The 56,123-nt window shown below is 63.5% G+C and carries 55 protein-coding genes and 1 tRNA gene (2 of these 56 only partly in view); 33 read left to right on the forward strand and 23 right to left on the reverse strand.

The annotated features are described in order from the left end of the window. Both U0988_RS07260 and ligK read right to left on the reverse strand, forming a co-directional pair. A protein-coding gene (locus tag U0988_RS07260; RefSeq protein WP_322291956.1) for a 4-oxalomesaconate tautomerase crosses the window boundary here: on the reverse strand, positions 1-570 show its 5' portion. It extends 486 nt beyond the left edge of the window; the window shows 570 of its 1,056 coding nt (coding positions 1-570); it begins with the start codon at positions 568-570; its stop codon lies off the left edge, out of view. Then, entirely contained in the window at positions 570-1,244 is a 675-nt protein-coding gene (ligK, locus tag U0988_RS07265) for a 4-carboxy-4-hydroxy-2-oxoadipate aldolase/oxaloacetate decarboxylase (protein ID WP_322291957.1), read from the reverse strand. The genes U0988_RS07260 and ligK overlap by 1 nt, the downstream gene beginning before the upstream one ends. Positions 1,245-1,346: 102 nt before the next feature. Here ligK and U0988_RS07270 point away from each other — a divergent pair, with 102 nt between their 5' ends. From U0988_RS07270 to pobA, 8 genes are all read left to right on the forward strand, one after another. Beyond that, entirely contained in the window at positions 1,347-2,489 is a 1,143-nt protein-coding gene (locus U0988_RS07270; RefSeq protein ID WP_322291958.1) for a LysR substrate-binding domain-containing protein, read from the forward strand. Between the two features lie 72 nt (positions 2,490-2,561). After that, entirely contained in the window at positions 2,562-3,344 is a 783-nt protein-coding gene (locus U0988_RS07275; protein ID WP_322291959.1) for an NAD(P)-dependent oxidoreductase, read from the forward strand. Continuing rightward, the gene (locus U0988_RS07280; RefSeq protein ID WP_322291960.1) at positions 3,341-4,366 is read left to right on the forward strand and encodes an amidohydrolase family protein; all 1,026 of its coding nucleotides are present in this window, start codon (positions 3,341-3,343) and stop codon (positions 4,364-4,366) included. The genes U0988_RS07275 and U0988_RS07280 overlap by 4 nt, the downstream gene beginning before the upstream one ends. Next, positions 4,363-5,415, forward strand: coding sequence for an aromatic ring-hydroxylating dioxygenase subunit alpha (locus U0988_RS07285; RefSeq protein ID WP_322291961.1), 1,053 nt, complete (start codon positions 4,363-4,365; stop codon positions 5,413-5,415). The genes U0988_RS07280 and U0988_RS07285 overlap by 4 nt, the downstream gene beginning before the upstream one ends. Next, a complete protein-coding gene (gene ligA, locus U0988_RS07290) occupies positions 5,412-5,822 on the forward strand; it encodes a protocatechuate 4,5-dioxygenase subunit alpha (protein ID WP_322291962.1) in 411 nt (136 codons plus the stop codon). The genes U0988_RS07285 and ligA overlap by 4 nt, the downstream gene beginning before the upstream one ends. A gap of 1 nt (position 5,823) precedes the next feature. Next, positions 5,824-6,666, forward strand: a complete 843-nt coding sequence (locus U0988_RS07295; protein ID WP_322291963.1) for a class III extradiol dioxygenase subunit beta — start codon at positions 5,824-5,826, stop codon at positions 6,664-6,666. Next, positions 6,663-7,598 carry a Gfo/Idh/MocA family oxidoreductase gene (locus U0988_RS07300; RefSeq protein ID WP_322291964.1) on the forward strand — a complete coding sequence of 312 codons (936 nt, stop codon included), beginning with the start codon at positions 6,663-6,665 and terminating at the stop codon, positions 7,596-7,598. Before U0988_RS07295 ends, U0988_RS07300 begins: the two co-directional genes overlap by 4 nt. Before the next feature lie 2 nt (positions 7,599-7,600). Beyond that, a complete protein-coding gene (gene pobA / locus U0988_RS07305; protein WP_322291965.1) occupies positions 7,601-8,767 on the forward strand; it encodes a 4-hydroxybenzoate 3-monooxygenase in 1,167 nt (388 codons plus the stop codon). 174 nt (positions 8,768-8,941) lie between these two features. Here the strand turns inward: pobA and U0988_RS07310 are convergent, their stop codons facing one another. Both U0988_RS07310 and U0988_RS07315 read right to left on the reverse strand, forming a co-directional pair. Next, positions 8,942-10,552 carry an NAD(P)/FAD-dependent oxidoreductase gene (locus U0988_RS07310; protein ID WP_322291966.1) on the reverse strand — a complete coding sequence of 537 codons (1,611 nt, stop codon included), beginning with the start codon at positions 10,550-10,552 and terminating at the stop codon, positions 8,942-8,944. After that, positions 10,549-11,715 carry an aromatic ring-hydroxylating dioxygenase subunit alpha gene (locus U0988_RS07315; protein ID WP_322291967.1) on the reverse strand — a complete coding sequence of 389 codons (1,167 nt, stop codon included), beginning with the start codon at positions 11,713-11,715 and terminating at the stop codon, positions 10,549-10,551. Before U0988_RS07315 ends, U0988_RS07310 begins: the two co-directional genes overlap by 4 nt. A gap of 33 nt (positions 11,716-11,748) precedes the next feature. Between U0988_RS07315 and U0988_RS07320 the strand changes: the two genes are divergently transcribed. Then, positions 11,749-12,351 (forward strand): TetR family transcriptional regulator C-terminal domain-containing protein, encoded by a 603-nt coding sequence (locus U0988_RS07320; RefSeq protein ID WP_322291968.1) that lies wholly within the window; start codon positions 11,749-11,751, stop codon positions 12,349-12,351. Positions 12,352-12,360: 9 nt separating this feature from the next. Here the strand turns inward: U0988_RS07320 and U0988_RS07325 are convergent, their stop codons facing one another. The 3 genes from U0988_RS07325 to U0988_RS07335 all read right to left on the reverse strand — a co-directional run bounded on the left by U0988_RS07325 (position 12,361) and on the right by U0988_RS07335 (position 18,008). Continuing rightward, the gene (locus tag U0988_RS07325) at positions 12,361-13,653 is read right to left on the reverse strand and encodes an APC family permease (RefSeq protein ID WP_322291969.1); all 1,293 of its coding nucleotides are present in this window, start codon (positions 13,651-13,653) and stop codon (positions 12,361-12,363) included. Positions 13,654-13,666: 13 nt separating this feature from the next. After that, entirely contained in the window at positions 13,667-16,057 is a 2,391-nt protein-coding gene (locus U0988_RS07330; protein ID WP_322291970.1) for a TonB-dependent receptor, read from the reverse strand. Between the two features lie 148 nt (positions 16,058-16,205). Further along, the gene (locus U0988_RS07335; RefSeq protein WP_322291971.1) at positions 16,206-18,008 is read right to left on the reverse strand and encodes a tetratricopeptide repeat-containing sulfotransferase family protein; all 1,803 of its coding nucleotides are present in this window, start codon (positions 18,006-18,008) and stop codon (positions 16,206-16,208) included. A gap of 15 nt (positions 18,009-18,023) precedes the next feature. Here U0988_RS07335 and U0988_RS07340 point away from each other — a divergent pair, with 15 nt between their 5' ends. Continuing rightward, on the forward strand, positions 18,024-18,254 hold the full coding sequence (locus U0988_RS07340) for a hypothetical protein (RefSeq protein ID WP_322291972.1): 231 nt from the start codon (positions 18,024-18,026) through the stop codon (positions 18,252-18,254). A gap of 26 nt (positions 18,255-18,280) precedes the next feature. Here the strand turns inward: U0988_RS07340 and U0988_RS07345 are convergent. Continuing rightward, positions 18,281-18,354, reverse strand: a tRNA-Gln gene (locus U0988_RS07345). Between the two features lie 202 nt (positions 18,355-18,556). Between U0988_RS07345 and U0988_RS07350 the strand changes: the two genes are divergently transcribed. Both U0988_RS07350 and U0988_RS07355 read left to right on the forward strand, forming a co-directional pair. Then, complete coding sequence (locus U0988_RS07350; RefSeq protein ID WP_322291973.1) at positions 18,557-19,744, forward strand: Ppx/GppA phosphatase family protein; 1,188 nt, start codon at positions 18,557-18,559, stop codon at positions 19,742-19,744. Then, positions 19,741-20,406: an RlmE family RNA methyltransferase gene (locus tag U0988_RS07355; RefSeq protein WP_322291974.1), complete on the forward strand. Its 666-nt coding sequence runs from the start codon at positions 19,741-19,743 to the stop codon at positions 20,404-20,406. Before U0988_RS07350 ends, U0988_RS07355 begins: the two co-directional genes overlap by 4 nt. A gap of 69 nt (positions 20,407-20,475) precedes the next feature. On the opposite strand, the gene U0988_RS07360 is transcribed toward U0988_RS07355, so the two are convergent. Next, a complete protein-coding gene (locus tag U0988_RS07360; RefSeq protein ID WP_322291975.1) occupies positions 20,476-21,123 on the reverse strand; it encodes a cytochrome c family protein in 648 nt (215 codons plus the stop codon). A 202-nt stretch (positions 21,124-21,325) separates the two neighbouring features. On the opposite strand from U0988_RS07360, the gene U0988_RS07365 reads away from it, so the two are divergent. From U0988_RS07365 to U0988_RS07395, 7 genes are all read left to right on the forward strand, one after another. Then, the gene (locus tag U0988_RS07365; RefSeq protein ID WP_322291976.1) at positions 21,326-22,234 is read left to right on the forward strand and encodes a prephenate dehydratase; all 909 of its coding nucleotides are present in this window, start codon (positions 21,326-21,328) and stop codon (positions 22,232-22,234) included. Between the two features lie 83 nt (positions 22,235-22,317). Continuing rightward, positions 22,318-23,016: a hypothetical protein gene (locus U0988_RS07370; RefSeq protein WP_322291977.1), complete on the forward strand. Its 699-nt coding sequence runs from the start codon at positions 22,318-22,320 to the stop codon at positions 23,014-23,016. Beyond that, positions 23,013-24,299, forward strand: coding sequence for a DUF4350 domain-containing protein (locus U0988_RS07375; RefSeq protein WP_322291978.1), 1,287 nt, complete (start codon positions 23,013-23,015; stop codon positions 24,297-24,299). Before U0988_RS07370 ends, U0988_RS07375 begins: the two co-directional genes overlap by 4 nt. A gap of 2 nt (positions 24,300-24,301) precedes the next feature. Beyond that, positions 24,302-25,258, forward strand: a complete 957-nt coding sequence (locus U0988_RS07380) for an AAA family ATPase (protein ID WP_416172375.1) — start codon at positions 24,302-24,304, stop codon at positions 25,256-25,258. Positions 25,259-25,268: 10 nt separating this feature from the next. Further along, positions 25,269-26,597 (forward strand): DUF58 domain-containing protein, encoded by a 1,329-nt coding sequence (locus U0988_RS07385; protein ID WP_322291980.1) that lies wholly within the window; start codon positions 25,269-25,271, stop codon positions 26,595-26,597. Beyond that, complete coding sequence (locus U0988_RS07390) at positions 26,594-27,658, forward strand: stage II sporulation protein M (RefSeq protein ID WP_322291981.1); 1,065 nt, start codon at positions 26,594-26,596, stop codon at positions 27,656-27,658. The genes U0988_RS07385 and U0988_RS07390 overlap by 4 nt, the downstream gene beginning before the upstream one ends. Continuing rightward, a complete protein-coding gene (locus tag U0988_RS07395) occupies positions 27,655-28,575 on the forward strand; it encodes an RDD family protein (protein ID WP_322291982.1) in 921 nt (306 codons plus the stop codon). The genes U0988_RS07390 and U0988_RS07395 overlap by 4 nt, the downstream gene beginning before the upstream one ends. Before the next feature lie 53 nt (positions 28,576-28,628). On the opposite strand, the gene U0988_RS07400 is transcribed toward U0988_RS07395, so the two are convergent. Then, the gene (locus U0988_RS07400; RefSeq protein WP_322292019.1) at positions 28,629-29,591 is read right to left on the reverse strand and encodes an isoaspartyl peptidase/L-asparaginase; all 963 of its coding nucleotides are present in this window, start codon (positions 29,589-29,591) and stop codon (positions 28,629-28,631) included. A gap of 143 nt (positions 29,592-29,734) precedes the next feature. Between U0988_RS07400 and U0988_RS07405 the strand changes: the two genes are divergently transcribed. Beyond that, entirely contained in the window at positions 29,735-30,250 is a 516-nt protein-coding gene (locus U0988_RS07405; RefSeq protein WP_322291983.1) for a GNAT family N-acetyltransferase, read from the forward strand. Positions 30,251-30,384: 134 nt separating this feature from the next. Further along, on the forward strand, positions 30,385-30,669 hold the full coding sequence (locus U0988_RS07410; protein ID WP_322291984.1) for a DUF2282 domain-containing protein: 285 nt from the start codon (positions 30,385-30,387) through the stop codon (positions 30,667-30,669). Positions 30,670-30,748: 79 nt separating this feature from the next. On the opposite strand, the gene U0988_RS07415 is transcribed toward U0988_RS07410, so the two are convergent. Continuing rightward, positions 30,749-31,759: a zinc transporter ZntB gene (locus U0988_RS07415; RefSeq protein ID WP_322291985.1), complete on the reverse strand. Its 1,011-nt coding sequence runs from the start codon at positions 31,757-31,759 to the stop codon at positions 30,749-30,751. 174 nt (positions 31,760-31,933) lie between these two features. On the opposite strand from U0988_RS07415, the gene ispG reads away from it, so the two are divergent. The 3 genes from ispG (at position 31,934) to U0988_RS07430 (ending at position 35,416) form a co-directional block, all read left to right on the forward strand. Continuing rightward, positions 31,934-33,070, forward strand: coding sequence for a flavodoxin-dependent (E)-4-hydroxy-3-methylbut-2-enyl-diphosphate synthase (gene ispG / locus U0988_RS07420; protein WP_322291986.1), 1,137 nt, complete (start codon positions 31,934-31,936; stop codon positions 33,068-33,070). Between the two features lie 51 nt (positions 33,071-33,121). Then, on the forward strand, positions 33,122-34,570 hold the full coding sequence (locus U0988_RS07425; RefSeq protein WP_322291987.1) for an NAD(P)-binding protein: 1,449 nt from the start codon (positions 33,122-33,124) through the stop codon (positions 34,568-34,570). A 123-nt stretch (positions 34,571-34,693) separates the two neighbouring features. Next, positions 34,694-35,416 (forward strand): murein L,D-transpeptidase catalytic domain-containing protein, encoded by a 723-nt coding sequence (locus tag U0988_RS07430; protein WP_322291988.1) that lies wholly within the window; start codon positions 34,694-34,696, stop codon positions 35,414-35,416. Positions 35,417-35,462: 46 nt separating this feature from the next. Here U0988_RS07430 and U0988_RS07435 read toward each other — a convergent pair whose 3' ends face one another. Further along, positions 35,463-36,875: a L,D-transpeptidase family protein gene (locus U0988_RS07435; protein WP_322291989.1), complete on the reverse strand. Its 1,413-nt coding sequence runs from the start codon at positions 36,873-36,875 to the stop codon at positions 35,463-35,465. Positions 36,876-37,031: 156 nt separating this feature from the next. On the opposite strand from U0988_RS07435, the gene U0988_RS07440 reads away from it, so the two are divergent. The 3 genes from U0988_RS07440 (at position 37,032) to U0988_RS07450 (ending at position 41,736) form a co-directional block, all read left to right on the forward strand. After that, entirely contained in the window at positions 37,032-37,928 is an 897-nt protein-coding gene (locus U0988_RS07440; RefSeq protein WP_322291990.1) for a DMT family transporter, read from the forward strand. Between the two features lie 183 nt (positions 37,929-38,111). Next, positions 38,112-40,784, forward strand: a complete 2,673-nt coding sequence (acnA, locus tag U0988_RS07445) for an aconitate hydratase AcnA (protein ID WP_322291991.1) — start codon at positions 38,112-38,114, stop codon at positions 40,782-40,784. Between the two features lie 208 nt (positions 40,785-40,992). Further along, a complete protein-coding gene (locus tag U0988_RS07450) occupies positions 40,993-41,736 on the forward strand; it encodes a hypothetical protein (protein WP_322291992.1) in 744 nt (247 codons plus the stop codon). Positions 41,737-42,336: 600 nt separating this feature from the next. On the opposite strand, the gene ruvB is transcribed toward U0988_RS07450, so the two are convergent. From ruvB to ruvA, 5 genes are read right to left on the reverse strand one after another with little or no spacing between them, the layout of a single operon-like run. Next, entirely contained in the window at positions 42,337-43,392 is a 1,056-nt protein-coding gene (gene ruvB / locus U0988_RS07455) for a Holliday junction branch migration DNA helicase RuvB (protein ID WP_322291993.1), read from the reverse strand. Further along, complete coding sequence (locus U0988_RS07460; RefSeq protein ID WP_322291994.1) at positions 43,389-44,051, reverse strand: hypothetical protein; 663 nt, start codon at positions 44,049-44,051, stop codon at positions 43,389-43,391. The genes ruvB and U0988_RS07460 overlap by 4 nt, the downstream gene beginning before the upstream one ends. After that, positions 44,051-44,356: a type II toxin-antitoxin system RelE/ParE family toxin gene (locus U0988_RS07465; protein ID WP_322291995.1), complete on the reverse strand. Its 306-nt coding sequence runs from the start codon at positions 44,354-44,356 to the stop codon at positions 44,051-44,053. Before U0988_RS07465 ends, U0988_RS07460 begins: the two co-directional genes overlap by 1 nt. Beyond that, a complete protein-coding gene (locus U0988_RS07470) occupies positions 44,349-44,600 on the reverse strand; it encodes a type II toxin-antitoxin system ParD family antitoxin (protein WP_322291996.1) in 252 nt (83 codons plus the stop codon). Before U0988_RS07470 ends, U0988_RS07465 begins: the two co-directional genes overlap by 8 nt. 48 nt (positions 44,601-44,648) lie before the next feature. Further along, positions 44,649-45,251, reverse strand: coding sequence for a Holliday junction branch migration protein RuvA (gene ruvA / locus U0988_RS07475; RefSeq protein ID WP_322291997.1), 603 nt, complete (start codon positions 45,249-45,251; stop codon positions 44,649-44,651). An 89-nt stretch (positions 45,252-45,340) separates the two neighbouring features. Here ruvA and aroC point away from each other — a divergent pair, with 89 nt between their 5' ends. Next, positions 45,341-46,420: a chorismate synthase gene (gene aroC / locus U0988_RS07480; RefSeq protein ID WP_322291998.1), complete on the forward strand. Its 1,080-nt coding sequence runs from the start codon at positions 45,341-45,343 to the stop codon at positions 46,418-46,420. A gap of 77 nt (positions 46,421-46,497) precedes the next feature. Here the strand turns inward: aroC and U0988_RS07485 are convergent, their stop codons facing one another. Genes U0988_RS07485 through U0988_RS07495 form a run of 3 tightly spaced genes read right to left on the reverse strand, consistent with a single transcriptional unit; the run spans position 46,498 to position 48,968 of the window. After that, positions 46,498-47,073 carry a Smr/MutS family protein gene (locus U0988_RS07485; RefSeq protein ID WP_322291999.1) on the reverse strand — a complete coding sequence of 192 codons (576 nt, stop codon included), beginning with the start codon at positions 47,071-47,073 and terminating at the stop codon, positions 46,498-46,500. Further along, positions 47,070-48,269 carry a murein transglycosylase A gene (locus tag U0988_RS07490; protein ID WP_322292000.1) on the reverse strand — a complete coding sequence of 400 codons (1,200 nt, stop codon included), beginning with the start codon at positions 48,267-48,269 and terminating at the stop codon, positions 47,070-47,072. Before U0988_RS07490 ends, U0988_RS07485 begins: the two co-directional genes overlap by 4 nt. Positions 48,270-48,320: 51 nt before the next feature. Further along, on the reverse strand, positions 48,321-48,968 hold the full coding sequence (locus U0988_RS07495; RefSeq protein WP_322292001.1) for a Tim44/TimA family putative adaptor protein: 648 nt from the start codon (positions 48,966-48,968) through the stop codon (positions 48,321-48,323). A gap of 303 nt (positions 48,969-49,271) precedes the next feature. Between U0988_RS07495 and secB the strand changes: the two genes are divergently transcribed. The 4 genes from secB (at position 49,272) to U0988_RS07515 (ending at position 53,308) form a co-directional block, all read left to right on the forward strand. Beyond that, positions 49,272-49,796: a protein-export chaperone SecB gene (gene secB / locus U0988_RS07500; RefSeq protein WP_322292002.1), complete on the forward strand. Its 525-nt coding sequence runs from the start codon at positions 49,272-49,274 to the stop codon at positions 49,794-49,796. 25 nt (positions 49,797-49,821) lie between these two features. Next, entirely contained in the window at positions 49,822-51,393 is a 1,572-nt protein-coding gene (gene murJ / locus U0988_RS07505; RefSeq protein WP_322292003.1) for a murein biosynthesis integral membrane protein MurJ, read from the forward strand. Positions 51,394-51,414: 21 nt separating this feature from the next. Then, positions 51,415-52,458, forward strand: a complete 1,044-nt coding sequence (trpS, locus tag U0988_RS07510) for a tryptophan--tRNA ligase (protein WP_322292004.1) — start codon at positions 51,415-51,417, stop codon at positions 52,456-52,458. Between the two features lie 148 nt (positions 52,459-52,606). Beyond that, the gene (locus U0988_RS07515) at positions 52,607-53,308 is read left to right on the forward strand and encodes a DUF4136 domain-containing protein (RefSeq protein ID WP_322292005.1); all 702 of its coding nucleotides are present in this window, start codon (positions 52,607-52,609) and stop codon (positions 53,306-53,308) included. A gap of 64 nt (positions 53,309-53,372) precedes the next feature. On the opposite strand, the gene U0988_RS07520 is transcribed toward U0988_RS07515, so the two are convergent. From U0988_RS07520 to U0988_RS07530, 3 genes are read right to left on the reverse strand one after another with little or no spacing between them, the layout of a single operon-like run. Then, a complete protein-coding gene (locus U0988_RS07520) occupies positions 53,373-53,708 on the reverse strand; it encodes a hypothetical protein (RefSeq protein WP_322292006.1) in 336 nt (111 codons plus the stop codon). Beyond that, positions 53,708-54,154: a dUTP diphosphatase gene (gene dut, locus U0988_RS07525; protein WP_322292020.1), complete on the reverse strand. Its 447-nt coding sequence runs from the start codon at positions 54,152-54,154 to the stop codon at positions 53,708-53,710. Before dut ends, U0988_RS07520 begins: the two co-directional genes overlap by 1 nt. After that, positions 54,147-55,835, reverse strand: a complete 1,689-nt coding sequence (locus U0988_RS07530) for a bifunctional phosphopantothenoylcysteine decarboxylase/phosphopantothenate synthase (protein ID WP_322292007.1) — start codon at positions 55,833-55,835, stop codon at positions 54,147-54,149. Before U0988_RS07530 ends, dut begins: the two co-directional genes overlap by 8 nt. 227 nt (positions 55,836-56,062) lie before the next feature. Here U0988_RS07530 and U0988_RS07535 point away from each other — a divergent pair, with 227 nt between their 5' ends. Continuing rightward, positions 56,063-56,123, forward strand: partial view of a hypothetical protein gene (locus U0988_RS07535; protein ID WP_322292008.1) — the beginning only. The gene runs 335 nt beyond the window's last position; 61 of the gene's 396 nt are visible here — the first part of the coding sequence; the start codon lies at positions 56,063-56,065; its stop codon lies off the right edge, out of view.

The raw sequence follows: 56,123 nt of genomic DNA on the forward strand, positions 1-56,123 counted from the left end.
AACGGGCACGCCGTTCACCATGTCCACGGCATTTCCGCTGGGTAGCAGCGCGCCGCAACTCGAACCGGCAGTATCACGGAATTCGAGCGGGATCGGGGCGTGGCTGCCGGGCACGCCATCGATCCGGGTATTGCCTTCGTATGTCACCGCTCCACCCGGCGTCATCACCGTGGCGATGGCGATTTGGCCGGTGTTTTCCATGAAGATCGTCACGCGTGTTTCATCGCCCGTGGCCTCCACCAATCCGCGCTCGATCGCGAAGGGACCGACACCGGCCAGGATATTGCCGCAATTCTGCGCATCGGAAACGATCGCCTGATCGACGAAAACCTGCAGGAACAGATAATCGACATCCACGCCTTCGCGCGCCGATTTCTGCACTACCGCGGCCTTGCTGGTCAGCGGATCGGCCCCGCCCATCCCGTCAATCTGGCGCGGATCGGGGCTGCCCATTACGCGCAGCAGGAATGCATCGCGCGCCGCCGCGTCAGCGGGCAGATCGCGGGCAAGGAAAAACCCGCCCTTCGACGTGCCGCCGCGCATCCACATACAGGGAGCAGAAGCCTGCATCAGACGTATTTCAACCCTTCGGCGGCGAGCCGTTCGCGCATCCCGTACATATCCAGTCCGAGAATTCCGGCAGCGAGCTTGTCGCGCTTTGCCGCTTCGTTGGCTTCGCGGGCCTGCGCAGCTGCAAGCACGTCTTCCGCCTTTTCACGCGGGACCACGCACACACCGTCGTCATCAGCCACGATCACATCGCCCGGCTGAATGGCCGCGCCAGCACAGACCACCGGTACATTCACGCTGCCCAATGTGTTCTTCACCGTGCCTTGTGCGAACACTGCCTTCGACCATACCGGGAACTGCATCGCCGTGAGATCGCGCACGTCGCGCACACCGGCATCGATCACCAAACCGCGGCAACCGTGCGCGATAGCGCTGGTGGCGAGCAGGTCGCCGAAATAGCCATCCTCGCACGGGGAAGTCGGCGCGAGCACGAGAATGTCTCCCTGCCTCAGTTGTTCGATCGCGGCGTGCACCATCCAGTTGTCGCCCGGTGGGGCGCTGATGGTCACCGCGCTGCCGGCAATGCGGGCCCCCGGATAGATCGGACGCATGGTACTCGCGAGCAGGCCGGTGCGCCCCTGCGCCTCGTGCACGGTGGCGACCCCGCATCGGGCCAGCCCGTCGATGATCGACAAGTCAGCTCGCGCGATGTTCTGAACGACGATGCCGGACATCGAAATTGCTCCTTCAAACTTGGTCGCAGACATGGCCCGATGCGGGCCGTCACGCAATTCGGAACTGTCACCTGCCCATAAGTTTGTGCTAAGTCACGCGACATGGATGTGTTTGCACTCAACCTTCGTCACTTGCGCGCAATCGTCGAGATCAGTCGCTGTGGGAGCATTTCGGGTGCAGCGACAGCCGTAAATCTGACCCAGCCAGCCATAACACAGGCTTTGGCCAAGCTGGAAAGCGGGATCGGCCAGCCGCTGTTTGTGCGGCGCGCAGACGGCATGTCGCCAACCCCGGCGGCCGAACTGCTGGTATCGCGCGCAGAAGCGGCACTGAACCATATTGCCAGCAGCAGAGTGACGATGGCGCAGCTGCGCGCCCTGGTCGCCCTGGCCGATGCGGGCAGCTATGCCGGTGCCAGCGCCGCCACGGCCCTGTCGCAACCATCGCTGCACCGCGCCGTGGGTGACCTCTCGCTGGCCTTGCGGCGGGAACTGGTCACGCGCCGGGGCAAAGGCATTGCGCTGACAGACGCCGGACGGAATCTGGCCCGGCGCTTCCGGTTGGCGCTTGCCGAACTGACGGCGGCGATCAGCGAGCTCCATGCCCTGCAAGGGCGTGAGACAGGGCGCTTAGCCATCGGCGCGATGCCGCTATCCCGGGCGCGGCTGTTGCCCGCAGCGGTCAGCGCATTTCACCGCCTCTATCCCGATGTGCATATCAGCATCGTCGAAGGGGCATTCCACGAGCTGGTCGAACCGCTGCGCGATGGCGCGCTTGACCTCATTATCGGGGCCGTGCGGGATCCCGCGCCTGGTCCCGACCTCGACCAAACGGTGCTGTTCGAAGACCGGCCAGTGGTGCTCGCCCGCCATGGTCACCCGATGCAGGGCAGCGACGTGCGCAGGCTCGCTCAATATCCCTGGATTGTGCCCTCACCCGGCACCCCGCTGCGCGGGCAATGGGAACGCATATTCTGCGAAGCGGGCATTGCTGCGCCGCGCGTGCCCATCGAATGCGGATCGGTAATAACCATCCGGCAGATACTTATGGACAGCGACTTCCTGACGCTGCTCTCGCCCGATCAGGTCGCGGTCGAGCTTGAGGCAGGATGGCTGCGCCGGATATGCGATGCACCGCCAGGGCTGGTGCGCAGGATCGGCCTGACGACGCGTGCGAATTGGCGTCCGACTGCGCGCCAGGCAAGCTTCATGGAACTTCTCGATATCCATGCGGGTGGATCATGAATTAGGATCAGCTTATAGCATGATCGGGCTTCCGATTGGCCGCCCCGCCGCCGGAGGATTAGCCCTTTGGCCATGATGCGAACATGGTCGATGATCGGATTCGGGGAAGCCGGCGCAACTTTTGCCGGTGCCATGTACTGCGCCGGTCGCGCCTTTGACCGGAAGACGGACGATCCTGCGGCTCGCGAGGCCATGCTCGAAACCATTACAAAGGCCGGGGTTGAACCCTGCTCCGATGCCAAAGATGCGCTGGCAGGCGCGCAGGTGGTGCTCAGCCTGGTCACCGCATCAAGCGCGCTGCAGGCGGCAATCGATGATGCGCCCTTCCTGGCGCCCGGCGCGCTGTGGATCGACATGAATTCGGTTGCCCCTGAAACCAAGTGCCGCGCTGCCAACGTGATCGAGGCTGCTGGCGGGCGGTACGTTGACGCCGCCATCATGGCGCCGGTTCAGCCCGCCGCGCTGTCGGTTCCGGTGCTGCTATCCGGCACAGATGCAGCCGATGCCGAAACGGCGCTGGCTGATTTCGGGTTTTCCAGTCTCCGAATTGTCGGCGGCGAAGTGGGCCGGGCATCGACCATCAAGATGCTGCGTTCTGTCATGGTCAAGGGTATCGAGGCGCTGACCGCTGAAATGGTGCTGGCCGCCCGGCATGCCGGGGTCGCCGACGAAGTGCTGGCTTCGCTGGGGGAAGATTGGGCCTGCAAGGCCGAATATAATCTCGAACGGATGACCATGCACGGCCAGCGCCGGGCCGACGAAATGGAGGAAGTCGCAAAGACACTCGAATCACTGGGCGTCGAACCGCTGATGACCCACGGCACAATCATTCGCCAGAGGGAGTTGGCCCGGTGACGCTGATCATCGACTGCCACGGCCATTACACGACCGCGCCTGAAGCGCATAATCTATGGCGTGAGGCGCAGAAAGCGGCCTTCCGGGACGGGCGCGAAGCCCCGCCCTATCCGGCAATTTCCGATGACGAAATTCGCCGCACGATCGAGGAAAATCAGCTCCGCCTGGTCCGCGAACGCGGCGCCGATCTGACGATTTTCTCGCCGCGCGCCTCGGCCATGGCGCATCATGTCGGCGATCAGGCGGTGAGCACCGCATGGGCGCAGCATTGCAACAACCTCATCCACCGCGTCACGCAGTTGTTTCCCGAAACCTTCACCGGCGTCTGTATGCTGCCGCAATCGCCCGAGGCCGACCTGTCCGCGTCGGTTGCCGAACTTGAGCGCTGCGTGACGCAGCTTGGCTTTATCGGCTGCAATCTCAACCCCGATCCGGGCGGCGGGCACTTCACGCTGCCGCCACTGACCGATCGTTACTGGTACCCGATCTATGAAAAGATGGTCGAGCTGGACGTGCCGGCAATGATCCACGTTTCCGGCAGCTGCAACCCCGGCCTGCATGCCACCGGCGCATTCTATATCGCAGCCGATACCATTGCCTTCATGCAGCTGATCGAGGGCGATCTGTTCGCCGATTTTCCGTCGCTGCGCTTCATCATCCCGCACGGCGGAGGCGCGGTTCCCTACCACTGGGGGCGTTATCGCGGGCTGGCCGATATGCTGAAGAAGCCCGATCTGGCGGGGCATGTCATGAACAATGTATTCTTCGACACCTGCGTCTATCACCAGCCCGGCGTGGATTTGCTGGCCGATGTGATCGAGACGAAGAACATCCTGTTCGGCAGCGAAATGGTGGGCGCGGTACGCGGCATCGACCCGCAGACCGGGCATTATTTCGACGACACCAAACGCTATGTCGATGCGCTCGACATTACCGCCGAGCAGCGCCACGCAATCTACGAAGGCAACGCCAGACGCGTGTTTCCCCGGCTTGACGCACAGCTGAAGGGGCGCGGGTTATGAGCACTTGGCTGGCCAATGCCTGGTATGTCGCGGCATGGGACCGTGAAGTGGATAGCCAGCCCCTCGCCCGCACGATCTGCGGCGTGCCGATGATGTTCTATCGCAAACTGGACCGGGGCGTCGTGGCCATGCGCGATGCCTGCCCGCACCGCCTGTTGCCGCTTTCCATGGGGCTGCGCGAGGGGGATTCGATCCGGTGCCGCTATCATGGGCTCAAGCTGGGTCAGGACGGAATTGCCGAGGAAATGCCGGTCAGTTCCGATCCGGTAAATCGGAACGTCTGCGCGGAAACCTTTATCGTGCACGAACGGCACCGCTTCGTCTGGGTGTGGGTCGGTGAAAAAGCGAAAGCGGATCCGGCGCTGATCCCCGATCTTTGGCCCTGTTCTGCGGCGGGCTGGCGGTTTGATGGCGGCTATTTCGAAATCGCGTCGGATTACCGGCTGGCGATCGACAATCTGATGGACCTGACCCACGAAACCTATGTCCACACCGGTTCGATCGGCCAGCCCGAAATCATGCACGCTCCGATCGAGACCCATGTGGAAGGCGACCAGGTTTTCGTCAGGCGCTGGATGCCCGGGGTCGACGCACCGCCATTCTGGGCGGGAGCGTTGCGCCAGCAAGGCCAGGTCGATCGCTGGCAGATCTGCCAGTTCATGCTGCCTTGCGCGGTGATCATCGATGTGGGCGTAGCGCCAGTGGGTGCCGGCGCGACGGTCGAACGGCACGATCAGGGGGTCCGCGGCTTCGTGATCGACGTGATGACCCCGCAAAGTGAGACCAGCCATCACTACTTCTGGGGCATGGCGCGCAATTTCGACATCGATGACGAAGGCTTCACGGCCCGTTTTCGCCAGCAGCAGGGCGGTGTGTTCCTGCAGGACAAGGAAGTTCTGGAGGCCCAGCAGCGCTCCATCGAAGCGAACCCCCAGATGAAACTTGCCGCTTACAAAATCGACGAAGGGGGCACGCGTGCCCGCCAGATAATCGCCCGCGCCATCAAGGCGCAGGATAAGCAGTCGGAAACAGCGGAGGTGGCGAAATGACCGGCCCAAAGGACATCCATACCTATCTCGCCGAGTTCGACGATATTCCGGGCACGCGGGTGTTCACCGCTCAACGGGCGCGGAAGGGCTATTGGCTCAACCAGTTCGCGATGAGCCTGATGAAGCCGGAAAACCGCGTCCGCTGGAAGGCGGATGAACGCGCCTATCTGGATGGATGGCCGATGACCGAAGAGCAGAAACAGGCCGTTCTGGACCGGGACTACAACAGCCTGCTCGATCTTGGCGGGAACATCTATTTCCTTGCCAAGGTCTTTTCCACTGACGGGCTCAGCTTCGTCCAGGCGGTCAGCACCATGACCGGGATGAGCGTGGAGGATTATCAGCAGATGATGATCGCCGGGGGTCGCTCGCCCGACGGCGTGCGCTCCATTCGTGAGGGGAACTGAGATGGCCAGGATCACCGCCGGTATCGCCACCAGCCATATCCCCGCGCTGGGCGCAGCGATCGATCTGGGCAAGACGGGGGAGGATTACTGGCGCCCTGCTTTCGCCGGATATGAATGGACCAAGCAATGGATCGGGCAGAACCCGCCCGATGTCGTAATCCTGGTCTATAACGATCACGCATCGGCCTTCGACATGAACCTGATCCCCACCTTTGCGCTGGGCTGTGCCGAGAATTTTCAGCCCGCCGACGAAGGTTGGGGTCCGCGCCCGGTACCCGTGGTGGAGGGACACCCCGATCTCGCCTGGCATCTGGCGCAGAGCCTGATCCTCGACGAATTCGACATGACCATCATCAACCGGATGGATGTCGATCACGGGCTTACCGTGCCGCTGTCGCTGATGTTCGGGCAGCCGCAAGCCTGGCCCTGCCGGGTGATCCCGCTCGCGGTCAATGTGGTCACCTATCCGCCGCCATCGGGCAATCGCTGCTGGGCGCTGGGCGAGGCAATTGCGCGCGCAGTGGCAGGGTTCCCCGATGATCTCAACGTGCAGGTATGGGGCACGGGGGGGATGAGTCATCAGCTGCAAGGCCCGCGCGCCGGGCTGATCAACCGCGAGTGGGACAACAGGTTTCTCGACCAGTTGATCGGCGAGAGCGATGCCCTGCGGCATATTCCGCATATCGAATATCTGCGCGAAACGGGCAGCGAAGGCATCGAAATGGTGATGTGGTTGATCATGCGCGGCGCACTAGGCCGCACCACCCGCTGCCTGCACCGTCATTACCACGTGCCTGCCTCGAACACCGCGGTCGGCCACATCGTTCTGGAGCCTGTATCATGAGAATTGCCATCGCCGGGACCGGCGCCTTCGGTGAAAAGCACCTCGAAGGCCTCGCCAACATCGATGGCGTCAGCGTCACCGCGCTGACCAGCCGCCGGATCGAACAGGCGCAGGCCGTCGCCGCGAAGTTCGGCGTACCGCATGTCACCGCCACGCTCGACGAAGCGCTCGCACGCGACGACGTTGATGCGGTGATCCTGTGTACCCCTACGCAATTGCATGCGCAGCAAGCCATCGCCTGCATGGACGCGGGCAAACATGTCCAGATCGAGATCCCTCTGGCGGACAGTCTTTCGGATGCAGAGGCAGTGCTGGCCAAGGCCGAGGCAACCGGCCTCACCTGCATGGTCGGGCACACGCGGCGCTTCAACCCGTCGCATCAATGGATCCACCGACGGATCGCGGCGGGCGAGCTGGCGATCCAGCAGATGGACGTGCAGACTTACTTCTTCCGCCGCCAGAACATGAATGCCAAGGGCGAAGCCCGCTCGTGGACCGATCATCTGCTGTGGCACCATGCGGCGCATACTGTCGATCTGTTTGCCTGGCAGGCAGGGCCAATCGTCAAGGCCAACGCCGTCGCCGGGCCGCTCCACCCTGAGCTGGGTATTGCGATGGATATGTCGATCCAGCTCCAGAGCGAAAGCGGCGCGATTTGCACGCTGTCGCTGTCCTTCAACAACGACGGGCCGCTGGGCACTTTCTTCCGCTATATCGGCGACACCGGCACCTATATCGCACGCTACGACGATCTCGTGACCGGGCGGGAAGAACCTGTCGATGTTTCGCAGGTCGCCGTGTCGATGAACGGCATCGAATTGCAGGACCGCGAATTCATCGCGGCAATCCGTGAAGGGCGCGCGCCGCTATCGAGCGTTGCCGATGTCCTGCCCTGTTACAGGGTGCTCCACCAGCTTGAAGGACAGTTATGAACATGCGCAAGGACGTTGTCATTATCGGGGCAGGCCCCGCGGGATTGCTGCTGGGGCATTTGCTGCGCGCGGCCGGTATATCCTGCATCGTCATCGAGCGTGTATCGGGCGAGTATGTGCTCAGCCGCATTCGCGCCGGTGTATTGGAAACTGTCTGCACTGATCTGATGGCGCAGCTCGGCCTGGATGCGCGAATGAAGGCGGAGGGGCTGCCGCACGATGGCTTCAACCTCGCCGATAGCGACCGGTTGATCCGCATCGATATTGCCGGGCTGACCGGCGGACATGTGATGGTTTACGGCCAGACCGAAATCACCCGTGACCTGATGGATGCGGCACCCGAGCGCGGGCTCGAGATCGTCTATGAGGCCGAGGACGTCACGCTGCATGGCATCGATAGCGACGAACCTTCGGTCAGCTATGTCAAGGACGGGAAGGCCCACCAAGTCTCGGCCAAATTCATTTGCGGCTGTGACGGGTTCCATGGCCCTTCGCGGCAGGCCATCCCCGCCAGCGTCGCTCGCCCTCATGAACTCGTTTATCCGTTCGGCTGGCTCGGCATCCTTGCCGATGTTCCCCCGTGCAACGACGAGCTGATCTACGCCAGCCATGAACGCGGCTTTGCGCTTGCCTCAATGCGTTCGCGCACGCGCAGCCGCTATTACATCGACGTGCCACTCGACCAGAAGATCGAGGACTGGCCCGATGACCGGCTATGGGACGAACTGGCGATCAGGCTCGGCCCCAAGGGTGCAGACATCACTCGCGGCCCGGCGCTCGAAAAATCGATCGCGCCGCTGCGCTCCTTCGTGTTCGAGCCGATGCAGCATGGCCGATTGTTCCTGGCCGGCGACGCCGCGCATATCGTTCCGCCAACGGGTGCCAAAGGGCTCAACCTCGCCACTTCCGACGTCGCCTATCTCTCGCGCGCATTGATCGATCATTTCACGCGCGGCGATGAAACAGGCCTGGTCGGCTACAGCGACAAGGCATCCGCGCGGGTGTGGAAGTCCGAGCGTTTCAGCTGGTATCTGACAAAATTGATGCACCGCTTCCCGCAGGATGGTGAGTTCGAGAGGCGCATGCAGCTGTCCGAACTCGATTACATCGCCAGCAGCACCGCCATGCAAACCGCAATTGCCGAAAATTACGTCGGCCTGCCGCTCTGATAGGCTCCACGGGCCTCAATCGCCAGTCTAATCCCCATTGCAGGAGCAAGTCTTCGATGTGAGTAACGCCTCGAAGTTATTCCGGACGGCTCATTTTTGCGCTTTCCACGACAATCCTGCCCATTGCGGACATCGCCGATGCCTATGACGCCGTAATTCGGTTTTGTGTGCCTTTCAGCCCCCGGTCCGGAATCGGCCCCAGCGCCCGCGATCGGCCAGCACTTCGGCGGCGCAATTGTGCCCCGGTGCGCCGGTCACGCCGCCGCCCGGATGCGTGCCCGCCCCGCACATGTAGAGCCCCTTCACCGGCCCGCGATAGGCGCCGTGGCCCAGCACCGGGCGCGCCGACCACAGCTGATCGAGGCTCATGTGACCGTGCATGATGTCACCGCCGACGAGGCCGAACTTGTCGTAAAGACCCTTAGGGCTGAGCACCTGCCGCCCAAGGATCGAGGCGCGGAAACCGGGCGCATGGAGCTCGACCGTGTCGATGATGGTGTCCGCCGCAGCGTCTTCTTCCGCGTCCCAGCACCGACCATCAGGAAGCTCGGGCGCGAACTGCTGACAGAACAGGCTGGCGACATGCTGCCCCGGCGGGGCGAGGCTGTCATCGACCGTCGAGGGAATCAGCATCTCGACAATCGGCGACTTCGACCAGCCGAACTGTTTGGCATCGAGGAAGGCGCGGTCCATGTAATCGAGCGTGGGCGCGAGAATGATGCCCGAACGGTGGTGCTCGCCAGGTTCGGGCAGGCAGGTGAAGCGCGGCAGTTCGGAAAGCGCGACATTCATGCGGAAAGTCCCTCCGCCTGCCTTGAAGCCGCGCATCCGGCGGCGGAAATCCTCCGGCTGCGCGCTTTCGGGCACCATTTTGCCGTAGAGCAGCTTGGGTCCGACATTGGCGATCACTCGGCTAGCAGCAATCTCCTCGCCGCTTTCGAGCCTGACGCCGACCGCCTTGTCGCCATCGATCAAGACCTCTGCCACCGGCGCATCAAGGCTGATTTCGACGCCCGCATCATGGCACACCCCGGCCATGATCTGGGTAATCGTGCCCATGCCGCCCACGCAGTGACCCCATGCGCCCTTCTTGCCGTTCACCTCGCCGAAGACGTGGTGCAGCAGCACATAGGCGCTGCCCGGCGTATCGGGCGAGGCGTAGTTGCCCACCACCGCATCGAAACCGAAAGCAGCCTTGACCGCCTCGCTTTCGAACCAGCTGTCGAGGAAGCTGCGCGCCGATTTGGTGAAAAGGTCGAGCACGTCGCGCTTGGCCTCGAGCCCCAGCCGCGACAGGCCCCAGCCCTGCGAAGCCCCGGCCATGAGCGTGCGCAGCCCTTCACCCACGTTGGGAGGCGATTTGAGCGCGAGGCTGCGCAGCACTTCGGCCACGCCTTCCAATGCGTCGTAATATTGGGGGAGCACTGCGGCATCGTGCGCTGAGAACTTGCGGAATTCCTCCTGCGTGCGTTCGAGACCGCCGCCCAGCTTCAAATAACCGCCATCCTCCTGCGGCAGGAAATTCGAGATCGGCCGTTCGATCACGCGGTAACCGTGATCGGCCAGCTTCATGTCGGCGATCACCTTGGGCTGGAGCAGGCTGACGGTATAGCTCGCCACCGAATTGCGAAAGCCCGGATGAAACTCTTCGGTCACTGCCGCGCCGCCCACCACATCCCGGCGTTCGAGAATGCGCACCTTGAGGCCCGCACGCGCGAGATAGAAGGCACAGACGAGGCCGTTGTGGCCGCCGCCGATGATTACGGCATCGTATTGGCTGCTCATGTGCGGCTCCATCCGTGGGCTGGTTGTTGCTCGAGCCGCGCTTCGGGGATCAATTCGCGGATGCGGGCGCAGAAATGGCGCAGGCAGACCTCTTTCTCGCTCAGTGGTCCCATGCTGAAACTGCGCGATTCCATACCCTGCTGCACACGGTTGATCAGCGCTGTGTCCTCGGCATTGACCTGCCGGTTGATCCGCCAGTTGAGATAGCGCGCCGCGCGCATTTCCCGGCGGTCATCCGGGAGGACGTAGGAAATCTCGCGGATCAGGCTGGTCGTGGGGCTGACGGGCAGCCACTGCATGAAATCGACCTGATCGGGAAAGATGTCGAAGGCGACGTTGGGCCACAGCTTGAAATAGAGCCAATGGCGCTGCCGTTCAGGCGGCAGGTGCTCCGCCGGGGGCAGCAGGCGTTGATACATGCGTTCGGACCAGTTGGTACTGTCGCGGTCGATCATGTCGCCCCACATCCGGTCGACATGGCGCTGCGCCTCGATGCCATAGCTCTTGCCGAACAGCCGCGTGAGACCGGGGTGGGCGACCGGAATGTGCAGCCCGTCGGAATAATTGTCGCCCACGTTCTTCCAGTTTACCTCGCGCGGGCGCAGCGTGACGCGGCCGAGCGCCTTGAGTTCGCCGAAGCGATAGGGCGCGACCATAGCCTCGTAAGGCGCCATCATTTCGGCCACCGAAGGCCCGCCATCGTTTTCGAGTCGGACGAACACAAAGCCGCGCCAGACCTCCATCTCGACCGGCGCGAGGCCTGCCTTGGCGCGATCGAGTGTGGGGTAGCTGGCGCTGTCGGGTACGCCCGAGAGCCGCCCGTCAAGCTCGTAGGTCCAGGCGTGATAGGGGCAGACCAGCTTCTTCGCGCAGCCTTGCGATCCGTCGACAATCCGCGATCCGCGATGGCGGCAGACATTGGTGAAAGCGCGAAGCTGGCTATCGTTGCCGCGCACCGCAATCACGCTTTCACCGCAGTAATCGAGCGTGTGCCAATCGCCAGCCGCGGGAACATCGCTCTCGTGGCAGACAACCTGCCAGCTCGGCCGAAAAACCCGATCGAGTTCCAATGCGAAGAACTCCGGATCGCGATAGGTCCATGCCGGCAGGCTCCAGCCTGCAAGCGCGTCCTGCTGCGATGCTTCGCTGACCTGTGTTGCCATGAGCCCTTCCTTGCTATACGATCGTATAACAAGATGCAGACGAACCATCAACCCGCATTTACGCGCGCCGATCCCGATGAACGGCGACAGAGCCTGATCGAGGCGACCGCGCGCGTGCTGGCATCGAAAGGCGCGGCGGGCGTGTCGGTGCGGGCGATATGTGCCGAAGCCGGGGTTTCGCCTGGCTTGCTGCGGCATTACTTTGCCGGTGTGTCCGAAGCGATCGCCGAAACCTATCGGATGACCGGGCGCAATATAGAAGCGGCGCTGGCAGCGGCGGTGGTGAGCGCCGGGCCTGATCCGCGTGCGCGCCTGCTCGCCTATATTACCGCCAGCTTTCGCCCGCCCATTGCCGATCAGCAGCTGCTCGCTTCCTATATCGCCTTGTGGAGCCTTTCGCGCAGCGATCCGCAGGTGGCAAAGGTTCGGACCGAGGTCTATCGCGATTTTCGCGCCGGACTGGAAATACTGATCGCCGAGCACAGGCCAGACCTGGAGGATGCGCGCTTGCCCGCGATTGCGCTGACCGCGCTGATCGACGGGCTGTGGCTCGAACTATCGCTGGGCGATGCGCCGTTTACGCCTGAAGAGGCGGAAGCGCTGGCGGAGCGCTGGCTCGACACCGTAACTGGCTGAACTTGTGATCTATCCGGCAGCTGGCACCCGGCTGCGGCGGGTCCACAGATACAGCGGCACCCCGGCACCGGCGAGCACCAGGCTCCATCCGGTCGCCTCCACCCCCGCACCCCACAGCGTCCACAGCGCATAGGCGGCCCCGATCAGCGCGAAGCCCCGTACTACCTTCATCCGCCATGCCGCCAGCGCGCACAGGAGATACAGCCACAGCGTCGCGCTGGTCGAAAGCAGCAGCAGGAATTCATAGATCCCCTGCATCGAACGGCTGGCGGTGAAGACAAGAAAGAACGTCGCCACCGCGCTCGACAGCAGCAATGCGCGCACCGGCGCGCCGCGCGCATCGGTGGCCGCAAACCATGCTGGCAGGATGCCGCGTTCAGCCATGCTGCGCGGCAATTCGCCCTGCATCAGTACCCAGCCATTGACCGCACCGACGCAGCTGATGATCGCAAAGACGCTCACCACCTGCCCGGTGCCGCTGTTCCAATAAGTTTCGACAAATGTCGCGAGAGGCGCGGGCGAAGCGGAGGCAACCGCTTCGGGGAGCATCAGCGCCACGGCCGAGCAGACCAGCAGATAGATGAGCCCGGTCAGCGCCGTGCCCCATAGCGTCGCCCGCGGGACGTTAACCGTGGGGTTTTCGACCTGCCCGGCCGCCACGCTGGCGCATTCAAAGCCGAGCAGCGCGAACAGGGTCAGCGCCGCCGCGCTGCTCAATTGGCCGGAGTTGACCTCGCTTGGCTCGAAAGGCCGGATCTCGCCGCTTCCATCGCCCAGCACCAGCGCCGCCAGCACGATCACGCCCAGTAGCGGCAACAGCTTGAGCGCCAGGGTGAGCATCTGGAAATTGCCCGCCGTGCGCACGCCCCGCAAGTTGACCAGCGTCATGGTCCAGACCAAGACCATTGCGCAGAGTGCCGGCAGGAAGGCGGTTGCGCCGATTGCTGGCAGCAAGGACGAAAGATAGCTTACTCCTGCCATAGAGATCGAGGCCACAGCACTCCAGATCGACACAAGATAAAGCCAGGCAACCAGAAATGCCGGCAACTCGCCGAAAGCCTCGGTCACGAAACCTGTGGGATCGCGCGCCGCGGGAAGGGCGCGGGTCAGCGCGGCGAACACCCAGGCCAGCACCAGTGTGCCGGCAATAGTGATGATCCAGCCGAGCACCGCATTCCACCCGTAAGGGGCAAGGCTGGCAGGCAGCAGGAACACGCCCGAACCGATCATATTGCCCATGATCAGGGCGATGGCAGCAAAAAGGCCGAGCTTGCGGCCCGGCCTTTCTGTGTGGTTGGACATTTGCGTCACGAACTCAGAAGTCGAATCCGGCCTTGATGCCCACAGTTCTCGGCCTGATCGGGTAATCGTAGAACACCCCGCCGGTGCTGCTCACCCCAAAAGGGTCGCCGCAAGTTGTTTCGAGGCACTGGACCGTACTGTCGAGAATGCCGTTGCTGTCGAACACGTTGGTTGCGAACAGTTCGAACCGCAGATTGTCGTTCTTAACGCCAAAACTCAGATCTGCCGTGGTAAAAGCTCCGAACGTGCCCTTGAGGTCATTCTCGAAGGTCCGCAGGTCGCTGCGCCGGCTGCCAATGTGCGAAACCGCGCCTTGGAAATGCCCCTCCCAATCGCCCACGGGGAATTCATAGCGGGCAATGGCATTGCCCTTGAACTTGGCGGTGATCGGAAGCCGCGATCCAGTGGGCGCGAGCAGGGCATTTGTGCGCCCGTCACCCGGATCGAACGTGCAATCGAAATCGGGGTTGGCAATGCGGCAGAAATCGCGCCGGATTGTCGCATCATTATAACTGCCGGCGAGCGTGAGGGTGAGCCCGCCCGAACGATAGGTCAGGTCGGATTCGATCCCGCGGATGCGGGCAATCCCGGCATTGCGGACTTCGGAAAGCCCGTTTTCGCCCAGGAACGACAGCTGGATGTTGGTCCAGTCTTCCTGATAGATCGCGCCGTTGAAGGTCACGTCACCAAACCGCGTCTTCCAGCCAAATTCGTAATTGTCGAGCGTGTCGGATTCGTACGGCGGCAATGTGCCGCGGCGGTTGATGCCGCCGGGGCGGAAGCCCTGCGACCAGGTGACATAGACCATCACGTCGGGATTGATCTTGTAGGTCGCATTGGCCTTGAAGATCGCATCAGTATCCGCTGTCGTTTTATCGAGGTTGGTGCAGGGCGATCCTTCGACCACGGCCGGACCGAAACAGGCGGCTTCGCCCGTTCGGCTGGAAAAATTGGCGTTGTAACCAAAGAACCCGACCAGCGAGTTCTTGTAGCGGTAGAGCCGCCCGCCGCCAGTCAGTGTCAGCTTGTCGGTAACATCAAAGCTCAGTTCGCCAAAGGCCGCATAGTCGCGGTCGGTCCGCTCTTGCTGCGTGAGCCAGATATTGCTCTCGGTGCCGGTGACGGTGAACAGGTCGGTCAGATCCTCGATGATGTAGTTCTGCTCGATGCCGTGGCGCTGGCGCTGTGCAAACACGCCGCCGATGAAGCGCACCGGAGCATCCTGCGGGCTGGAAATGCGCACTTCGGCGAAATTACGGCGATACCGGTCGGTGCCCTGAATGAACTGGTTCGGGCTGATCAGATCGTAGTTGTTGTCATAGAAATAGGCGCCATAGCCATAGAGCGCGTCGTAGAAATAGGCGTAGTCCGAATAGTCGAATTCAACCTCGTTCTTGCGCCACAGTCTGCCCGCCGTTGCCACCAGGTCCCAGCTGCCGATCTTGCCCTCGATAGTCAGCGCCGCCTGCAGCCATTTGTCATCGCGGCGTTCCGGATTATATTGAACGGTCTGCAGCTTGCCGGTGACCGCGCTCGAGCGTTCCTGCTGGCCACTGCCGTCGGCCTTCTGCTGTTGAGCAATTATCGTCGGGCGAACGGTCCAGCTCTCGTTGAGCTCGATCCCCAGCGCAAGGCGAGCGCCATAAGTTTCGCTGTCGTTGTAATCCTCTTCGACCAATTCGGCATTGTCCTGAACGATGCCGGAAGTCGGGTAGGTTCGGCTGCCCGGGATATTGTCGATATATCCGCCTTCCTTGCGATACCAGCCGACCAGGCGCAGCGCAGCGCTGTCCGACAATTTGGCGTTGTAGAACCCTTCGGCGATGCCGCCGAATTCGCCGTGGGCGATGGTGTTCAGCTCGAAATCGGCTGCGCCATAGCTGCTCGAATAGTCGGGTTGATTGGTGACCATCTTGACCGTGCCGGCCATCGAGCTGGCGCCATAAAGTGTTCCTTGCGGGCCAGCCAATGCTTCGACCCGGGCAAGGTCGTAGGCGTGAATGTCGAGCGCGCCCTGAATGGTCGTGATCGGCATTTCATCGAGGTATATGCCTACAGTCGGCTGAGAGGTGGAGTGGTTGGCATTTTCGCCCGATGAAACACCGCGGAAGTAGACCTGCGTGACACCTTCCTTGGTCTTCTGGATGGTCACCGACGGCAGATACTTCACCACGTCCTGCAACTGACTCACCTGCAACTGGTCGAGCGTTTCGTTGCCCAGCGCGGTGATCGCCACCGGCACGTCCTGCAGATCCTGCGAGCGTTTTTGCGCGGTGACGATGATAACATTGCTGTCGTCCGGGTCTTCTCTCTGCGCCATGGCAGGCGTGACGACGGCGAGCGAGCAGCCCGCCATCAGTGTTGCGGTCAAGGCGCGTACCCCGCCATTTTCAGGAATTCTCACTGAAACATCCCCTTTGAACTGTCCCCAGCGCCCTATCCGCCACAACTGGCGGCATTTGCCAAGTGAGTTGCTGTGCGTTGACCACGCAAATCGCGCGATGTGGATAAATCATTGCATATTTGCCACAATGACCTGAGTCGGTGCAGCCTTAGCGCGCGTAGGTCTCGACCAGATCGCCCAATGCCTCGCGCAGCGGTCCGAGCCATTGATCGTAGGGCTGCCATTGCCCGACACCGTCGCGGTTGATCGGCCGACGCACCTGCTCGGACGAAGCGGTGCGCACCGCCCGCGCATTGGTGTGAAAATCCATGCAGCTATCCTCGAAATCAAGGCCGAGATAGGTGAGCAGCGCACGCACTTCGGCTTCGGGATCGTCGAGCAGTCGCTCGTGAATCACGCGGTGGATGCGCCCCGGCAGGACCGCGTCATAATGGTCCATCGCCCGCACATAATCGCGGTAATAGCGCCCGATATGGTCGAGCGAATAGGAAAACCCCTGGCCCTTGGCGAAATGCTGGCGGAAATTGGAAAAGCAGCAATCGAGCGGGTGACGCCGCGCGTCGATGATCTTGGCATTGGGCAGGATCAGGTGGATGAACCCGGCATAGCTCCAGTTGTTGGGCAGCTTGTCGATGTAGAAGGGCTTGCCGGACTTGCGCTGCACGCGCGTGCGCTGGAGAAATTCCGCCCCCAGTTCGGCGAACCGTTCGCGCGGCATGTCGGCCACGGCATCGGGCCAGTCGCGCATGTCGCCGCCGGCTTTGCGCGCCTCGCGCATCGCGATCGCAGGAATATCGGGCAGCTCCATCGTCCCTTCGACCTGCGAATGGCTGGAGAGGATCTGTTCGAGCAGCGTCGATCCGGCGCGCGGCAGGCCCAGGATGAAGACCGGATCGGGCGAGGGATCGCCCACGCCACGGTGCTCATCAAGGAATTGCGGGGTGAACCGCGCGATCATCTGGTCAACCTGCCGCGTGATCGCATCGGGATCGTATTCGAGCTCTTCGCTGCGCAGCGCGTTGCCCGCGGCAAAGTGGCAGAAGCTCGGTTCGGCTTGCTTCAAGTCGCCGTATGCCTTGCCCAGCGCAAAGTGCAGGTGCAGCCGGTCATGGTGCGAAGGCTCGCCCTCCAGCGCCGCTTCCATCGCCGCCACGTCCTCGCCCGTGAAGTGCACGGTCTTGAGATTGGCGAGGCTCCACCAGACCTCGCCCAGATCGGCCTGCACCGCCAGCGCGCGGCGATAGGCCGTCACGCCTTCTTCCTGCCGCCCAACGGTCTTGAGCATATGGCCATAGCTCATCCACAGCTTGGCATGATCGGGGAAGGTTTCGACCAGCTCGGCATAGAGCGCCAACGCCTCGTCATAATCGCCGATCCGGCCCAGCGTTGCAGCCAGCAGATTGCGGTTGCCCGGATTGGCGGGATCGACCGCCAAGACTTCGTCGAGCACGCGCGCGGCCTCTTCATAACGGCTTTGCTTGTAAAGCACCGTCGCCAGATTGGCGCGCGCGGCCGCGAACGCGGGGGCCAGTTCGATCGCGCGGCGCAGCAGCGCTTCGGCGTCGGGCAGGCGGCCGATCCGGGCGGCCAGTTCGGCCATCAACCGGATCGCCGCCGCATCGGTGGGCTGGGCGCTGAGCCGCTCGCGCAGCAAGGCCTCGGCCTGACTGAGCTCGCCCTCTAGCATGGCGCCGGCGATGGCGATCATTTGCGGATCATAAGCGGTGGCGCGGATCGCAGCCATTTCGGCCTCGCCCGCTTCCTCCTCGCGCGCCAGTTTGCGTAAAGCCCGCCCCATCAGGCGCCAGGCGGGGGCATTGCGCGGTTCGCGCGCCACCGCGCCGCGCAGACGTTCCAGCGCAGCGGCTGGATCGCTCTCGATCAGCCGGGCAATCGGTACTGGCTGCCCATGCACCGCATGGCCGTGTGCGGATGAAGTTTCGACGTCCATGACCGGCTGCCTATCATGGCCGCCGGTGCAGTCAAATTCCCTTGGCAAATATCAGATCAGCCCGCGAGCCAGTTAAGGGTCGATCGGGGCGGCAGGTTCGTCCGTATCGAGCGCCATTTCGGCAAAGGCGCGGTTCTGCGACAGGAAGACCTTGCCATTGAGCTGCGCAAGAAAGTGCGGGCGCCCCAGCCGGTGATAGATCGCCTCAAGGTTTTCGAGGCCAGAAGCGTCGATCTGGTTGATTGAACCGCTTATAAACTTTCGAGAAAAACTGGATGCCCCGTGAGGATTCGAACCTCAATTGACGGAGTCAGAGTCCGTAGTCTTACCATTAGACGACGGGGCACCATGCGGCGATCTTGAAGCCGGCGCTGTACAGGCCGCAGATTCCTGTAAGCGGCCGTGCATCTAGTTTTGCCGGGCCGCGCCGTCAAGGCTGCTGTCGCGAGGTGATCACCTGATCTGCTTGCCCTTGGGCCAATCGCTCGCTAGCATCGCCGACAGGTCCCCGCGGAATTTCTGCGGGAGGAATAGAAAGTATACGTGCAATGGCGGATCACTCTCCGCCGGACAGTCATAATACGGCTGGCAGAAACGAGGGCGACAGGTCCGGTAAGGTAGCAGATTTTCGCTACAAGCGCCCCTCGCAGCCGCAACACAAAGCCAGGTCCGGCAGCGCTGGCAATTCAGCCGACGAACTGTGCGCGCCCGTCGCCCGGCGTCAGGCCTATGCCGCGCTGGATCTGGGCACCAACAACTGCCGCCTGCTGATCGCCCGCCCGTCGGGAGAAAACTTCACCGTGATCGACGCCGTCAGCCGGGTAGTCCGGCTGGGCGAAGGTCTGGCCAAATCGGGCGAATTGAGCGATGCGGCGATGGACCGCGCGCTGGGCGCATTGCAGGTCTGCGCGGACAAACTGCGCCGGCGCAACGTCCATCTCGCGCGCTCGGTTGCGACCGAGGCCTGCCGCCGGGCTTCCAACGGAATGAAATTCATCGAGCGCGTACGCGATGAAACGGGTATCGTGCTGGACATTATCACCGCAGAGGAAGAAGCCCGCCTCGCCGTGCTGGGGTGCCACATCCTGCTGGAAGGCGGCGAGGGCCCTGCGGTCATTTTCGACATCGGGGGCGGCTCGACCGAATTGATCCTGATCGAACCGGGCGGCCCCGTGCCCCGGATCCTCGACTGGCAAAGCGTACCTTGGGGCGTAGTTTCGCTGACCGATACGGTGGGTGAAGCCGCTGGCTCAGCGGCGAGCGACCGGATAGCGCGTTACGATGAAATGCGGCGGCTGGTGGCGGCGAGTTTTGCCGAATTTGCCCAGCGGATTGCCCCGCTGGCCGGTCCGAACGGCAGCATCCGCCTGCTGGGCACTAGCGGAACGGTGACCACCCTTGCCAGCCTGCATCTGGAACTGCCGCAGTACGACCGGCGCGCGGTCGACGGGCTGATCGTTCCGGCGGCCTCTATGCGGGATATCAGCACACGTCTGTCCCGCATCACGCCCGACGAGCTGCGCAACCTGCCGTGCATCGGCAGCGACCGCGCGGATCTGGTCGTGGCGGGCTGCGCAATCCTCGAATCGATTCTCGACATCTGGCCGGCGAAGCAATTGGGCGTGGCCGACCGCGGCATCCGCGAGGGCATTCTGCGCAGCCTGATGGCCGCCGATGTCGAGGGCGAGAAGAGCCGCACCGCCGTGCTCAATTCCCGCACGGGCGGCGGCGCGTGAGCCGGTCCGGCCGCGATCCGTCCAAACGGGTGAAGACCGCGAAAGGCCGCACCGCGTCCAGTGTCCGGTGGCTGGAACGCCAGCTGAACGATCCCTATGTCAAACAGGCCAAGGCGGACGGATACCGCAGCCGGGCCGCGTACAAGCTGATCGAACTGGACGAGAAATTCTCGCTGCTGCGCGGCGCGAAGCGGGTCATCGATCTGGGCATCGCGCCCGGCGGTTGGAGCCAGGTCGTGCGCAAGGTCAGCCCCAAGGCCGCGATCGTCGGTATCGATCTGCTGCCCACCGAGCCGCTCGAAGGGGTGACGATTTTCGAGATGGATTTCATGGCGCAGGACGCCCCGGCCGCGCTGGAACAGGCGCTGGACGGACCGCCCGACCTGGTCCTGTCCGACATGGCGGCCAACACCGTCGGCCACAAGCAGACCGATCACTTGCGAACCATGGGACTGGTCGAAGCCGGGGCGTGGTTTGCGGTCGAAAACCTCGCGCCCGGCGGCGCGTTCGTGGCCAAGGTGCTGGCAGGGGGAACCGATACGGAGCTGCTCACCTTGCTCAAGCGGCACTTCACCACCGTCAAGCACGCCAAGCCGCCTGCCAGCCGCAAGGGATCGTCCGAATGGTATGTCGTGGCGCAGGGGTTCAAGGGCCAGCAGTAAGGACCCAACGAAAAAGGGCCCCGCAATCGCAGGGCCCCTATTTCGAATGGAAAACGGTTTCAGCCGGCGTCAGGTAACCGGTACCGGCGCTGCAACGGCCCCGGCTTCTTCAGCGCCGAGGGGTTCTGTAGCAGGAACCGCGCCATCCAGCGGCGCATCTTCAGCGGCAGCTTCGGCGGCCGGTGCTTCGGGTGTCGGCAATTCCGGACCACCGCCATTTTCACGCATATAGAGAATGACATTGGCGCGGTCTTCCGGGCTGCTCAGACCGGCGAAGCTCATCTTCGTACCTTCGGCAAAGCCGCGCGGGCTCTTGAGCCAGGCGTCGAGCGCGGCATAATCCCAGTTGCCGCCATGGCTCTTGAGTGCATCGCTATAGGCGAAACCCGGGGCGTGCTGGCCGATGGGAGTGCCCACCACGCCATACAAATTGGGCCCGATGCCCGCGGCACCGCCTTGTTCGACAGTATGGCACGCGGTGCATTTGGCGAACACTTTTGCCCCGGCTGCCGCATCGCCGGCAGCCAGCAAGGTGGCCAGCGAGGGCCCTGCCTCTTCGCCGCCTTCTTCCGCAGCGCCCTGGATAAAGTAGCCGCCTTCTTCCGGAGCTTCCGCCCGGTCGGCATGATACAAGCGCGCACCGACCGCGCTCAGTCCCAGGGCAATGATCCCGGCGAAAAGTACCCATCCGGCGGTAGTGTTCAAGCGATCGTCCATGCGTCAAAAATCCGACATCTTTGCTGGTGAAGAGATTGGCGGTCGCTTTAAGGGCAGGCGGGCGATACTGCAAGCGCGCCGATTGCGACCGGGCCATTGCAATAGAGAGCGTATTCTTCGGCGGCCTTGAATGTGCCGGCGCCCCCCGCATTGCCTTTTGTACATTGCAGTGCGCGATTTGCACGGTTAGGCGCTGCGGACGATGCAAAGTTTTCCCTCTCCCGCGCTCGCCATGGTCGAAAAGATGCAGGCCGCCGCTGCCGCCGCACCGCTGCAGGCCGCGGCGTTTCAGGGGTCGCCGGGCGCCAATTCGCACCGCGCCGCGGGTGAGGCGATGCCGGAAAGCCTGCCGCTGCCGTGTTTCAGTTTCGAAGATGCGCTGGACGCGGTGAAAGACGGCCGCGCCGCCAGCGCGATCATCCCGATCGAAAACAGCCAGAACGGCCGGGTCGCCGATATCCATTTCCTGCTGCCGGAAAGCGGTCTGGCGATCGTGGGTGAACATTTCATGCCGATTTCGCACGCGCTGATGGCGCTGCCCCATGCCGACGGATCGCTCGGACCTTTCGAGGCCGCCTACAGCCATCCGCAGGCGCTCGGCCAGTCGCGCCATTTCCTGCGGGAACGCGGAATCGTGCCGCTGAGCCATGCCGACACTGCAGGGGCCGCCGCCTATGTGGCGGAACGCGGCGATCCTGCGATTGCCGCGATCGCTCCGGTTCTTGCGGCGGATCTCTACGGCCTCACCATCGCCGAGAGCCGGGTCGAAGACGCGCATGACAACATGACCCGATTCGTCATTCTGGCCCGCGAGCCGCTCGATCCGGCATCGCTGTCGGGCGAAACCGCGATGACGACCTTCGTGTTCGAGGTGAAGAACATTCCCGCCGCCCTGTACAAGGCGATGGGCGGGTTCGCGACCAACGGTGTCAACATGACCAAGCTGGAAAGCTACCAGAAGGGCGCGAGCTTTGCCGCAACCACCTTCTATGCCGACATCATCGGCGCGCCGGGCGATCCAGCCGTGGACCGGGCGCTGGAAGAACTGGCGTTTCACTGCAAGGAAATGCGCGTGCTCGGCAGCTACCGCCAGGCCCGCCCGCGAGGATAGTTTCCGGCGCGGCTCGAGCCAAAGACGGGATTAATCAATCCCATGGCTTGCTCCCCGCACCGCGCTCTGCCACCACCACCGCCGTGACTGTGAACACGGGGCAAATCGACGCGGGCGGCAATTCGGATGCCGGACAGGGCTGGCAGGCCGTCCGGTCCGACACGTCGATTCAATACGCGCCGGTCGAGCCGCCCGAGACGCCCGAGACGCCGCGCTGGCTGCAGGACATCGGCCGCTGGCTGGAGGAAATGTTCGCGCCGCTGGGCCGGATGCTCGGCGATGCCTGGCCGGTCCTGAAATGGGTGCTCCTGGCGCTGGCCATCGCGGCGCTGCTGTATCTGCTGTACCAGCTGATCGCGCCGCTGATCGAGCGCCGGGAGGACAGCGGAGCAGAGGAGGAGGATGCGTGGGTGCCGCGCCGCGAAGACGCGCTGGCCCTGCTGGAGGATGCGGACCGGCTGGCAGCGGAGGGCCGGTTCGACGAAGCCACGCATCTGCTGCTGCAGCGCAGTGTCGGGCACATCGCCGCTGCCCGGCCGAACTGGATCGAACCGTCCTCCACCGCGCGGGAGATCGCCGCGCTGCCGGCCCTGCCCGATGCCGCGCGCGGAGCCTTTTCCGCGATATCTACTCGCGTCGAACGCAGCCTGTTCGCCTTGCGCAAGCTCGACGCGCTGGACTGGCAAGCCGCGCGCGAAGCCTATAGCGAGTTCGCACTCGCCAATCTGTCCGCCCGTGCGCTGGCGCGTAACGGCGGCGGGACAGCGGTCCACGCGGAATGAGTGCCCTGCCAGCCAGTCCGTTCAACCCCAAGGTGATGCTCGCGCTGGTGCTGTTCGGCGCGCTCGCCTTCTTCGCCACGCTGTATTTCATCGGCACAGGACAGACCGGGGGTGGTAACGACGGCGGCGGTCATGCGGTGGGCCGGGGCCTCAACGGCTTTGCCGCGCTTGCCGAATTGCTGGAGGATGACGGTTACGAAATCACTCTGTCACGCAGCCCCGGTGCGCTGACCGGAGAATCGCTGCTGATCCTCACCCCGCCCGCCTTCATGGAGGCCGGGGATCTGGCCGACGTGATCGAGGATCGACGCCTCGCCGGACCCACGTTGGTAATTCTGCCGAAATGGAACGTCGCGGAAATTCCCGATGAATGGGATGTCGAAAAAGACACCGGCTGGGTGCTGCTGAGCGGCGCGAGCGAGCCCTATTGGCTGGAGGAGCTGCAAGGCGATCTCGCGATGGAAGGCACCGTCAAGCAATTGCCGCAAAGCGGCATGCAATGGCGCGGGCTGGGAATGAACGGAAATCTGCCGGATGCGCAAAGCCTGTCGATATCCGGCGAGCGGATCAGGCCGCTGATACGTGATTCCCTTGGCAAAACGCTGGCCGGATATCTCGATGACGGCGGCTACTACCCCGATATGGCCGACGCCGCCGGGATTGCGCCAACGGAAAGCGACGACGAGGCTATCCTCGAAAAATGGGGTGTCGTGTTCGTGGCTGAACCGGACCTGCTCAACAATTACGGCATGGCCGATGCCCGCCGGGCGGAACTGGCCCGCGAAATCGTTGCCCTGACCATGGAATATGGCGAGCTGCCGATCACCTTCGATCTGACGCAGAGCGGACTCGGCGGCACTCAGAACCTGCTGACGCTGGCGATGAAGCCGCCGTTTCTCGCGGCGACCCTGTGCCTGTTGATCGCGATGCTGGTGGTCGGATGGCGCGCCTTCCGCCGGTTCGGCCCGCCCGCCAGCGAAGGGCGCGCGATCGCCTTTGGAAAACGCCAACTGGTCGCCAACAGCGCCGGTCTGATCCAGCGCACGCGGCGGATGCATCTGCTGACGGCCCCCTATGCCGAGATGATGCGTATCCGGATTGCCGCCGCGCTCGGCCTGCACCGGGCGGACGATAGCCAGATAGATGCCGCGCTGCACCGCCGCCTGCCCGATGAACCTCCTGTCGGCCACACTCTCGGCCACTTGCGCAAGGCCCGCACCCCGCATGACGTTCTGCGCGCGGCCAATGCGCTCCGGTCCCTCGAAAGGAAGCTTTCCCGATGAATATGACACTGGACGATGTCCGCAACCTCGCAGCGGCGATCCGGGGCGAAGTGGCCAAGGCCATCGTCGGCCAGAATGAAACGGTCGATCATTTGTTGGTCGCGCTGTTTTCGCAGGGCCATGTCCTGCTCGAAGGCCCTCCCGGAACCGCAAAGACTTTCCTCGCGCAAAGTTTTGCCGCCGCACTGGGTCTTGATTTCGGGCGCATCCAGTTCACCCCGGATTTGCTGCCAGGCGATATTCTGGGCTCCAATCTGTTCAACTTCCAGACCAGCCAGTTCACCCTGACGCGCGGGCCGATTTTCTGCGAGCTGCTGCTGGCGGACGAGATCAACCGCACGCCGCCCAAGACGCAGGCCGCCCTGCTCGAAGCGATGCAGGAACGCCGGGTCACGCTGGATGGGGAAAGCCATAGCCTGTCGGACCAGTTCCTGGTGGTCGCGACCCAGAACCCGATCGAGAACCAGGGGGTCTATCCCCTGCCCGAAGCGCAGCTCGACCGGTTCCTGTTCAAGCTGCTGGTGTCCTATCCCAGCGAAGCCGAGGAAGCCGAAATCGTGACCCGCTACGGCGATCGGCAGGGCCCGCGCAGCCCTGCGGCCCTGGGCGTCACCGCTGTTACGGACGGGGCGATGCTGAGCGCGGCGAGTGCTGCGGTCGGCACCGTCACCATGGCGCGGGAAGTGACCGATTACGTCGTTCGGCTGGTGCGCGCCACGCGGGAAAATCCCGACCTGTCGATCGGCGCAAGCCCGCGCGCCGCCGTGGTGTTGGCAGGGGCGGCCCGCGCCCGCGCCGCGCTGGAAGGACGCGATTATACCATTCCTGATGACGTAAAGGCGCTGTCCACCGCCGTGTTGCGGCACCGCCTGACACTCAGCCCGGCGGCGGAAATCGAGGGGCGCGACATGGAAGCGCTGGTGGCCGAGCTGGTCGAAGCCACGGAAGCCCCGCGCTAGGCCTCGCTGCATGGCGCTGTCGATCCTCCCCACTGCCCGCGCCGCCTGGCTGACGGCCCTGGCCGCGCCGCTCGCGATCGTGATCGCGGCCGCCGCGCCGAGCGCATGGGTCCTCGCCCCGGCAGCGGGTGCGGCCCTGCTGGTGCTGGTGCTGCTGGACGGGCTGGTGGCCGGGCGGATGACCGACTGGAAGCTCGATGTTCCGGCAGACGCCGAAGTCGGCGAACCGCTGACCATCCGGGTGCTCGCGGAATTCGCCGGACGCGCCAGCAATTCGTCGCCGGAGGTGGCGCTGGAATTCGATCCCCGGCTCGGCCCGGCAGGCACCGCGACCCTGCCGCTCGATTTCGAAGCGGAAACAGCCAGCTGGCAGGGGAGCGCAATCCTGTCGCCCAATCGCCGCGGTACCGCCCGGATCGGCAAGCTGTGGTTTCGCTGGGCCGGACCGCTGGGCTTGGGCGCGCGGCAGGTACAGCGTGATGTGGACGAACAAATCCGCATCTGGCCCGATCTTGCCCCCGTCCGTTCGCCCGAATTGCAAAATTATTTGCGCGATGCCCAGTTCGGGCTGATTGCCCGGCGGATACGCGGCGAAGGCACCCAGTTCGAAGCGCTCAGCGAATACGAACCCGGCATGGACCGCCGCCGGATCGACTGGAAGGCCAGCGCGCGCCACACCCGGCTGTACGCGCGAGAGAACGAAAGCGAGCGCAACAACCAGATCGTGTTCGCTTTCGACTGCGGCCAGGCGATGTGCGAACCGGTCGACGGCCTTCCTCGGATCGACCGTGCGGTAACTGCAGCGCTGACTGCGTCCTATGTCGCGCTGAAAGGCGGCGACCGGGTGGCGCTGTTCGGCTTTGCCCGGCGGCCCGAAGTGTTCACCCCGTTCGTGGCGGACAGCCGTGCCTTCGCCCGATTGCAGAGCGCAGCGGCTGGCCTCGATTATCACGCCGAAGAACCCAATTTCACCCTCGCCCTCGCCACTTTGACGGAGCGGCTGAAGCGCCGGTCTCTGGTGATCCTGTTTTCCGATTTCACCGACCCCACGGCGGCGGAAATGATGATCGAAAGCGTCGGTCGGCTGGTCAAAAAGCATCTTGTCCTGTTCGTGACGATCGAGGATTCCGAAATCGCCGCACTTACCGCCGCCGAGCCCGCCACCCTGAACGATCTGGCGATGGCCGTAAGCGCCGACACGCTGGCGCGTCAGCGGGCGCTGGTGCTGCAGCGGCTGCGGCAGATGGGCGTGGACATCATCGAAGCCCCATGGGACCGGATCGGTTATCGCCTGATCGACCGCTATCTAAACATCAAGCGATCGGGAGCCATCGGATGAAAGCGCCCGCTATCCGCAGCTGGTTCGGGAAGAAAACGGTCGATGCGCCGCCTGCGATCGAAGCTGCAGCGCTGCGTTCCGACCGCTTCCGGCTGGAGCGCGAGGGCGACTGGACCCGGCTCGAAAGCATCCTCAAGCGAATGGAAAGCGGGCGGCTGCGCGGATTGCCGGACGAGGATGTGCTGGCCCTGCCGGTGCTTTACCGCACCGCCGCATCCAGCCTCGCGGTGGCGCGCGAGACATCGCTCGACAAGGCGACGCTGGCCTATCTGGAATCGCTGGTCCAGCGCGCCTGGTTCCAGGTTTATGGTCCCCGCCAAGGCTTCTTCGGCTGGCTTCGCGGTTTCCTTGGCGGCGGCCTGAGCCGGTCGGTCCGGGAAATCTGGCTCGACATCTGCATCGCGCTGGCAGCGATGATCGCGGGCACCCTCACCGGCTATCTGCTCGTGTCGCGTGATCAGGAATGGTATTACCGGCTGGTCCCGAGCCAGTTCATGGATAGCCGCGTTCCCGGTGCCAGCCGTGAAGCGTTGGTGGAGACACTGGCGATCGAGGATAGCGCGGCGGGCCTGAGCACTTTTGCGGCATCGCTGTTCAGCAACAATGCGGGGGTCTGCATCCTCGCCTTCGCCCTCGGGTTCGCCTTCGGTGTACCCTCGCTGATGCTGCTGGTGCACAACATGGCCGTGCTCGGGGCGATGTGGTGGCTCTATTCCGAGGCGGGCCTGAGCTATGAGTTCGGCGCGTGGCTGAGCGTGCACGGCACGACCGAGTTCTCGGCGATCCTGCTGGCGGGCGCAGCAGGGATCCACATCGGTCGTTCGATGGCGTTTCCGGGCGCGCGCTCAATCATGACCGCAGCGGCGCAGAGCGGTCGGCGCGCTGCGCAGGTCATGACCGGCGTGGTGCTGATGCTGATCCTGGCCGCCGTGCTGGAGGCATTCCCGCGCCAATTGCTCGGCACCGACGAACGGCTGGCGATTGGCATGACGATGCTGGCGCTGTGGCTGGGGTATTTCTTCGCGTTCCGCCGCAAGCCCGTCACGGACCAAGCGGCATGAACCGAGCCCTATCCACCCCGTATGAAGCCGCGAGTGAAAAACGCCGCCGGATCGTGGTGACGCCGGAAGGGATCGCCCTGCCTTTCATCGTCGGCGCGCGGTCGGCGCGGGCGGGTGCGCTGATCATCGATTATCTGATTATCATCGTGACCGTGATCGTGGTCAGCCTGCTGCTCGCCTGGACGTTCAGCGGCCTGATCAATCAAATGGACGAGGCCCAGAACCGTGGCGGCGCGGCGGAGTTCATTTTCATCGCCTACATCATTTTCCTGTTCCTCGCCCGTTACGGCTATTTCCTCAGCTTCGAGATGGGGCCGCGCGGGGCCACCCCGGGCAAGCGGCTGGTCGGCCTCAGAGTCGCCGCGCGCGATGGCGGGCGGCTGACTGCGGAGGCGGTGATTGCCCGCAATCTGCTGCGCGACATCGAGATTTTCCTGCCGCTGGTGTTTGTCCTGACTGCCCCTAGCGGCGAGGGCGGTCCGGCGGGGATTGCCGCGATGGTGTGGTTCCTGGTGTTCATGCTGTTCGCGGTGTTCAACCGCGATGCGATGCGGGCGGGCGACCTGGTGGCGGGAACCTGGGTGGTCGAAGCGCCGCGCCGGGCCCTCGCCGCAGCCCTGTCCACCGAAGGCGCCGCCCGAATGGGGTCAAGCGCGATCACCGGCGCCGAGTACAAATTCGGCGACGAGGAACTGGCGGTTTACGGCGAATATGAATTGCAGACGCTGGAAAGGGTGCTGCGCGAAGGCAAACCCGAGGCCATTCAGGCGGTGGCCGAAACTATCTGCCGCAAGATCGGCTGGAATCCCGGCGCTGGCGACGAGCGCGCGTTCCTCGAAGCGTTCTACGCCCAATTGCGCGCCCGGCTGGAAGGGGGCATGCGCTTCGGCAGGCGGAAAGCGGACAAGTTTTCCTGATCGGTAATTTTTCTGATCGAGGGATGGCGATGGTCGGCGCCGGGCCGCGCAGATCAATCCCTGAAAATGGCGACTTCGTTCAGTCCGTTGCTGTCCGCCCGGCCGCGGTACATTCCGGCCGTGTTGAACGAAAACACCGCTTCGCCCTCGGGGGTGACGAGGATCACGCCGCCATCGCCGCCCAGTTCCTTGACCTCGGCCATGACTGCGTCGGCAGCGCTTTGCGCGGCCTCCCCGGCGATCCGCATCCGGGCACAGATTTCATGCGCCACGCCCACGCGGATGAAATACTCGCCTGCCCCGGTGGCGGAAACGGCGCACACCCGGTCATCGGCATAGGTGCCCGCGCCAATTATCGGCGCATCCCCGATCCGGCCCCAGCGTTTGCCGGTCAACCCGCCAGTAGAGGTGCCAGCGGCGAGATGCCCCTGGCTGTCCAGCGCCACCGCGCCGACGGTCCCGAACTTGTGATCGACGTCCATGGCAGAAAGTTGCTCCGCCTTCAGCCGCTCCAGCGCCTCCCGCCGGGCCTCGGTCGCGAACCATTCGGGCGGCATTGTCTCCAGACCCTTGTCGCCGGCGAATTCCTCCGCTCCCGCTCCGCTCAGAAATACGTGCCGCCCATCTTGCCGGACCGCGTCGGCCAGCACGATCGGGTTCCGCACGCTGGTAACACCGGTAACCGCACCGGCGGACCTGTCGCGCCCGTCCATAATGGCGGCATCCAGTTCGTTGGCACCTTCCCAGGTAAACACCGCGCCTCGCCCGGCGTTGAATTTGGGATCGTCCTCCAAAATGACGATCGCGGCGCGCACCGCTTCCAACGCGCTGCCACCGCCATCAAGCACCGCGCTGCCGGCATCGAGCGCGGCCTGGAGTGCAGCTTTGTAGTCCGCCTGCTGCTGCTCCGTCATCCGGTCCGGGTCCATCGTTCCCGCCCCGCCGTGAATCGCAAAGGTCCAGCCCGGCGATGTGCCGGTGCTTTCCTGCGCCAGAGCTGACGCGGGGATGATCATGGCGGCGATCAGGGCGAAGCGGGTCAGGGTGCGGTTCATGCCGCTGTAGCTAACACACAATTTCGCCGCGCAAAGCCCCAATCGTCCTGGCGCAGCGATGGGCCTTCAATCGCAGGGATAATGGCTGTAGAGCGCGCGGGACCATGATTCTGCGCCCCGCCTCGCCCGACGACGTTGCCGCGCTGGCGGCACTTGGCCGGACCAGTTTCTGCGCCGCGTTCGAAGATCTGTACCAGCCCGACGATCTGGCGGTATTCCTCGAGCAAGCCTATTCCGAACCCGCCGTGGAGGCTGAAATTGCCGCACCGGAATATATCCACCGGCTGGCGGAGGATGCGGGCGGGCTCATCGGATATTGCAAGCTCCGCTATCCCAGCGCGTATGCCGGGTATTCCGATGCGAAAAACCCGATCGCGCTCGGCCAATTGTACACTGCCCCGGGCAGGACCGGATCAGGGATTGGCGCGGCGCTGATGGATTGGGCGCTTGCCGAAGCCCGCGAGCGCGGCTGCGACGCGATTCAACTGTCCGTCTACAGCGAAAACTTTGGCGGCCAGCGGTTCTACCACCGCTACGGATTTTCCAAGATCGCCGACATCGGATTCTGGGTCGGGAAGCAGCGCGACGCGGAGTTTCTCTATGAGCTGCGGCTGGATTGAAGCGGATTACCGAAGCGTTGTAACCTTTGGAAAAAACCTCCCGAACACCCAAGCAGTCCCGGTGGGAACGCCGGAACTGCACCGGCCGGACCGAGCGGTCGGTGCCCCTGAACCTCAACCGCTGGAGAAAGACCATGAACACGAAATCCATCAGCCGCTTTGCCGGTATCGCCCTGGCCGCCGGGATTGCCGCCGGCATGGCGACAACCCCGGTAGCTGCGCAGAAAGCAGACAAGGAAAAATGCTACGGCGTCGCCAAGGCAGGCAAGAACGATTGCGCCGCAGGACCGGGCACGAGCTGCGCCGGAACCTCGACCACCGATTATCAGGGCAACGCCTGGAAGCTGGTCGACAAGGGAACCTGCACCAAGATCGAAACGCCCAAGGGCAAGGGTTCGCTGAAGCCGATCAAACGCTGATCCCGTGATTGCGGGCCGGGGAACGCGTGGGTGCAAACGCGTTGCTACCATAATCATGCACCCGGCCTGCAACCCGGCCCTATAACCACTTCCACTTCCAGAACAGAAACAGCTGCACCGCGAAAACGCCGAGGCACAGCCCGACCACGATCCAGAACGCGTGGTCGCTCGCGACCCCCGGCATACCCCCGACATTGATCCCGAGCAGGCCGGTGACGAAGCTCAGCGGCAGGAAAACCGCCGCGACAATTGTCAGCAGGTAGTTCGTCCGGTTCGACCGCGCGAGTGCCCGGGCGCGCAATTCGTCCTGCATCACCATCGCGCTTTCCTTGCTGATGTTGATATCGTCGAGATAGCGCCGCAGGCGTTCGATCGTTTCGGTAATTTCGCGCCGGTCATGCTCCTCGAACCATTCGGGCGCATCGCGGGCAATCGATTCGAGCGCTTCGTGCTGCGGGCCCATGTGGCGCTGCAGCCCAAGGCAATTGCGGCGGATAATGGCGATTTCTTCCAGCACCCGCTCCGCAGTGTCGCCGCCGTCGGCTTCTTCCAGCGCATCGATGTGGTCGTTCATGTCGACGATCGACCGGTTCATCCGCATGATCATATGTTCGATGAGCGATGTAACCAACGCACCCGCATCACCGGGTCCGGTCCCCCCATCGATCAGTGCCAGCGTATCGCGGGGCGTCTGCAGCGGGTTACGGCGCAGGCTGATCACCCGCTTGCCATCCGACCACAGCTGCATGGACACCATGTCCTCCGGCTGGGCACCGGGATTGGAGTTGATCCCCCGCAAGGTCGCAACCAGCGTGTCCCCTTCGCGAAAGGCGCGCGGCCGGGTGTCGTGACTGACCAGCAGTTCCGCGGTCGTGCGGGGAATGGCGAGTTCGCTCTGCAGCAATTCGCTAACCCCCGGGCGGGTGCGATCGAGATGCACCCACAGGACCTCGCCCGGTGCCCCCGGCTTCCAATCGAGCGCCTCGGTCCAGTCGATCGGCCGTCCCCCGCCCTTCCCGTCCAGCACCCTGCCGAACAGCAAGGGGGTGGGACCATCTCCGTCGTCAGTCAGGAATACACTTTCAGGCATGGGGCCTTGTCGCGGATTACCGTCTCCCAGACAATGCCGATTTGTGCTGGGCCGATTTGTGCTGGGCCGATTTGGGCTGGGCCGATTTCCACCGGTCGTTTGCCGGGTTCGGAGCGAAAGGCGGGCCGCGAACTTGGTCTTTCACCTGAAACCCGTTCACTCTATAAGGCGCACATGTCATCCATCAGACCATGGCGCGATATCGAACGCCGCAAGAGCCGCCAGATCATGGTGGGCAATACCCCCGTTGGCGGCGATGCGCCGATCACGGTGCAGACCATGACCAACACGCTGACCTCCGACGCGGCGGCCACCATCGAGCAGATTCGCCGCTGCGAAGATGCCGGGGCTGACATCGTCCGGGTGTCCTGTCCCGACGTCGAAAGCACCGCTGCGCTGGGCCGGATCGTCAAGGCGGCGCGGATTCCGATCGTGGCGGATATCCATTTCCATTACAAACGCGCTCTGGAGGCTGCCGATGCCGGCGCCGCCTGCCTGCGGATCAATCCGGGCAATATCGGTTCGAGCGAGCGGGTGGCCGAAGTGGTCCGCGCAGCCAAGGCCAATGGCTGCGCCATCCGCATCGGGGTCAACGCCGGCAGCCTGGAGAAGGACCTGCTCGAAAAATACGGCGAGCCCTGCCCCGAAGCACTGGTGGAAAGCGCGCTCGACCATATCAAACTGCTGCAGGATCACGATTTCCACGAATACAAGGTCGCCGTGAAAGCCAGCGACGTGTTTCTGGCAGTCGCGGCCTATCAGCAGCTGGCCGACGCGGTCGATTGCCCGCTGCATCTGGGCATTACCGAGGCCGGCGGACTGATCGGCGGGACGGTCAAATCCTCCATCGGCATGGGCAATCTGCTGTGGGCCGGGATCGGCGACACGATCCGGGTCTCGCTGTCCGCCGAACCGGAGGAAGAAGTCCGCGTCGGCTTCGAAATGCTGAAGGCGCTGGGCCTCAGGACCCGCGGTGTGCGGGTGGTTTCCTGCCCGTCCTGCGCGCGGCAGGGGTTCGACGTGATCCGCACGGTGCAGGCGCTCGAAGAACGGCTGCAGCATATCAAGACGCCGCTTTCGCTGTCGGTACTCGGTTGCGTGGTCAACGGCCCGGGCGAAGCGCGCGAAACCGACATCGGCATCACCGGCGGCGGAAACGGCAAGCACATGGTTTATCTGTCGGGGGTAACCGACCATCATGTGCAGTCCAGTCTGATGCTCGATCACATCGTCGAACTGGTCGAGGCCAAGGCAGCGGAAATCGAAGCCGGGATGACCGACGCCGGCAATCTGACCGAGGCCGCCGAGTAATCCGGCACAAAACAACCCCCGAAAACCATAATACCAAGAGGGAATATGCGGATGCCCGGGCCTGAGACCGATTACCTGATCATCGGCGCGGGCGCGGTGGGGTTGGCCTTTGCCGACACCTTGCTGGACGAAGATCCCAATTGCCATATCACCATCGTGGACAAGCACGCCAGGCCGGGGGGCCACTGGAACGATGCCTATTCCTTCGTCGCGCTGCATCAACCCTCTGCGTTCTACGGCGTCAATTCGATGGAATTCGGTGACGACACGGTGGACGACCACGGACCGAACAAAGGCCTGTTTCCGCTGGCCAGCGGAGCCGAGGTTTCCGCCTATTTCGTGCGGCTGATGAGCCGCCACCTGCTGCCCAGCGGCCGGGTCAGCTATCATCCGTTGTCGGAATATATCGATTGCGAAGGCGGCATAGCCCGCTTCCGGTCGATCCTGTCGGGCAAGGAAAGCACCGTCAAAATCCGCCGCAAGCTGGTGGACGCGACATTCTACAAGACCTCCGTACCGGCCACGCACACGCGCAAGTTCGAAGTGGCGGACGGCACACCGCTGGCCATTCCCGGACAGCTGCCCGATTTGTGGATGCGCGGGGACGATCTGCCCGGCCATTATATCATTCTGGGCGCAGGCAAGACGGCGATGGACGCCGGGGTGTGGCTGCTGGAGGCAGGCGTCGATCCGGACCGGATCACCTGGGTGCGCCCGCGCGATTCGTGGCTGATCAACCGCACCTATACCCAGCCCGGCCCCGATTTCTTCCAAGCGATGGTCGAAAACCAGATCGCTCAGCTCAACGCCGCGGCGGAGGCGGCCACCGGCGACGAAATGTTCGAAATACTTGGCCGGGACGGGTACATGCTGCGGCTCGACCCGGAGGTGAAACCGGCGATGTTCCATTTCGCGACCATTTCCGAAGGCGAAGTCGATCTGCTGCGCCGGATCACGCGCGTGGTCCGTCATGGCCGGGTTACGGGGATCGCGGCGGGCAGAATGGTCTTCGCCAGCGCCGAAATATCCGTGCCCGAAGACGCATTGTTCATCGACTGCACCGCCACTGCGGTCGATTTCCACGCATATAACTCCCATGTCCCGCTGTTCGGCGGCGAGCGGATCACGCTGCAGGCGCTCCACGTTCCGCTGGTCACGCTGAGCGCTGCCGTGGCCGCTTTCCTCGAAGCGAATTTCGACAGTGACGAGGCCAGGAACGCGCTGGCCCGCCCCGGCCCGCTCACCGATACGCCGAACACCTATGCGCTGGCCATGCTGACCACGATGATGAACCGCGGGGCCTGGGCGCAAAACCCTGCGGTGAGCAGCTGGCTGGCGAAAGCGCGGCTCGATCCGTCGGGACCTACAATTGCCGGTCTGGCGAGGGACGGCAGTCCGAAGTTGGCGGCGCTGGCGCCGTTCCAGGCAGCTATTGCCAAGGGGATCCCGGCCCTCCAGCGGCTGGCGGTCGCGGCACGCGCAGAGCACAACGCCGCATGAGCAGGCTCGGGTCGTGCATTTTGCTGGCATCGCTGTAAATTCGATATTCGACGAATTGGTAAATCTTGCCGGGCAGAATCCGTATTCACCATCCTGATAGATTTGGTAAGGTAAGCAGGTGTTATGAAACGGCGTGAACTTCTTGCAGGCAGTGTGGCCGCCGGGCTTTCGCTCGGTGCGGGCTTCGGCGGTGTGCCGCGCGTGTTTGCCCAAGCCTCGCCGCTCGGGCTGCGCGACCGGAAGTTGATGGAGATCGCCCGGCAGCAGCAGGCAAAAGCCGGAAGCATGCTGTGGCGGACCGATTTCGTCGGGATCGCCGATTATGGCCTGCGATCGTCCGAACCGCGGTTCCACTTCGTCAATCTGGAAGCCGGACGGGTCGATTCCTACCTGGTCAGCCACGGGGACGGATCGGATCCGGAACATGATGGCTGGCTGAACTGGTTTTCCAACGAGGACGGGTCGCATTGCAGCAGCAAAGGCACCTATATGACCTACGGCTGGTACACGGGCCGCTACGGCACCTCGATCCGGCTGGAAGGGATCGAACCGACCAATTCCAACGCGCTCAACCGCGCGATCGTGATGCACCGCGCAAGCTATGCGGAGCCGGAATTCCTCGACAAATGGGGCCGACTGGGCAGATCCAACGGCTGTTTCGCGATGGGCGATGCCCAGTTCAAGCTGGCACTGCTCCACCTGGGCGGTGGGCGGGTGCTCTATGCCGACAGCCTCGGTCTGCGCGAAGATGGCAGTATAATTCCCGAAGATCAGCGGCGCGAAATCGAAGTCTTGACGCCCGAAAGGCCAACCGGGATTCAACAGCTCAATCCCGGTGTCTATTAAGCCCCTGATCTGATGAAAATCGTCCGATAAACTTTCCCGGTCGGGCTCACGTAATTCGCAGATCGTCCTCGATCACGATCACCTGCTCACCCGTCACCCGGGACCGGTTCGGCTTGCGGGGCGCCTCGAAGCTGGCCAGCACCGGCGCATCCCGGTCGTAGATGTCGGCGAATGTCGACAGCTTCCCGTCGATGTCCTGCGCCATCGTGAAATAGGTGATGTAGACCGGCATCTGCTTCTGGAATGCCACCTTGGTGTATTCCCCGCCCTTGATCAGATCGACCCCTTCCTGCGCGGTCAGCCCGCCCTGGAGAATGGCCAGCGTGATCGCCAGTTCGGTGGCGCGTTCGGTCCGGATGCACCCGTGGCTTAGCGCCCGGTTGGCGGTTTCGAACAATTGACGCGCGGGAGTATCGTGCAGGAAAATCGCATGTCGGTTGGGCATATCGAGCTTCATCAGGCCCAGCGAATTGCCCGGCCCCGGCTGCTGCACCACGTTAACCCAGCCATTCTCGCCCTTGGTGGCCTTGTAGCCGTTGTTGCGCGCCCACGCCGGGTTGGCCAGTACGCGGGCGCCCAGACCTTCGCCCTTCACGATCGACTGCGGGACGGTCCAGGTCGGGTTGAAAATCACCCCTTCGACGCTTTCGGCCAACTGCGGAGTAGCGGTGCGGCCGGGCTTGCCCACCACGGTCTTGTAGGTTCGCATGATCTTGTCGTTGACCGTCAGCCGCAGCTGGAATTCCGGCACGTTGGTCATCAGATACTGGCTGCCCAGATCGCGCGCCAGCCAGCGCCACCGATCCATGTTGGCGCGAATCATCAGGCGGCGTTTCTTGTTCGCAGCCGGTGTTTTCGCCAGTTCTTCCTTCAGCCGCGCATAGTCGGGATGCTCCGGATTGATCCGGGCCAGCGTGCCGGCGAGGTCGCCGCTCGCCAACGCGTCGCCCATCAGTTTCGCGGTCGGATACCGGTCCGCGTCGGGATCGAACACGAACCACTGCTTGCGCGCATCCATCGGGGTGCGTCCGTCACGCAGGTCCTCGACCAGGAAAGCAAAGCTCTGGCTCGCAATCTCGTCCAACCTCTCACCCGGCCCCCCGGCGATTGCAGCGCGCAAGGCGATCGGATTGTAGTCGAGGGGATCCAGCCCTTCGGAACCGATCCGCTCGATCATGGTCAACAGCGTGCGGGCGTGTTTTACGGGCCAGGGCTGGGTGATCGAGGGTACTTCCTGAACCACTTCGTCCGAGAACGCTTCGGCCACCGATTGCGGTTTCGCCAGTGGGCCGGAAACCACCGCGTCCGTTCCCGCCTCGACCGGTTTACTCGGGATCGTTCTTTCGGGCGGCAGAAGATCTCTCGGCGCGGATTGCTGGGCGAGCCCCGGGCCCGGGACCGCCCCGAAACCAGCCAAGGCTGCAGCCGCAAGCAACGAAAAACGCACGGAGATGTTCATATTTACCCTTGGCCCCACTGACGGAAAATGCATTCTACTGGACGGTCGAATCGTAAATAACCCGACTTCGGCCCCTGCATCAACCATCCCGCCTGTATCTGTGGTGAATCGCGCTAAGCTGGTGACGGATCGAGCGGTAGCAGATAAGGGCGCGCTGTGCTGCAATTTCGTGCCTTTCTGCCATTTCTTGCGGCGCTGGCCGGGGTTGGCTTTCTGTCCCTGATGGACGCGTTCATGAAAAGCGCGTCTCTGGCTGCCGGGGCGTACAGCGCTGCCGTGCTGCGTTCCGCCATCGCGGCGGCCATCATTTTACCGATCTGGCTGGGAACCGGAGGCCGCTGGCCCCAGCGCAGCGTATTGCGCCTCCACCTGATCCGCGGAACTGTGTCGGGGTTCATGGCGCTCAGTTTTTTCTATGCGCTGACCAAGCTGCCGATCGCAGAAGCGATCGCGATCAGCTTTGTTGCCCCGCTGATCGCGCTGTACCTCGCCGCCATCCTGCTGGGTGAGCAGATCCGGCGCGAGGCGATCGTCGCGTCGGTGCTGGGGCTGGCGGGAACCGGCGTGATCATCGGCGCCCGATTGGGCAGCGCCGAGTACGATACCGAAACGCTCAAAGGCCTTGGCGCTATCCTGTTTTCGGCCCTGCTGTACGCTTATAATTTCATCGTCATCCGCAAGCAGGCTCAGGTTTCCAGCCCGTTGGAGGCGACGACCTTCCACAGCGGCGTGGCCTGCGCCGTGCTGGCGGTATTCGCGCCGTGGTTCCTCATCCTGCCCGCGGCGGGCCCGATGGGGGACATTGCGGTGGCATCGGTCCTGACCCTGCTCGGCTCCCTACTGATCACTTTCGCCTATGCCCGTGCGGAAGCGCAGGCGCTGGTGCCGATGGAATACAGCGGCTTTCTGTGGGCGGCGCTGTTCGGTTGGCTGTTCTTCCGCGAGCCGGTCACCGCGGCCACCATCGCCGGAACCCTGCTGATCGTCGCTGGCTGCTGGATCGTAGCCCGTCCGCGGCCGGCAATGCCGCAAACCGAACAAACCGCGATCTAGCCCTTCGATTGCCTGAAAGCGGGTTGATGGAGCCGTTTTCTTGGCATTTTGCAGGGGTAGCACCCTTGACCAACCGCGCCTGAACGCGCAGTTGCGAGGCAAATATCCCCTCGCCGGCCGATAGGCGGAAACGCGCCTGTTGGCAGGCGGGCGAGCATCCAGATAGAAAGGACCCAGCGCACCATGACCCAGGTCGGAACAGACACAATCGGCGCCCGCAGCACGATGACAGTCGGCGGCAAGCAAATCGCCTATTATTCGCTCGCCAAGGCGGCGGAATCGATCGGCGACATTTCCCGCCTGCCGACCTCGCTCAAGGTCCTGCTGGAAAATCTCCTGCGGTTCGAGGACGGGGGCTTCACCGTATCCCGGGAGCATATCCAGGCAATCGCCGACTGGCAGAACAATCCTTCCACGGGCGAGGAAATCCAGTACCGCCCCGGCCGCGTGCTGCTGCAGGATTTCACCGGCGTTCCCTGCGTGGTCGATCTGGCCGCCATGCGCGATGCAATTGCGAAGCTGGGCGGCGACACGCAGAAAATCAACCCGCAGGTGCCGGTGCATCTGGTGATCGACCATTCGGTGATGGTGGACGAGTTTGGCCATCCCAAGGCATTCGAACACAATGTCGAAATGGAATATCAGCGCAATGCGGAACGCTATGACTTCCTCAAATGGGGTTCGAAAAGCCTGAGCAATTTCAAGGCGGTCCCCCCGGGTACCGGCATCTGCCATCAGGTAAACCTGGAAAATATCGCCCAATGCGTGTGGACCAGCCAGGACCCGAGCGGTGCCACCGTGGCCTATCCCGACACCTGCGTCGGCACCGACAGCCACACCACCATGATCAACGGTCTTGGCGTGCTCGGCTGGGGTGTTGGCGGGATCGAGGCAGAAGCCGCGATGCTGGGCCAGCCGGTTTCCATGCTGGTGCCCGAAGTGGTCGGTTTCAAGCTCACTGGCGCAATGGCCGAGGGCATCACCGCCACCGATCTGGTGCTGACCTGCGTCCAGATGCTGCGCGAAGTGGGCGTGGTGGGCAGTTTCGTCGAATTCTACGGCCCCGGCGTCAGCAAGCTGAGTCTGGCAGACCGCGCGACCATCGCCAACATGGCGCCCGAATATGGCGCGACCTGCGGTTTCTTCGGCGTCGATGACAAGACAATGGAATATCTGCGCCTGACCGGTCGCAGCGAAGACCAGTTGCAACTCGTCGAAGCCTATTACCGCGCCCAGGGAATGTGGTTCGATCCGGCGCATGAACCGGTTTTCACCAAGACCCTCAGCCTCGACATGGGCAGCGTTGTTCCGTCACTTGCCGGCCCCAAGCGCCCGCAGGACAAGGTCGCGCTGCCCGAAGTGGACGATCTGTTCAACGGCGAACTGGCCTCGGTCTACAAGAAATCCGCGGCGGAGCGCGTCGCAGTCGAAGGCAAGGATCACGACATTGGCGACGGCGATGTGGTGATCGCGGCAATCACCAGCTGCACCAACACCTCCAACCCCGATGTGCTGATCGCCGCCGGTCTGGTTGCGCGCAAGGCCAACGCGCTGGGCATGAAGCCCAAGCCCTGGGTCAAAACCAGCCTGGCACCGGGATCGCAGGTGGTCACGGATTATCTGGTCAAGGCCGGGCTGCAGGACGATCTGGACGCGATCGGTTTCGATCTGGTCGGCTATGGCTGCACCACCTGCATCGGCAATTCCGGCCCGCTGACGCCGCCGATCAGTGCCGCGATCAACAACAACAACATCGTCGCCGCCAGCGTGCTGTCCGGCAACCGCAATTTCGAAGGCCGCATATCACCCGATGTCCGCGCCAACTTCCTCGCCAGCCCGCCGCTGGTGGTGGCCTATGCCCTGCGCGGCACCGTCACGACCGATATGGTCTCGACCCCGATCGGGCAGGACCGGGACGGGAACGATGTCTATTTGAAGGATATCTGGCCAAGCAATCTGGAAATTGCCGACCTGCGTGCCAGCTCAATCGACCGCGCCATGTTCGAAGCGCGCTACGCCGATGTCTACAAGGGTGACGAGCACTGGCAGGCGATCGATGTGACCGGTTCGGACACCTACCAGTGGCGTCCGGGCAGCACCTATGTGGCCAACCCGCCCTATTTCGACGGCATGAGCATGACCCCCGCCACGATCATCGACATTGTCGAGGCAAAGCCGCTGGCGATACTCGGCGATTCGGTGACCACCGACCACATTTCGCCCGCTGGATCGATCAAGGAAGATAGCCCCGCGGGCGAATATCTGATGTCAAACCAGGTGGCGAAAGCAGACTTCAATTCCTACGGCTCGCGCCGCGGCAATCACGAAGTAATGATGCGCGGCACCTTTGCCAACATCCGGATCAAGAACGAAATGGTCCCTGGTGTCGAAGGCGGCATGACCACCTATGGCGGCGAAACCATGGCAATTTACGACGCCGCGATGAAGCACAAGGCGGACGGCACTCCGCTGGTGGTAATCGCGGGTAAGGAATATGGCACCGGGTCCAGCCGCGACTGGGCGGCGAAGGGCACCAATCTGCTCGGCGTGCGGGCGGTAATCGTCGAAAGCTACGAGCGGATCCACCGGTCCAACCTGGTCGGCATGGGGGTCCTCCCCTTGCAGTTCGCCGGCGGCGACACCCGCGAAACGCTGGGCCTGACCGGCGATGACAGCTTCACAATCCGTGGTCTGGCCGATCTGGTTCCGGGGCAGGATGTCACCGTGGATGTCACCCGCGCGAATGGCGAGACATTCCGCTTCACCGCCAAATGCCGGATCGATACCGCCAACGAGATGGAATATTACCGAAACGGCGGCATCCTCCATTACGTGCTGCGCAATCTGGCGGCCTGATCGCCCGGCCTGAACGGCTTCGAAAAAAACGGGCGGCATCCTCGCAGATGCCGCCCGCTTCTTGTCGCACGCCGGAAGGGTAGCTTACGCTGCCTTCCTCCGTCTGAATTTGCGCCGCCCGAGGACTGCTGCCGCGGCGAGTCCGAACAGGATCGTCATGGGCGGGGCCGGAACCGGGGTGCCGCTGGTCGATCCGTGACCGCCCGAAGTGGTCATTCCGGAAGTGCTCGTCACATTGCCCGAGGTGGACGATGACGAGGACGAGGAAGTGGACGAGGAGGTCGAACTGCTGGTCGAGGTCGAGCTGGTGACATTGCCCGAGGTCGACGTGCTGGTGGAGATGTTGCCCGAGGTGGACGACGAAGTCGAAGAGCTGCTGGAAACACTGCCGGAGGAACTACTCGAGACGTTCCCCGAGGAACTGCTCGAGACGTTGCCGGAAGTCGAGGAGCTGGCGTTATTGCCGGAACTGCTCGAAACGTTTCCCGAACTGGTCGAAACGTTTCCCGAACTGCTCGAAACGTTACCCGAACTGGTCGAGGTCGAGGTCGAACTGGTCACACCCCCGGTGGACGTGCTCACCCCTCCGGTCGAAGTAGAGACTCCGCCGGTCGATGTGGAAATCCCGCCAGTGGAGGTGCTGACGCCGCCGGTCGTGGTCGAACTCCCGCCGGTGGAGGTGGAGGTCGAACTCCCCCCGGTCGAAGTCGAGCTTCCGCCGGTTGACGTCGATGTTGACGTGCCGCCCGACGAATTATCGATATCGATGATGATGCCGCCGCCCGAAGAGGATGATCCGCTGGTGGAGGTTGAAGTGGTGGAGGTGATATTCACGCTACCGCCGCTCGAACCGCCGCCGCCGAAAAAGCCCCCGAAGAAGCCGCCGCCAAATCCGCCGCCAAATCCGCCGCTGCCGCCGATCACGGTCACATCACCGCCGCCGCCGCCCTGAAACGGGGGCAGCGGGGGGAGCGGTGCCGGGACCGCCGCATAAGCCATCCGGTAAGCCGGTGCACAATGTTCGCTGCCCTCGATGATTACGCCGTCTGCGCCGCGTGGCAATACGCCGCCCGGGCCGACCGGCTCGCATTCCACCACCCGCCTGACGATGCGGCGCTTGCGCGTGACGGTCTTGGGCACGCTGCGTTCGGCAGTGCGCTGCTTCACATATTTAACCGGCTGGGCCTTGACCGACTTGCCGGATGCGATGTGCATGCTTGCTGCCGCCGGCTTTTCCGCCACATGGACCGCGCCGCCCGCAAGCAGCGCGCCGCCGGCTGCGGTTGCGGACAATTTCGCCAGGGCCATCTTTACCGACATGAGCAGGCTCTCTTGTTGCTTCCGGGTAGCGCGGGTTCCGGCAGCAGCACATCCGCCAGTCCGCACTTCCCTGTCCGGGCAACAGACGTCGGCGCCCGGCAACCCGCAACCGGATTAACCATGAATTGAGCCGCTTTGGCGAGATGGGCGGGTCCGGAGTGGCCGCGTCTGGCCGAGATGTCCCACAATGAAACCGATCAGGCAGCAATTCCTGTCCGGCCTGGCCCCCGCGTTAACCTTTGCCGTCGAACAATCCGGTCTGCCGATTCGGTTCTTCGCCCGGTTTGGGGGCTGGCGGCGGGGTCATGTCCAGATGCTGCCACGCCAGATCGTTCAGGCACCGCCCCCGCGCGGTGCGGGCGATCAGGCCAAGCTGGATCAGATAGGGTTCGATCACTTCTTCCACCGTGTCGCGCGGTTCGCTGAGGCCCGCGGCGAGCGTTTCGACGCCCACCGGACCGCCCTTGTAGATCTCCGCGATCATCATCAGATAGCGCCGGTCCATCGCATCGAGGCCCAGCCGGTCGACCTCCAGCCGGGTCAGCGCCTCGTCCGCAACCTTTGCGGTTACCGACCCGTCCCCCGCCACATGGGCGAAATCGCGCACGCGGCGCATCAGCCGCCCGGCCACCCGCGGAGTGCCGCGCGCCCGGCGGGCAATCTCGCGCGCGCCGCCCGTTTCGATCTTCATTGCCAGCAGCCCGGCCCCGCGAGTCACCACCCGTTCCAGTTCCGCCTCGGTATAGAAATTGAGCCGGACGGGAATGCCGAACCGGTCGCGCAGCGGCGTGGTCAGCAGCCCCTGCCGCGTCGTCGCGCCGATCAGGGTGAACGGCGGCAGATCGATCCGGACCGAGCGCGCCGATGGCCCCTCGCCGATGATCAGATCGAGCGCGCGATCCTCCATCGCCGGGTAGAGGATCTCCTCCACGACCGGATTGAGCCGGTGGATCTCGTCGATGAACAGAACGTCATGCGGCTCCAGATTGGTCAGCAGCGCGGCCAGATCGCCCGATTTGGCTATGACCGGGCCGGAAGTGGCGCGGAAACCGACGCCGAGTTCGCGCGCGACGATCTGCGCCAGAGTGGTCTTGCCCAGCCCCGGCGGGCCGAAGAACAACACATGGTCCATCGCCTCCCCACGCCCGCGCGCCGCCTCGATAAACACCCGCAGATTATCCCGCGCCGCCTCCTGCCCGACAAATTCGGCAAGGCTTTTGGGACGCAGGGCTGCATCCGGATCTTCCGGCTGGCGGTCAGCCGCATGAAGGGGGGTGGGGGAGGTCATGCGCTTAACAAATCAAAGTCCGCTAGGTTTTCAGCGTCCAAAACGGCCTCTCCGATTCCAGATGCCATCGTTATCTCAGGGTCTTCGCCGCATACTCCTGACCAACGACAAACGATCAACGACTGAATTGAGGGGAGGAGCAATGCATGTGACCGTGTTACTCGCACTAAGTCATCGACCCATGATCTGTATTTGGCCCATTCAAACGGAACTACTTGCTCCTCAAGCACCTTCTGCGCGGAGGGTACATGGAGGATGTTGGCACACTGCCCATAAACTCGATTGAGAGCCAAAAGTGGTATGGGCTTCATTGCCGGAACAAACTGCTTTGCACCGTGCTCATCAACGCTGATGTACAACTGCAGAGGCATCGGCAACGGATGCTGATTGAATTTCTCAAGCTCCTTAAACGCGTCCTTCGGATGCCAGTGCTTGGGGTCCAATTCTGTGCCCTCCTGCAAATGTGCGAGTGTAGATCCGAGTACAATAAGTTCACAAACTTTTCGGACTTGCAAAGCAACAGAATCCAATCGCAACCAGTTCTCTCTGTGCTCCTTGTTTTCGTCGATTTGGGTCAGAAGCGAACTTGCCGCAGATAACCTGCCAATGAGTGAATGCATCACTGTGGGATAGTGAGCCTCGATTGATGCCGCATCCATCACCCCGCCCCTCCCTTCAGCGCCATATTGGCATCCATCGCATGGTGAACAATGCGCACAATCAGCACCGCGTTGCCCTCGACTTGATAAAATATCCGGTGCTGGCGGTGAACAAGGCAACGGATACCCTTGCCGAGCTCAGGGTTGAGCGGCGCGGACAGGGGAAAGTCACCCAGCAGGCCGAAGGCTTCGTCGAACCCATGCATGTAAGCCTCCGCAACTCCTTCGCCGAATCTGGAAGCGCTGAATTCATCGATTTCCACCAGGTCCGTTTCGGCAGCGTTGGAGAATTCGACCTCAGCCACGCCTTGCGCGCCGTTTGGCGATGATATTGTCGATGATCGTTTCCGGCTTTTCCTTCGAAATGCCCGACGCCAGCCCCTCCGCAATCAATGCGCGGAGCCATTCGGTTTCATCGGCGGCCGATTCCTGATCGCGGCGCAGCAGATCGCGAACCAGATCGCTGGCGCTGGAATAGCGGCCTTCGGCAACCCGGTGATCGATCCAGCTACGCAGAGCGGGCGGAATGGAGACATTAAGCTGTGACATGGAATTACCATACATATTCATAGAGATTTGTCGAACAAATATAGGAAATCACCCCGCAGCCCTCTTCAGGGCCACCCGCACCAGCGCGTTCAAATCCGCATCCTCGCCCAATTCGCCTTGCGCCTTGGCCACCGCGCTGGCGGCTACAGCCGGCTTGAAGCCGAGGTTCTGCAACGCCGAGACTGCATCCGCGCTGGCGGAGCCGGCGGGCATCACCACTGTGCCCACTGCAGCGCCGCCGCCGGGCATTCCGCCCGCCTTGTCTTTCAGTTCGTTGACGATCCGCGCTGCCAGTTTCGGCCCCACGCCGTTCGCCCGAGCCACCATCGCTGCATCGCCATTGGCGCAGGCGGTCTGGACTTCAGCGGTTGAAAGCGCGGACAGGATCGCAAGCGCGACTTTGCTGCCCACGCCCTGCACCTGGGTCAGCAGGCGGAACCAGTCGCGTTCCGATCCTTCCGCGAAACCGAGCAGGCGCATGTCGTTTTCGCTTACCTGCAGGTCCGTATAGACGGTGCAGCTTTCGCCGATCCCGCCCAGCGCGGTCAGCGTCCGGGCGCTGCAATGCACCAGATATCCGACGCCCTGGACGTCAATCACAGCCCAGTCCGAACCGGTTTCGTCGAGCAGGCCCTTCAACTTCGCAATCATGGTTTGTTCTTGCGCGCAAAGCTGCGCCTGGTCCACCCTTTACGGACATTTATGGACAGCGCGGCGATCATGCGACAAGGAATGCAGCCATGAGCTACAACACCTTCGGCAGAGTCCTGCGCTTTACCACCTGGGGCGAAAGCCACGGCCCGGCTATTGGCACCGTAGTGGACGGCTGCCCGCCGGGGCTCGCCCTGTCGGAAGCGGACATCCAGCCGTTCCTGGATGCGCGCCGCCCCGGGCAGTCGAAATACACTACCCAGCGCAAGGAACCGGACACCGTCCGAGTTTTGTCCGGCGTGTTCGAGGGCAAGACGACTGGCACCCCGATTTCGCTGATGATCGAGAATGTCGATCAACGGTCCAAGGATTATTCCGAGGTCGCCAAGGCTTACCGCCCTGGCCACGCGGATTACGCCTATGACGCGAAATACGGGTTTCGCGATTACCGCGGCGGGGGCCGGTCATCCGCGCGCGAAACCGCCGCGCGCGTTGCGGCGGGCGCAGTGGCGCGGTTGGTCATTCCGGAGGTGACGATCACCGCCTATGTCGCGCAGATCGGCCATGACGAGATTGACCGCAGCGTCATCGACTTCACCGAAATCAGCAACAACCCGTTCTTCTGTCCCGATCCCGCTGCTGCGAAGCGCTGGGAGAAACTGGTGGACGAGGCGCGGCTAGCCGGATCATCGCTCGGCGCGGTGGTGGAATGCGTCGCAACGGGTGTTCCGGCAGGCTGGGGCGCGCCGATCTATGCCAAGCTGGACGCCGATCTGGCGGCGGGCATGATGGGCATCAATGCGGTGAAAGGCGTGGAGATTGGCGACGGTTTCCTCGCCGCGACACTCACCGGCGAACAGAACGCCGATCCGATGCGCAGCGGCGAAGCTGGTCCCGAATTCAAGGCCAATCACGCCGGCGGCATCGCGGGGGGTATCTCGACCGGTCAGCCGGTGGTGTGCCGGGTGGCCTTCAAACCGACCAGCTCCATCCTGAGCGCTGTCGACACCATAGGCCGCGACGGCGCGAATACGCAGATCCGGACCAAGGGCCGCCACGATCCCTGCGTGGGGATTCGCGGGACCCCGGTGGTAGCCGCGATGATGGCGCTGGTGCTGGCCGATCACAAGATGCTGCACCGGGCGCAGTGCGGGGCGGACCTACGCTAAAGGTTGCGGGTCACTCCTGCTGGCGGCAATGATTTATCCGATCGCTGAATTACGCGGCGGCCTGAGCCGCTGACGCCCTACTTTCGCAGGACGATATAGATCGCACCGTCGCCCCCATGGCGGCGGTGCGATTTTCGTATGGCGGCGATGGCGTCCGCATGTTGGCCCGCGGCCAGCCAGTCGAGGATTTTGGACCGGATCGCCCCGCGCCGATCGGCTCGGTCGGCGGCATCGACGGGTCGCGGCTTGCCCGTCACCACCAGCACCAGCCGCGCGCCCATGGCCCGCGCCTGGCCGATACCGTTTTCCAGCCGTCCATGCGCTGCATCCAGCCCATGACCATGCAGGTCGAGAGTGAAATCGGGATCGATGCTGCCCGCCTTCAGCCGCTTGTCCCAGTGCGAATCGAGGCCGCCCGTACCGATCGGCCGCAAAGCTCGGACGGGGACCAGCTTGGCAGGCGATTGTGGCGGAGGGGGCGGCGGTATCCGCATCGTCGCTTTCTGCGCGGGGATGGTCTCGGTCGCCTCTAAGAGTGAGGCGGACTTGGGCAGCGGAGCTCCCGAACGCCGCCGCACCAGTGGCACCACAGACGCGGCGACCCGTGCCCAGGCTTCCGCTTCCTCGGCGCTGAGGCCGCGCGGCGGCTTCATTGTCCGGTGTGGCGCTTGACCGTGCCCTTCGGCAGCAGGACCAGCGCCTGCCCCCGCGCAGTCATCCCGCCCGCGATTGCCCGCGCATCCTCGCCCGCGCCCCAGAATGTGTCGAACCGGTTCGCGCCCTTGATCGCGCCGCCGGTGTCCTGCGCGATCCACATGCCGTTTGCTTCCTCGCGGTCCAGTTCGAGCCATACTGGCGCGCCCAGCGGTACGAAACGGGGATCGGCGGCAACCGAGGATTCGCGGCGCACCGGCACTTCCAGCGCCCCCAGCGGGCCGTCGCCTTCCAGCACCCGGAAGAAAATCCAGCTCTTGTTGAGCTGCATCAACTCGCGCCCTTCTGCAGGGTTTTCGCGGATATACTGCATGATGCCCTGCATGGTTCCCGGATATTGGCCCGGACCATCGCCCAGCAGCCCGCGTTCGCGCATAATCCCGCCGATCCCGATATATTCGCGGCCGTTCTGACCGGCATAGCCGATCCGCGTGACGGTGCCGTCCGGCGCGATCAACCGTCCCGAACCCTGGATCTGGAGGAAGAAGAATTCCACCGGGTCCTGCGCCCAGCCGATCTCCAGCCCGCGCCCGGCCAACGCGCCGTTCTCGATTTCGGCGCGGTCGTAATAGGGCACGAATTTCCCGCTCTCATCGTAGCGGCCAAGCGGAGCGCGGCCCGTCCGGTTTTCCGCAGTCACGTCTTCCGGCCACCCGCGCACCAGATCCGCAGGCATGGCATAGACCGGCGTGTCGTAGCCCGGCAACCGCGTCCGGCTGCCCCTGATCTCGGGTTCGAAATAGCCAGTGGCAAAAGCTGCGCCGTCGCCCACGCGGGCTGTTTCGAAGAACTGTTCGAAAAAGTGGGTTGCCCGGCCCGCCGGCCAGGCGGCGCTGGCTTCGCACGCACTGCGCCAATCGTCCTGCCGGGTAAGTCCGCTCGCATCCGTACGCCCGAGCAATTTGGGGCAACTTTCCTGGAACGATGCCAACGCCGTGCCGGCATCGACGGGGCTCAAGCCCAAAGCGCCGACAGCCGGGCCGCGGCGTATTCCGGTGGCAACTGCACTGGTCAGGGCCGCATCGGGCGCGGGCGAAACGCCGGGGCCCCTTGCTGCAGGAACGATTCCGGCGCAGCCTGCAATGAAAGTAACCGCAGCGAGACCCGCCACCAGACCCGCCAGTCGCCGCATCATCTGCATCCGGCTAGCACTGCGGAGCGAAATTCCCGCTCCGACCCGGCTGGATCAGCCTTCGTCCGTTTCATCGAGGATCCAGTCCGGCGCGGCCGAGGTCACATCGCGGCGGAAGGTCCAGATGTCGCGCGTTTCGATCGCATCGTCCAGCGAACCGGCAATCATCGTGCCGTCCTTGTCGCGCGTCACGGCAGCGATATCAGCCACGAAGCGTACTGCGACACGGGCGGTCCGGCCGTCCAGTTCGGCGCTGTGGATCACCGTGTCCTCGATCCGGATCAACCGATTGTCGAGCGTTTCGCCGGCTTTCTCCCGCGCGTCGATCGCGCCGGCGAAACTGGCGTAGACATCATCATCGCACAATTCGCGAAGCGCAGCCTTGTCGCCGTTCCAGAACGCTTCCAGAACCATCGCGTAAGCCGCCTTGGCCCCTTCCAGGAAAGCGGTGATGTCGAACCGGCGATCGGCAGCGGCGATCTCGCGTACGCCCTGCTCCACTGCCGGCAGCACGCCGATCAACTCGCGCGGGCGCGGCATTGCAGCCTGCGCCGCCTGCGGCAGAGTTGGCGGAGCTAGCTGGTCATCGAACCGGGTCGGAATCGATTCCTCCTCATGCTCCGCGCGGCGGCCGAGTACCGAATACAGCCGCATGCCGAGAAAAGCGGCGATCATGGCGAGGATGACGATTTGAATTATCACGTAGGGTTACCCGCAGTTTGGCCGGCGCAATACGCGCCCGCATTGATTAACCTGATAGTGCCTTAAATAGGGAGTGATTACAAATGAACAACGCCCGCAAGGGCGCGATCTGCCACGCGGTGCGACCGTATTGCCTCGTTTGAAGGCTCTCAGCCACGGTGGGAGCACGGCCGCGCCGGTGCTGTCATCTGCAAAGTTGCCTGACTCGCGCTTGGGTGCTACGCGCCGCGCCGAAGCCTGCGCGGCCTGGATTCCATCGTGCGGGCACCGTTTCATCTTGCGAAATAGAAAGCACAATTCATCATGGCCGACGAAGGCGACGTAATCACCGATCTCAACATGAATCCCGCTCCGAACGGCGAAGATACGCAGCCGGTTGCCGGGATTATCTCGCAGTACATCAAGGATCTGTCGGTCGAAAATCCGAACGCCCCGGCCAGCTATCAATGGACCGACCAGCCGCAGATCGACCTGCAGTTCAACATCGGCGCCACCCCGGTCAGCGACCAGATCCATGAAGTCGAACTGAAGGTAAATGTCACCGCCAAGGCCGAGCAGGGCAATGCCTATCTGATCGAATTGTCCTATTGCGGCCTCGTCGGGATGCGCAACCTGCCGGACGAACAGATGCACGCCTTCATGTATGCCGAAGCACCGCGAATCCTGTTCCCCTTCGCCCGCCGGATCATTGCCGACGCGACCAGAGATGCGGGATACCAGCCGCTGATGCTCGATCCGATCGACTTCAATGGCCTCTACATCCAGCAATTGCAGCGCAAGGCGGAAGAACAGGCAGCGGGCGAGATAACGCCGGCTGGCAACGCCTGATTCCGCTGACCGGCGGGCTGCGGGTATGAGCCTGCTCAAGAATGTCGGAACGATCGGCGGACTGACCATGGTCAGCCGCCTGTTCGGCTTCGCCCGCGACATGCTGCTGGCCCGCGTATTGGGCGCGGGCGGCGTGGGCGATGCCTGGCAATTGGCGTTCCAGCTGCCCAATATCTTCCGCCGCCTGTTTGCCGAAGGGGCGTTTGCCTCCGCCTTCGTGCCGCTGTTCAACCGGCGGATGAAGGAAGGCGACGATATTTCCCAGTCGCGCCGCTTCGCCGAAGAGGTGCTCGCTTTCCTGATCCCGGTGCTGCTGGTGTTCGGTGCGCTAGCGATTATCGTCATGCCGTGGATCGCCGGCCTGTTCGCCAACGAAGGGATCGAGGAAGACCCGGCTCTGATGGACCTCGCGGTGCTGATGGCGCGGGTGGCGTTTCCCTATCTGGCGTTCATGAGCCTGGCGACGCTGTTCGCCGCGGTGCTCAACAGCCTGTCGCGTTTTGCCGCGGCGGCGGCAGCTCCGATCCTGCTCAACATCTGCATGATTACCGCGCTGGTTTACGGCACCACGCTGGGGGACGGCGTCGAGGCGCGGCGACAAGTGGGATTCTACCTCGCGATTGCCGTCACCGTTTCCGGGTTTCTGCAGCTGCTTTGGCTGGGATGGTGGGCCCGCAAATCGGGGTTCCGGATGGGCCTGAAGCGGCCCCGGATTACCCCGGGCGTAAAGGAACTGGGAATCCTGATCCTGCCGGCAGTGCTCGGTGCGGGGGTCTATCAGATCAGCCGGTTCATCGATCTGTTCTTCCTCGCGACCCTGCCCGACGGAGCCTATAGCTATCTCGCCTATGGCGACCGGCTGAACCAGCTCCCGCTCGGGATCATCGGGATCGCGCTTGGCACGGCGATCCTGCCGTCGCTGTCGCGGATGATCGCGGTCGAGGACGCGGGCGGCGCGTCCCGCCTGCAGAGCAATGCTGTCGAACTGGCGATGCTGCTGACCGTGCCCGCCGCGGTCGCGCTCTATGTCACCGGCAGCGCCTTCACCCGGGCGTTCTACGTCGGCGGCGCGTTCAGCGTTGCGGACGCATTCACCACCGGCGCGGTGGTGTCGGCGCTGGTCGTCGGCCTTCCCGCCTATGTTCTGGTAAAGGTGCTGATCCCCAATTTCTTCGCGCGCAAGGATACGCGGACGCCGGTCTATACGGCGGGCGCATCGCTGCTGCTGAATATCGCGCTCAATTTCATCCTGGTGCCGCGCTTCGGGGTCGTGGGTCTGGCCCTGGCGGGTGCACTTGCGGCCTGGAGCAACGTGATGCTGCTACTGATCCTCCTCGCCCTGAAGGGCTATTTCACGCTTCCTGGCCGGGTGTACGGGCGGATCGCGCGCATCTTCCTCGCCGCAGCGCTGATGGGGGCTGCGCTCTATTACATCACGCCGCTGGGCGCGGAGTATTACGCGGGCGGAGTGCTGGACCGGATTGCCGCCATCCTCGCGCTTGTGCTTGTCGGCGCGGCGGTTTACCTGATCGCCGCGGTGGCCCTGGGCGTCGTGAACCGTTCCACTATCGAGCAATTTACCAAGCGCCCCGGGTAAGCGGGCGGCAGAGAGAGCATCATGCGCCCCCAAGCCAAAAGAGTCGTTTCCGGTATCCAGCCTACGGGCAATCTGCATCTGGGCAATTACCTGGGCGCGATCCGCAACTGGGTGCGGCTGCAGGATGAAGTGTTCGGCGCGGGACAGGAAGGCAGTCAGTGCCTGTTCTTTCTGGCCGACCTGCACGCCATTTCGATGCCCTACGATCCGGCGGATCTGCGGTCCGGAACCCTGGAAATGACCGCGGCGCTGGTGGCCTGCGGGATCGACCCCGACAAATCGGTGCTGTTCAACCAGGCGCAGGTGCCCGCCCATGCGGAACTGCAATGGCTGCTGAGCGGCACCGCCCGGATGGGCTGGCTGAACCGGATGACCCAGTTCAAGGACAAGTCGGGTCAGAACCGCGAAGGGGCGTCGATCGCGCTGTTCACCTATCCCGTGCTGCAGGCGGCGGACGTGCTACTGTATCAGGCGACCCATGTTCCGGTGGGCGAGGACCAGAAGCAGCATCTGGAACTGGCGCGCGACATCGCGCAGAAATTCAACAACGACTATTGCGCCGATGGCCCGCCGGTGTTCACCCAGCCCGACCCGATCGTGCCGCGCGAAGCGGCCCGGATCATGAGCCTGCGCGACGGGATGGCGAAGATGAGCAAGTCCGATCCATCGGAACGCAGCCGGATCAATCTGTCGGACGATGCCGACACGATCATGAAGGCGGTTAAGAAAGCCAAATCCGACGCCGAACCACTGCCATCGGAACAGGCGGGGCTGGCGGGCCGGCCCGAGGCGCTCAATCTGGTGACCATCTATGCCGCCATGACCGGCGAAAGCATCGACCAGGTGCTGCAAACCTTCGGCGGCGAAGGTTTCGGGCGGTTCAAACCCGCCTTGGGTGAAGTACTGGTTGAAACGCTCAGCCCGATCTCCCGGCGCTTCAACGAGCTGAAACAGGACCGCGAATCGCTGGACGCAATTCTGGCGCGCGGGGCGGCCAAGGCGCGGGAACTGGGCGGCGCTACCTTGAAAGCGGCCTATGATGCGCTGGGGCTGGTCCGCGGATAATTCTTTCGGGTCATCGCGCTGCGATAGCTGCCTGAAATATCATTCAAAGTGCGTTCAGCCACGGCGAGGCATAAAAGCAGTAACAATCGCAAGCCGAATCTGTAACATTGGTCAGCTGGCGAGCATTTACTCGTCGAAGGGACGCAGGATGACAATCAAGACACCCAATCTGGCTGCCAGATACAGCCGCGCCGCAAAGCTGGCGGCGATTCCGCTGCTGCTGGCAGGCCTGGCCGCCTGCGCGACGCCGTTCAAGGCGGACGTTTCACGCTTCCAGTCGCAGCTTCCGGCCCCGGCGGGACAGACATTTGCCGTGGTGGCGGATGATCCCAAGCTGGCGGGCGGCCTCGAATTCGCGCTCTATGCGGACGAGGTTGAAGAAGAAATGCGCCGGCTCGGCTACACCGAAGCAGCTCCGGAAAATGCCAGCCTGCTGGTGCGGTTCGATTACGGCGTGGACAACGGACGCGAGCGTATTCGTTCGACCGGTGTCGGCCTCTACGATCCGTTCTACGGCCCGTGGTATGGGTATCGTCATCCATTCTATCGCAGCCGGCTCAGTTACGGGCGGCCGTGGGGCTACGGATATTACGATCCGTTCTTCGATTCCGGGCCGGATATTCGCAGCTATACCGTCTACACCAGCGGCATCGATGTAAAGATCGACCGCGCGGCGACCGGCGAGCGGCTGTTCGAAGGGAAGGCAGAAGCCATGTCCACATCCAACCGCCTGCAGTATCTGGTGCCCAATCTGGTCGAGGCGATGTTCACCGACTTCCCCGGCAATTCGGGCGAGACCGTGCGCATTTCGATCGCTCCGGAAAAGACCACAGTGCGCCGGATCGACTGACGCAATACAGGTTTTGCCAAGCAGAAATGGGGCGGGTCCGGCAGCGGGTCCGCCCTTTTTCGTGCTATTTTCGGCGGCGGGCCCTGACCGCGGCAATGCCCACCCCCAACGCCACCGATCCTATCAGGAACGATCCCGGGAAGCCCGGCTCGAGCGGATAATTGCCGCCGCGGCTCCACCGGTCGACCAGATCGATGGCAAAATTGCCGAGATGGATCGCGGCAACGAGCAGGAGAAAGGTGGAGCCCAGATTGCGCCAGTCGAGGCCCGGCCAGCCCGTCCGACGGGTCACGAAGGCCTGGATACGGGCCGCGACCCACACCATCACCAGGATCCAGATGGCCAGTGCCACCAGCGCCAGCAGCGCCCCGGCGGGGGACATGGCGCCTGCGCCCAGCATCAGATGCCGGTAGAGCCGAACCCGCCCTCGCCGCGCGCCGTATCGTCCAGACTTTCCATTTCCACCCACCGCGCCTGGGTGACCGGTGCGAGCACCAGCTGCGCCACGCGGTCCCCGCGCGCGATTGCAAAGGCTTCGGTCCCGTGATTGATCAGCAGCACTTTCAATTCGCCTCGGTAATCGGAATCGATCGTGCCGGGCGTATTGGGAACGGTAATCCCGTGTTTGAAGGCAAGGCCGGAGCGGGGCCGGACCTGGATTTCGAAGCCCTGCGGAATGGCCATCGCAAGGCCCGTGGCCACGGCATGGCGACCCCCCGGCGGAATCGATACGTCTTCCGCCGAAACCACATCCATGCCCGCCGCGCCGCCGGTTGCGTAGCGCGGCAACGCCAGCCCTTCGCCATGCGGCAGGCGCTTCAGGCCGACACCGACGGGATCAGCCATGCGCGTCATCGGACAGAGCTTGCGCAATGCGCTCGACCAACACACGGGCGACGTCCTGCTTGGGCATTTCCTCCAGCGCTTCCACGCCCTCGCCGGTGACGATATAGACCTGGTTGTTATCGCCGCCCATCACGCCGGTACCGACCGGGCCCGATACGTCGTTGGCGACGATCCAGTCGACTCCCTTGCGCTTGCGCTTGGTCTTGGCGTTCTCGACGACATCCTCCGTTTCCGCGGCAAACCCGATCAGCAGGCGCGGTCGCTCGGTGCCGCCGGCAACCGCCGCAAGAATGTCGGTATTTTCGGTCAGGATCAGCGCGGGCGGCGCAGATCCGCGTTTCTTCATCTTCTGCTGGGCGAAATCCTTGGTCCGCCAGTCCGAAACCGCCGCCACCATCACTGCGGCATCGGCGGGCAGCAACCGCTTGACCTCGGCCGCCATTTCCTCGGCCGACTGGACGTCGAAACGTTCGACGCCCGGCGGTGTTTCGAGCGCTACCGGCCCCGCAACCAGCGTCACCCGCGCGCCGGCATTTGCAGCCGCGGCGGCGATGGCGAAGCCTTGCCGGCCGGACGACCGGTTGGCGATATAGCGGACCGGGTCGATCGGTTCATGGGTCGGTCCCGCGGTGACAAGGACATGCTTGCCGAACAGCGGTCGGTGCTGCGGATCGGTGTCGAAATCGGGCTGACCGTAGAGCGGGTCGACCGCAACCGGCATTTCTGTGGGGGCAAGCGGTTCCGGCGAGAAGTCGGCATCGCCAGATTTCACCATGTGGTTCATGGCCTGCGGGTCGGTCGGCGGCGCGGAGGACGCCTTGCCCTTGGTCGCCAGCACCGAACCGGCGAAACCAGGCTTGGCTATCGGGGCGGCCGGCACATTTTCGCCGGTATCTTCGGGCGTATCGGAAACCTCATCAAGGGGCTCCGGCGCGGCGGCCCATACTTCCTCGATTTCGCGGGCCGATCGTTTGGGCGTGCTTCGGGGGATCAGCGAAGCGAATAGGCCGCCCAGCCCACCGCCGCGCTTTTCGATATCGGGTTCCGGCTCCAATGCCTCGTCCGTTTCGTCGCCTTCTTCTTCGACCCAGACTTCCGCCTGGGGCGAATAGTCATGCTCCAGCCCGAGCTTTTCGGCGATCTGCGCCCAGATGGCTTCGGGTTCGGGCATCCGGCCGGGGCCGAACTCGCCGCAGGCCATTGGGCCGACATCGGGTTCGATCACCGTGACCCCGGCCTGCCGCAGCCACGCGACATTACGCTGGGTCGCTTCGTGCTGCCACATCCGCACATTCATCGCCGGGACAGCCATGACGGGCTTGTCCGTCGCAAGGATCAGTGTGGTCGCCAGATCGTCGGCAATTCCCGTCGCCATCTTCGCCAGCAGGTCTGCCGTGGCCGGGCACACGACCACCAGATCCGCCTCCCGGCTAAGCTGGATATGGCCCATCTCGGCCTCGTTCTTCAAATCCCACAGGGTCGTGTGAACCGGATTCTCGCTCAGCGCTGCGAGCGCCATCGGGGTGACGAATTGCTGGCCGCCCTTGGTCACCACACAGGTCACATCGCCCGCCACGCCGCCCGCCCCCTTGCGGATCAGCCGGACCAGTTCGCAGGACTTATACGCCGCAATGCCGCCGCCAACCACCAGCAGGATGCGCGGGCCCTTCGCGGCGCTCATGCGGGCGGTTTCGCTATTGCCGCGATCAGGCGGGCTACCGGCGACATTTCTGGTCTCCCCTGTTCCTGCACGCCGGACATCAGGCGCGGATAGATCGGCGTCCACAAGCCCGCTTGCGTTTCAGCACCATACAACCCTGTATGAACGCCCTGCAACGTAGTGGTTAAATTTTACCTAGCGGGCAAGAGGCATTGCAGTGTAACCCGCTATCCCAGGGGAGAAATTTCATGCGCCTGATCCTTACCGCGCTGCTGTTCGTCGGCGGCTTGTTTTTCGTAGCTGTGGGGG

This window comes from Allopontixanthobacter sp. (assembly GCF_034376665.1).
Taxonomy (GTDB): domain Bacteria; phylum Pseudomonadota; class Alphaproteobacteria; order Sphingomonadales; family Sphingomonadaceae; genus Allopontixanthobacter.

Bases quoted from the DNA above. Each gene is read 5' to 3' on its own strand.
- U0988_RS07360 (WP_322291975.1), bottom strand. From the start codon at position 21,123: ATGGACGATCGCTTGAACACTACCGCCGGATGGGTACTTTTCGCCGGG.
- ligA (WP_322291962.1), top strand. From the start codon at position 5,412: ATGACCGGCCCAAAGGACATCCATACCTATCTCGCCGAGTTCGACGAT.
- U0988_RS07385 (WP_322291980.1), top strand. From the start codon at position 25,269: ATGGCGCTGTCGATCCTCCCCACTGCCCGCGCCGCCTGGCTGACGGCC.
- U0988_RS07460 (WP_322291994.1), bottom strand. From the start codon at position 44,051: ATGGATGCGGCATCAATCGAGGCTCACTATCCCACAGTGATGCATTCA.
- acnA (WP_322291991.1), top strand. From the start codon at position 38,112: ATGACCCAGGTCGGAACAGACACAATCGGCGCCCGCAGCACGATGACA.
- ruvB (WP_322291993.1), bottom strand. From the start codon at position 43,392: ATGACCTCCCCCACCCCCCTTCATGCGGCTGACCGCCAGCCGGAAGAT.
- U0988_RS07295 (WP_322291963.1), top strand. From the start codon at position 5,824: ATGGCCAGGATCACCGCCGGTATCGCCACCAGCCATATCCCCGCGCTG.
- U0988_RS07470 (WP_322291996.1), bottom strand. From the start codon at position 44,600: ATGTCACAGCTTAATGTCTCCATTCCGCCCGCTCTGCGTAGCTGGATC.
- U0988_RS07415 (WP_322291985.1), bottom strand. From the start codon at position 31,759: ATGCCTGAAAGTGTATTCCTGACTGACGACGGAGATGGTCCCACCCCC.
- ispG (WP_322291986.1), top strand. From the start codon at position 31,934: ATGTCATCCATCAGACCATGGCGCGATATCGAACGCCGCAAGAGCCGC.
- U0988_RS07320 (WP_322291968.1), top strand. From the start codon at position 11,749: ATGCAGACGAACCATCAACCCGCATTTACGCGCGCCGATCCCGATGAA.
- secB (WP_322292002.1), top strand. From the start codon at position 49,272: ATGGCCGACGAAGGCGACGTAATCACCGATCTCAACATGAATCCCGCT.
- U0988_RS07300 (WP_322291964.1), top strand. From the start codon at position 6,663: ATGAGAATTGCCATCGCCGGGACCGGCGCCTTCGGTGAAAAGCACCTC.
- U0988_RS07335 (WP_322291971.1), bottom strand. From the start codon at position 18,008: ATGGACGTCGAAACTTCATCCGCACACGGCCATGCGGTGCATGGGCAG.
- U0988_RS07410 (WP_322291984.1), top strand. From the start codon at position 30,385: ATGAACACGAAATCCATCAGCCGCTTTGCCGGTATCGCCCTGGCCGCC.
- U0988_RS07380 (WP_416172375.1), top strand. From the start codon at position 24,302: ATGACACTGGACGATGTCCGCAACCTCGCAGCGGCGATCCGGGGCGAA.
- U0988_RS07325 (WP_322291969.1), bottom strand. From the start codon at position 13,653: ATGTCCAACCACACAGAAAGGCCGGGCCGCAAGCTCGGCCTTTTTGCT.
- U0988_RS07435 (WP_322291989.1), bottom strand. From the start codon at position 36,875: ATGAACATCTCCGTGCGTTTTTCGTTGCTTGCGGCTGCAGCCTTGGCT.
- U0988_RS07515 (WP_322292005.1), top strand. From the start codon at position 52,607: ATGACAATCAAGACACCCAATCTGGCTGCCAGATACAGCCGCGCCGCA.
- U0988_RS07530 (WP_322292007.1), bottom strand. From the start codon at position 55,835: ATGAGCGCCGCGAAGGGCCCGCGCATCCTGCTGGTGGTTGGCGGCGGC.
- U0988_RS07310 (WP_322291966.1), bottom strand. From the start codon at position 10,552: ATGAGCAGCCAATACGATGCCGTAATCATCGGCGGCGGCCACAACGGC.
- U0988_RS07485 (WP_322291999.1), bottom strand. From the start codon at position 47,073: ATGAAGCCGCCGCGCGGCCTCAGCGCCGAGGAAGCGGAAGCCTGGGCA.
- aroC (WP_322291998.1), top strand. From the start codon at position 45,341: ATGAGCTACAACACCTTCGGCAGAGTCCTGCGCTTTACCACCTGGGGC.
- U0988_RS07390 (WP_322291981.1), top strand. From the start codon at position 26,594: ATGAAAGCGCCCGCTATCCGCAGCTGGTTCGGGAAGAAAACGGTCGAT.
- ligK (WP_322291957.1), bottom strand. From the start codon at position 1,244: ATGTCCGGCATCGTCGTTCAGAACATCGCGCGAGCTGACTTGTCGATC.
- pobA (WP_322291965.1), top strand. From the start codon at position 7,601: ATGCGCAAGGACGTTGTCATTATCGGGGCAGGCCCCGCGGGATTGCTG.
- murJ (WP_322292003.1), top strand. From the start codon at position 49,822: ATGAGCCTGCTCAAGAATGTCGGAACGATCGGCGGACTGACCATGGTC.
- U0988_RS07340 (WP_322291972.1), top strand. From the start codon at position 18,024: ATGGCCGCCGGTGCAGTCAAATTCCCTTGGCAAATATCAGATCAGCCC.
- U0988_RS07350 (WP_322291973.1), top strand. From the start codon at position 18,557: ATGGCGGATCACTCTCCGCCGGACAGTCATAATACGGCTGGCAGAAAC.
- U0988_RS07490 (WP_322292000.1), bottom strand. From the start codon at position 48,269: ATGATGCGGCGACTGGCGGGTCTGGTGGCGGGTCTCGCTGCGGTTACT.
- U0988_RS07285 (WP_322291961.1), top strand. From the start codon at position 4,363: ATGAGCACTTGGCTGGCCAATGCCTGGTATGTCGCGGCATGGGACCGT.
- trpS (WP_322292004.1), top strand. From the start codon at position 51,415: ATGCGCCCCCAAGCCAAAAGAGTCGTTTCCGGTATCCAGCCTACGGGC.
- U0988_RS07395 (WP_322291982.1), top strand. From the start codon at position 27,655: ATGAACCGAGCCCTATCCACCCCGTATGAAGCCGCGAGTGAAAAACGC.
- U0988_RS07405 (WP_322291983.1), top strand. From the start codon at position 29,735: ATGATTCTGCGCCCCGCCTCGCCCGACGACGTTGCCGCGCTGGCGGCA.
- U0988_RS07425 (WP_322291987.1), top strand. From the start codon at position 33,122: ATGCCCGGGCCTGAGACCGATTACCTGATCATCGGCGCGGGCGCGGTG.
- U0988_RS07430 (WP_322291988.1), top strand. From the start codon at position 34,694: ATGAAACGGCGTGAACTTCTTGCAGGCAGTGTGGCCGCCGGGCTTTCG.
- U0988_RS07520 (WP_322292006.1), bottom strand. From the start codon at position 53,708: ATGCTGGGCGCAGGCGCCATGTCCCCCGCCGGGGCGCTGCTGGCGCTG.
- U0988_RS07400 (WP_322292019.1), bottom strand. From the start codon at position 29,591: ATGATCATCCCCGCGTCAGCTCTGGCGCAGGAAAGCACCGGCACATCG.
- U0988_RS07275 (WP_322291959.1), top strand. From the start codon at position 2,562: ATGATGCGAACATGGTCGATGATCGGATTCGGGGAAGCCGGCGCAACT.
- U0988_RS07315 (WP_322291967.1), bottom strand. From the start codon at position 11,715: ATGGCAACACAGGTCAGCGAAGCATCGCAGCAGGACGCGCTTGCAGGC.
- U0988_RS07365 (WP_322291976.1), top strand. From the start codon at position 21,326: ATGCAAAGTTTTCCCTCTCCCGCGCTCGCCATGGTCGAAAAGATGCAG.
- U0988_RS07270 (WP_322291958.1), top strand. From the start codon at position 1,347: ATGGATGTGTTTGCACTCAACCTTCGTCACTTGCGCGCAATCGTCGAG.
- dut (WP_322292020.1), bottom strand. From the start codon at position 54,154: ATGGCTGATCCCGTCGGTGTCGGCCTGAAGCGCCTGCCGCATGGCGAA.
- ruvA (WP_322291997.1), bottom strand. From the start codon at position 45,251: ATGATTGCGAAGTTGAAGGGCCTGCTCGACGAAACCGGTTCGGACTGG.
- U0988_RS07375 (WP_322291978.1), top strand. From the start codon at position 23,013: ATGAGTGCCCTGCCAGCCAGTCCGTTCAACCCCAAGGTGATGCTCGCG.